53 protein-coding genes (1 of these 53 running past the window's edge) are annotated in these 57,671 nt (G+C 38.1%); 14 read left to right on the plus strand and 39 right to left on the minus strand.

Annotated elements, in window-relative coordinates; genetic code table 11:
- The first annotated feature begins 717 nt into the window (after nt 1-717).
- The 4 genes from thrS (at nt 718) to rplT (ending at nt 3,991) form a co-directional block, all read left to right on the plus strand.
- Nucleotides 718-2,670 (plus strand): threonine--tRNA ligase, encoded by a 1,953-nt coding sequence (gene thrS / locus FLP08_RS04085; protein ID WP_156274330.1) that lies wholly within the window; start codon nt 718-720, stop codon nt 2,668-2,670.
- A 21-nt stretch (nt 2,671-2,691) separates the two neighbouring features.
- Nucleotides 2,692-3,243 (plus strand): translation initiation factor IF-3, encoded by a 552-nt coding sequence (gene infC / locus FLP08_RS04090; protein ID WP_341484991.1) that lies wholly within the window; start codon nt 2,692-2,694, stop codon nt 3,241-3,243.
- Nucleotides 3,244-3,328: 85 nt separating this feature from the next.
- A complete protein-coding gene (rpmI, locus tag FLP08_RS04095) occupies nt 3,329-3,526 on the plus strand; it encodes a 50S ribosomal protein L35 (protein ID WP_083643079.1) in 198 nt (65 codons plus the stop codon).
- A 120-nt stretch (nt 3,527-3,646) separates the two neighbouring features.
- Nucleotides 3,647-3,991: a 50S ribosomal protein L20 gene (rplT, locus tag FLP08_RS04100; RefSeq protein WP_108170017.1), complete on the plus strand. Its 345-nt coding sequence runs from the start codon at nt 3,647-3,649 to the stop codon at nt 3,989-3,991.
- A 54-nt stretch (nt 3,992-4,045) separates the two neighbouring features.
- Here the strand turns inward: rplT and FLP08_RS04105 are convergent, their stop codons facing one another.
- The 7 genes from FLP08_RS04105 to tgt all read right to left on the minus strand — a co-directional run bounded on the left by FLP08_RS04105 (nt 4,046) and on the right by tgt (nt 12,987).
- Nucleotides 4,046-6,205, minus strand: coding sequence for a cation:proton antiporter (locus FLP08_RS04105; RefSeq protein WP_156274334.1), 2,160 nt, complete (start codon nt 6,203-6,205; stop codon nt 4,046-4,048).
- Nucleotides 6,206-6,228: 23 nt separating this feature from the next.
- Entirely contained in the window at nt 6,229-6,660 is a 432-nt protein-coding gene (locus FLP08_RS04110) for a secondary thiamine-phosphate synthase enzyme YjbQ (RefSeq protein WP_156274336.1), read from the minus strand.
- Nucleotides 6,661-6,665: 5 nt separating this feature from the next.
- Nucleotides 6,666-7,895, minus strand: coding sequence for an asparagine synthetase B (locus tag FLP08_RS04115; protein WP_156275649.1), 1,230 nt, complete (start codon nt 7,893-7,895; stop codon nt 6,666-6,668).
- 94 nt (nt 7,896-7,989) lie between these two features.
- Complete coding sequence (gene dnaB, locus FLP08_RS04120) at nt 7,990-9,549, minus strand: replicative DNA helicase (protein ID WP_156274338.1); 1,560 nt, start codon at nt 9,547-9,549, stop codon at nt 7,990-7,992.
- Nucleotides 9,550-9,717: 168 nt separating this feature from the next.
- Entirely contained in the window at nt 9,718-10,671 is a 954-nt protein-coding gene (locus tag FLP08_RS04125; protein WP_156274340.1) for an acetyl-CoA carboxylase carboxyltransferase subunit alpha, read from the minus strand.
- Between the two features lie 99 nt (nt 10,672-10,770).
- Nucleotides 10,771-11,847, minus strand: coding sequence for an LptF/LptG family permease (locus FLP08_RS04130; protein WP_156274342.1), 1,077 nt, complete (start codon nt 11,845-11,847; stop codon nt 10,771-10,773).
- Nucleotides 11,848-11,856: 9 nt separating this feature from the next.
- On the minus strand, nt 11,857-12,987 hold the full coding sequence (tgt, locus tag FLP08_RS04135; RefSeq protein ID WP_156274344.1) for a tRNA guanosine(34) transglycosylase Tgt: 1,131 nt from the start codon (nt 12,985-12,987) through the stop codon (nt 11,857-11,859).
- Between the two features lie 258 nt (nt 12,988-13,245).
- On the opposite strand from tgt, the gene FLP08_RS04140 reads away from it, so the two are divergent.
- From FLP08_RS04140 to FLP08_RS04150, 3 genes are all read left to right on the plus strand, one after another.
- Nucleotides 13,246-14,091, plus strand: coding sequence for a transketolase (locus FLP08_RS04140; RefSeq protein WP_156274346.1), 846 nt, complete (start codon nt 13,246-13,248; stop codon nt 14,089-14,091).
- Nucleotides 14,092-14,125: 34 nt separating this feature from the next.
- Nucleotides 14,126-15,079, plus strand: a complete 954-nt coding sequence (locus FLP08_RS04145; protein WP_156274348.1) for a transketolase family protein — start codon at nt 14,126-14,128, stop codon at nt 15,077-15,079.
- 121 nt (nt 15,080-15,200) lie between these two features.
- Nucleotides 15,201-15,803, plus strand: a complete 603-nt coding sequence (locus FLP08_RS04150) for an outer membrane beta-barrel protein (protein WP_156274350.1) — start codon at nt 15,201-15,203, stop codon at nt 15,801-15,803.
- A 53-nt stretch (nt 15,804-15,856) separates the two neighbouring features.
- Here the strand turns inward: FLP08_RS04150 and recQ are convergent, their stop codons facing one another.
- On the minus strand, nt 15,857-18,052 hold the full coding sequence (gene recQ, locus FLP08_RS04155; protein WP_156274352.1) for a DNA helicase RecQ: 2,196 nt from the start codon (nt 18,050-18,052) through the stop codon (nt 15,857-15,859).
- Between the two features lie 84 nt (nt 18,053-18,136).
- Here recQ and FLP08_RS04160 point away from each other — a divergent pair, with 84 nt between their 5' ends.
- From FLP08_RS04160 to FLP08_RS04170, 3 genes are read left to right on the plus strand one after another with little or no spacing between them, the layout of a single operon-like run.
- Complete coding sequence (locus FLP08_RS04160; RefSeq protein ID WP_156274354.1) at nt 18,137-19,102, plus strand: KpsF/GutQ family sugar-phosphate isomerase; 966 nt, start codon at nt 18,137-18,139, stop codon at nt 19,100-19,102.
- The gene (gene tatC, locus FLP08_RS04165) at nt 19,102-19,935 is read left to right on the plus strand and encodes a twin-arginine translocase subunit TatC (protein ID WP_156274356.1); all 834 of its coding nucleotides are present in this window, start codon (nt 19,102-19,104) and stop codon (nt 19,933-19,935) included. Before FLP08_RS04160 ends, tatC begins: the two co-directional genes overlap by 1 nt.
- A 3-nt stretch (nt 19,936-19,938) precedes the next feature.
- Nucleotides 19,939-20,289: a carboxymuconolactone decarboxylase family protein gene (locus FLP08_RS04170; RefSeq protein ID WP_156274358.1), complete on the plus strand. Its 351-nt coding sequence runs from the start codon at nt 19,939-19,941 to the stop codon at nt 20,287-20,289.
- On the opposite strand, the gene FLP08_RS04175 is transcribed toward FLP08_RS04170, so the two are convergent.
- Entirely contained in the window at nt 20,286-21,089 is an 804-nt protein-coding gene (locus tag FLP08_RS04175; RefSeq protein WP_156274360.1) for a sulfotransferase, read from the minus strand. The two genes, FLP08_RS04170 and FLP08_RS04175, sit on opposite strands and share 4 nt — an antisense overlap.
- A 77-nt stretch (nt 21,090-21,166) precedes the next feature.
- On the opposite strand from FLP08_RS04175, the gene lptB reads away from it, so the two are divergent.
- Nucleotides 21,167-21,907: an LPS export ABC transporter ATP-binding protein gene (gene lptB, locus FLP08_RS04180; protein ID WP_156274362.1), complete on the plus strand. Its 741-nt coding sequence runs from the start codon at nt 21,167-21,169 to the stop codon at nt 21,905-21,907.
- 22 nt (nt 21,908-21,929) lie between these two features.
- Nucleotides 21,930-23,777 (plus strand): asparagine synthetase B family protein, encoded by a 1,848-nt coding sequence (locus FLP08_RS04185; protein WP_156274363.1) that lies wholly within the window; start codon nt 21,930-21,932, stop codon nt 23,775-23,777.
- Here the strand turns inward: FLP08_RS04185 and FLP08_RS04190 are convergent.
- On the minus strand, nt 23,758-24,516 hold the full coding sequence (locus FLP08_RS04190) for a CDP-alcohol phosphatidyltransferase family protein (protein WP_156274365.1): 759 nt from the start codon (nt 24,514-24,516) through the stop codon (nt 23,758-23,760). The genes FLP08_RS04185 and FLP08_RS04190 overlap by 20 nt on opposite strands.
- Nucleotides 24,517-24,665: 149 nt before the next feature.
- On the opposite strand from FLP08_RS04190, the gene lnt reads away from it, so the two are divergent.
- Complete coding sequence (gene lnt / locus FLP08_RS04195; RefSeq protein WP_156274367.1) at nt 24,666-26,261, plus strand: apolipoprotein N-acyltransferase; 1,596 nt, start codon at nt 24,666-24,668, stop codon at nt 26,259-26,261.
- Between the two features lie 35 nt (nt 26,262-26,296).
- On the opposite strand, the gene FLP08_RS04200 is transcribed toward lnt, so the two are convergent.
- From FLP08_RS04200 to FLP08_RS04305, 22 genes are all read right to left on the minus strand, one after another.
- A complete protein-coding gene (locus FLP08_RS04200; protein ID WP_156274373.1) occupies nt 26,297-27,691 on the minus strand; it encodes a sugar transferase in 1,395 nt (464 codons plus the stop codon).
- A 37-nt stretch (nt 27,692-27,728) separates the two neighbouring features.
- On the minus strand, nt 27,729-28,739 hold the full coding sequence (locus FLP08_RS04205) for a glycosyltransferase family 4 protein (RefSeq protein ID WP_156274375.1): 1,011 nt from the start codon (nt 28,737-28,739) through the stop codon (nt 27,729-27,731).
- Nucleotides 28,739-29,752, minus strand: coding sequence for a glycosyltransferase family 4 protein (locus tag FLP08_RS04210; protein ID WP_156274377.1), 1,014 nt, complete (start codon nt 29,750-29,752; stop codon nt 28,739-28,741). The genes FLP08_RS04205 and FLP08_RS04210 overlap by 1 nt, the downstream gene beginning before the upstream one ends.
- The gene (locus FLP08_RS04215; protein ID WP_238388437.1) at nt 29,706-30,953 is read right to left on the minus strand and encodes an O-antigen ligase family protein; all 1,248 of its coding nucleotides are present in this window, start codon (nt 30,951-30,953) and stop codon (nt 29,706-29,708) included. The genes FLP08_RS04210 and FLP08_RS04215 overlap by 47 nt, the downstream gene beginning before the upstream one ends.
- A 113-nt stretch (nt 30,954-31,066) precedes the next feature.
- Nucleotides 31,067-32,131: a glycosyltransferase gene (locus tag FLP08_RS04220; protein ID WP_156274379.1), complete on the minus strand. Its 1,065-nt coding sequence runs from the start codon at nt 32,129-32,131 to the stop codon at nt 31,067-31,069.
- The gene (locus tag FLP08_RS04225; RefSeq protein WP_156274381.1) at nt 32,128-33,237 is read right to left on the minus strand and encodes a glycosyltransferase family 4 protein; all 1,110 of its coding nucleotides are present in this window, start codon (nt 33,235-33,237) and stop codon (nt 32,128-32,130) included. Before FLP08_RS04225 ends, FLP08_RS04220 begins: the two co-directional genes overlap by 4 nt.
- A gap of 1 nt (nt 33,238) precedes the next feature.
- Complete coding sequence (locus FLP08_RS04230) at nt 33,239-34,039, minus strand: class I SAM-dependent methyltransferase (protein ID WP_156274383.1); 801 nt, start codon at nt 34,037-34,039, stop codon at nt 33,239-33,241.
- Nucleotides 34,036-35,061 (minus strand): glycosyltransferase family 2 protein, encoded by a 1,026-nt coding sequence (locus FLP08_RS04235; RefSeq protein ID WP_156274385.1) that lies wholly within the window; start codon nt 35,059-35,061, stop codon nt 34,036-34,038. The genes FLP08_RS04230 and FLP08_RS04235 overlap by 4 nt, the downstream gene beginning before the upstream one ends.
- Nucleotides 35,045-36,613, minus strand: a complete 1,569-nt coding sequence (locus tag FLP08_RS04240) for a glycosyltransferase family 2 protein (RefSeq protein WP_156274387.1) — start codon at nt 36,611-36,613, stop codon at nt 35,045-35,047. The genes FLP08_RS04235 and FLP08_RS04240 overlap by 17 nt, the downstream gene beginning before the upstream one ends.
- Nucleotides 36,610-37,758, minus strand: a complete 1,149-nt coding sequence (locus tag FLP08_RS04245) for a glycosyltransferase family 4 protein (RefSeq protein ID WP_156274389.1) — start codon at nt 37,756-37,758, stop codon at nt 36,610-36,612. The genes FLP08_RS04240 and FLP08_RS04245 overlap by 4 nt, the downstream gene beginning before the upstream one ends.
- Nucleotides 37,759-39,141, minus strand: a complete 1,383-nt coding sequence (locus FLP08_RS04250) for a glycosyltransferase family protein (protein WP_156274391.1) — start codon at nt 39,139-39,141, stop codon at nt 37,759-37,761. It lies immediately after the preceding gene.
- Nucleotides 39,142-39,191: 50 nt separating this feature from the next.
- Complete coding sequence (asnB, locus tag FLP08_RS04255; protein ID WP_156274393.1) at nt 39,192-40,898, minus strand: asparagine synthase (glutamine-hydrolyzing); 1,707 nt, start codon at nt 40,896-40,898, stop codon at nt 39,192-39,194.
- Complete coding sequence (locus FLP08_RS04260) at nt 40,898-41,590, minus strand: acylneuraminate cytidylyltransferase family protein (RefSeq protein WP_156274395.1); 693 nt, start codon at nt 41,588-41,590, stop codon at nt 40,898-40,900. Before FLP08_RS04260 ends, asnB begins: the two co-directional genes overlap by 1 nt.
- Nucleotides 41,587-42,384, minus strand: coding sequence for a formyltransferase family protein (locus tag FLP08_RS04265; RefSeq protein ID WP_162430928.1), 798 nt, complete (start codon nt 42,382-42,384; stop codon nt 41,587-41,589). Before FLP08_RS04265 ends, FLP08_RS04260 begins: the two co-directional genes overlap by 4 nt.
- Nucleotides 42,359-43,339, minus strand: coding sequence for a polysaccharide deacetylase family protein (locus FLP08_RS04270; protein WP_156274399.1), 981 nt, complete (start codon nt 43,337-43,339; stop codon nt 42,359-42,361). Before FLP08_RS04270 ends, FLP08_RS04265 begins: the two co-directional genes overlap by 26 nt.
- A 2-nt stretch (nt 43,340-43,341) precedes the next feature.
- On the minus strand, nt 43,342-44,499 hold the full coding sequence (gene neuC, locus FLP08_RS04275) for a UDP-N-acetylglucosamine 2-epimerase (RefSeq protein WP_156275653.1): 1,158 nt from the start codon (nt 44,497-44,499) through the stop codon (nt 43,342-43,344).
- Nucleotides 44,499-45,140, minus strand: a complete 642-nt coding sequence (locus tag FLP08_RS04280) for a hypothetical protein (RefSeq protein WP_156274401.1) — start codon at nt 45,138-45,140, stop codon at nt 44,499-44,501. The genes neuC and FLP08_RS04280 overlap by 1 nt, the downstream gene beginning before the upstream one ends.
- Nucleotides 45,133-46,134: an N-acetylneuraminate synthase family protein gene (locus FLP08_RS04285; RefSeq protein ID WP_156274403.1), complete on the minus strand. Its 1,002-nt coding sequence runs from the start codon at nt 46,132-46,134 to the stop codon at nt 45,133-45,135. Before FLP08_RS04285 ends, FLP08_RS04280 begins: the two co-directional genes overlap by 8 nt.
- 3 nt (nt 46,135-46,137) lie before the next feature.
- Entirely contained in the window at nt 46,138-46,908 is a 771-nt protein-coding gene (locus FLP08_RS04290) for a hypothetical protein (protein WP_156274405.1), read from the minus strand.
- A 2-nt stretch (nt 46,909-46,910) separates the two neighbouring features.
- Nucleotides 46,911-47,996, minus strand: coding sequence for a glycosyltransferase family 2 protein (locus FLP08_RS04295; protein ID WP_156274407.1), 1,086 nt, complete (start codon nt 47,994-47,996; stop codon nt 46,911-46,913).
- Nucleotides 47,996-49,162 (minus strand): glycosyltransferase family 4 protein, encoded by a 1,167-nt coding sequence (locus FLP08_RS04300; RefSeq protein ID WP_238388438.1) that lies wholly within the window; start codon nt 49,160-49,162, stop codon nt 47,996-47,998. The genes FLP08_RS04295 and FLP08_RS04300 overlap by 1 nt, the downstream gene beginning before the upstream one ends.
- Nucleotides 49,159-50,409, minus strand: a complete 1,251-nt coding sequence (locus FLP08_RS04305; protein WP_156274409.1) for a glycosyltransferase family protein — start codon at nt 50,407-50,409, stop codon at nt 49,159-49,161. Before FLP08_RS04305 ends, FLP08_RS04300 begins: the two co-directional genes overlap by 4 nt.
- A gap of 115 nt (nt 50,410-50,524) precedes the next feature.
- On the opposite strand from FLP08_RS04305, the gene wecB reads away from it, so the two are divergent.
- Nucleotides 50,525-51,601 (plus strand): non-hydrolyzing UDP-N-acetylglucosamine 2-epimerase, encoded by a 1,077-nt coding sequence (gene wecB / locus FLP08_RS04310; RefSeq protein WP_156274411.1) that lies wholly within the window; start codon nt 50,525-50,527, stop codon nt 51,599-51,601.
- On the opposite strand, the gene FLP08_RS04315 is transcribed toward wecB, so the two are convergent.
- The 7 genes in view from FLP08_RS04315 to FLP08_RS04345 are tightly spaced (at most 40 nt apart) and all read right to left on the minus strand, a layout consistent with a single transcriptional unit that may run on beyond the window.
- Nucleotides 51,587-52,513, minus strand: coding sequence for a glycosyltransferase family 2 protein (locus FLP08_RS04315; protein WP_156274413.1), 927 nt, complete (start codon nt 52,511-52,513; stop codon nt 51,587-51,589). The genes wecB and FLP08_RS04315 overlap by 15 nt on opposite strands.
- A 1-nt stretch (nt 52,514) precedes the next feature.
- On the minus strand, nt 52,515-53,489 hold the full coding sequence (locus FLP08_RS04320; RefSeq protein WP_156274415.1) for a glycosyltransferase family 2 protein: 975 nt from the start codon (nt 53,487-53,489) through the stop codon (nt 52,515-52,517).
- A 2-nt stretch (nt 53,490-53,491) separates the two neighbouring features.
- On the minus strand, nt 53,492-54,325 hold the full coding sequence (locus FLP08_RS04325) for a glycosyltransferase family 2 protein (protein WP_156274417.1): 834 nt from the start codon (nt 54,323-54,325) through the stop codon (nt 53,492-53,494).
- The gene (locus tag FLP08_RS04330) at nt 54,322-55,560 is read right to left on the minus strand and encodes a glycosyltransferase (RefSeq protein WP_156274419.1); all 1,239 of its coding nucleotides are present in this window, start codon (nt 55,558-55,560) and stop codon (nt 54,322-54,324) included. The genes FLP08_RS04325 and FLP08_RS04330 overlap by 4 nt, the downstream gene beginning before the upstream one ends.
- A 25-nt stretch (nt 55,561-55,585) precedes the next feature.
- On the minus strand, nt 55,586-56,476 hold the full coding sequence (locus FLP08_RS04335; protein ID WP_156274421.1) for a glycosyltransferase family 2 protein: 891 nt from the start codon (nt 56,474-56,476) through the stop codon (nt 55,586-55,588).
- A gap of 40 nt (nt 56,477-56,516) precedes the next feature.
- Entirely contained in the window at nt 56,517-57,620 is a 1,104-nt protein-coding gene (locus tag FLP08_RS04340) for a glycosyltransferase (protein ID WP_156274423.1), read from the minus strand.
- Nucleotides 57,617-57,671: the 3' end of a class I SAM-dependent methyltransferase gene (locus FLP08_RS04345; RefSeq protein ID WP_156274425.1), read on the minus strand. 728 nt of this gene lie beyond the right edge of the window; the window shows 55 of its 783 coding nt (coding positions 729-783); its start codon lies off the right edge, out of view; the stop codon is at nt 57,617-57,619. Before FLP08_RS04345 ends, FLP08_RS04340 begins: the two co-directional genes overlap by 4 nt.

Raw genomic sequence — 57,671 nt, forward strand, 5'->3', positions numbered from 1 at the left:
TTCTACCTCGCCCCAAACGGCTGTTTTTATTAACTCTCAATCTGTTACTGTGAACGCTTGCTCTGTCTCAAAGCGGGTGCAAATATACAACGCTTTTTCTTTACCAACCAAAACTTTTTAATAAAATTTTTAGTTTCTTTTTAAAAGCCTCAAACCCAGTTTGATCACCCTTAAATCTTCTAAAGAACTTCGCTTCGTTTCCAAAGCGGGTGCAAATATAAAACGACTTTCCTTCTCCAACCAAATAAAATTCGAAAAAATTTTATTTAATTTTTAAAGCCGCATTTGTCTCGCAAGCCTTATCAGCAGTACTTTCAGTGAACTTCTCGCCTCCCCTCGAAAGCGGCTGCAAACATACGACGACTTTTCCCTTCCAACCAAATAAAATTTGAAAAAATTTTTAATCGGTTTTTAAAGCCTTCTTCGCCCCGTATTCCCTATCAGTACTCGTGTCAGTGAACTTTCGCCTTGCTCTCAAAGCGGCTGCAAATATACACCAACTTCTTTCTTCCCGCCAAACAAAATCACAGGTTTTTTTGGATAAATTTAAGAAGCACTTATAAAAGTCTGATTTTCAGAATTCCTAATTAAAATTAATTTTCAGTAGCATGTATCTAAATATAATAAGGATATAATTCTAATACCTATATATGTATATATGTATTGTGCAACCAACTTCAACACCTTATCTTTGTGGCTTCGAAAAAAATGAACACAATGATCAAGATTACTCTGCCAGACGGAAGTATTAAAGAGTTTGAAAAAGGCAGCACCCCAATGGATGTTGCAAAAAGCATTAGCGAAGGTTTAGCCAGGAACGTGATTTCGGCTAAATTCAATGACACCATAGTGGAAACTTCCACTCCTTTAAATACCGATGGCAATCTTGTACTATACACCTGGAATGACGAGGAAGGAAAGAAAGCATTCTGGCATTCTACCTCTCACGTAATGGCTCAGGCAATCCAGGATCTATATCCCGGAGCAAAGCTTACTATAGGACCAGCGATTGAAAGAGGTTTCTATTATGATGTAGACTTTGGCGATCACAAGATCTCAGAAAACGACTTCAAAAAGATCGAAAACCGAATGCTGGAGATCGCTCGCGGAAAGCACGATTTCCAAATGAGAGAGGTTTCCAAGCAGGATGCTTTAGATTTCTATAAAAAAGAGAACAACCAGTTCAAGGTTGAGCTTATCGAAAATCTTGAGGATGGTGATATTACCTTCTGCGACCACGATACCTTTACCGATCTTTGCCGTGGAGGACATATTCCGAATACCGGAGTTATCAAAGCCGTAAAACTAATGAGCGTTGCCGGCGCCTACTGGAGAGGAGACGAAAACAATCCTCAACTTACCAGGGTATACGGAATCTCCTTCCCAAAGCAAAAAGAACTGAAAGAATATCTTGAACTTTTAGAAGAAGCCAAGAAAAGAGATCATAGAAAATTAGGGAAAGAGCTTGAACTGTTCACTTTTTCCCAGAAAGTAGGACAGGGACTTCCTTTATGGCTACCTAAAGGAGCTGCATTAAGGGAAAGACTTGAGAACTTCCTTAAGAAGGCACAGAAAAAGGCCGGCTACGAAATGGTAGTAAGTCCGCATATTGGTAGCAAAGAACTATATGTAACTTCTGGGCATTACGCAAAATACGGGGAAGACAGTTTTCAGCCAATAACTACTCCTAACGAAGGTGAAGAATTTATGCTGAAACCCATGAACTGCCCTCACCATTGTGAAATGTATAATGCATCTTCATGGAGCTACCGGGACCTTCCGAAAAGATTTGCGGAATTTGGTACGGTATACAGATATGAGCAGAGTGGGGAGCTACATGGGTTGACCAGGGTTCGTGGTTTTACCCAAGATGACGCACACATCTTCTGTACCCCCGAACAACTTGATGACGAATTCAAAAAAGTAATAGACCTTACCTTATATGTATTCTCTTCGCTAGGTTTTGAAGATTTTACCGCCCAGGTATCCTTAAGAGACCCTGAAAACAAGGAGAAATATATAGGCTCCGACGATGTTTGGGATAAAGCCGAAAATGCGATCATGAACGCGGCTAAGGAAAAAGGCCTTAACTATGTTGTTGAAACTGGTGAAGCCGCTTTCTACGGACCTAAACTTGACTTTATGGTAAAGGATGCTTTAGGCAGAAGCTGGCAGCTAGGAACCATTCAGGTGGATTACAACCTGCCAGAAAGGTTTGACCTGACATATAAGGGAAGTGACAATGAGTCACACCGCCCGGTAATGATCCACCGAGCCCCATTTGGAAGTATGGAGCGCTTCGTGGCCATCTTACTGGAACATACCGGAGGAAATTTCCCATTATGGTTAATGCCAGAACAGGCTATCATACTCTCACTCAGCGAGAAATATGAAAAATACTCACAAAAAGTTTTAACTTTGCTTGAAAATCACGAAATTCGCGCCCTTGTTGACAACAGGAACGAGACAATAGGTAAGAAAATTAGGGAAGCTGAAGTAAACAAATATCCTTATATGCTTATTGTTGGAGAGCAGGAAGCTAATGATGGTACGGTTTCTGTTCGTAAACATAGCGAAGGTGATTTAGGAAGCATGAAAATTGAAGAGTTCGCAGATTTGATTAATACAGAAATCAATAGTACCTTAAAGCCTTTTAAAACTGAAGTTTAATTAAAATTTTAAGCCATAGCAATACGTAGAAAAAAACCGAATAGATTCGGCCGACAAAAAGAAGAACAACACCGAATCAACGAGAAGATTAAAGCAGACGAAGTACGCCTGGTTGGTGATAATGTAGAAATGGACGTGTACCCTATAAGGAAAGCCCTTTCTATTGCTCAGGAATTAGGACTTGACCTTGTGGAGATTTCTCCTAATGCCAAGCCGCCGGTTGTAAAAGCCATGGACTACAAAAAGTTTCTTTACGAACAGAAGAAACGTGAAAAGGCCATGAAAGCTAAAGCCAGTAAGGTAGTAGTAAAAGAAATTCGTTTTGGTCCTAATACAGACGACCATGATTACGAGTTCAAAAAACGTAATGCTGAAAAATTCTTAAAGGACGGCGCAAAGCTAAAGGCTTTTGTATTTTTCAAGGGACGTTCTATCGTCTTTAAAGATAAGGGAGAGATCCTTCTTTTAAGACTGGCGCAGGATCTTGAAGAATATGGTAAGGTGGAACAGATGCCGAAGCTGGAGGGAAAAAGAATGACCATGTTCTTATCTCCAACCAAGAAAGCAAAATAAGACCCCGGTGCTGAACTGCAGACGTATGTTCTTCCTACCGGAGATTCAAAAAGAATAAGAGAGTTAATTATAAAAAAGGACAGCAATGCCTAAGATGAAAACGAAATCCAGTGCCAAGAAGCGTTTTAAGCTAACCGGAACTGGTAAAATCAAAAGAAAGCACGCGTTTAAGAGTCATATCTTAACAAAGAAATCTAAGAAACGTAAGCTAGCCTTAACTCACAGTACTTTGGTACATGATGCAGATAAGGAAAATGTCAAACTTCAATTACGTTTAAAGTAAATTGAAGCTCTTGAGGTTTAATTAATTATTTAACCATGGAGTTGGGCCAATAAAAGAATTCAAAATTCAGAATTTAAAATTTTGAATTATTGGATCGCCTGCTACAAAAAAAAGTAAAATATGCCAAGATCAGTAAACTCAGTTGCCAAAAGGGCACGAAGAAAAAAAGTTTTAAAGCAAGCAAAAGGATATTTCGGACGTCGTAAAAACGTTTGGACTGTTGCTAAAAACGCGGTTGACAAGGCTATGCTTTATGCATACAGAGACCGTAAAGCCAAGAAACGTAACTTCCGTTCTTTATGGATTATGCGTATTAACGCTGCTGCCAGACAAGAAGGATTATCTTATTCTCAATTCATGGGGAAACTTAAAGCCAGTGAAATTGGATTGAACCGTAAGGTTCTTGCCGATTTGGCGATGAACAACCCAGAGGCTTTTAAAGCAATTGTAGAAAAAGTAAAATAAAACGATTACACTCTCTTATAAAAATCCGGTTCTTTTAGAGCCGGATTTTTTTATTCATCTTTCAGCCTTACCAAAACCTAGGGATACCTGCCGGAATATCTCATCCAGTTTTTGAACCGGTTCTATTACCGAGGCATTCATCAGGTTATTCCTTCCTTCAGATAATGACCTTTCATTAAATAAATACACCAGGATAAAGCTATTTTCCCTGAGCCTGTCATTGAGGATCTGCGTAAGGCGCTGAGTATTTAAACCTGCCCTAAACTGTTTACTACTCTTCTGAACCAGGATCAAATTATCTGCTGGCCTAAGCTCTGCCACCAGGTTTTCAAAATTACCCTGATCATCGATCGAGTCCTTACCTAGCAATTTTCCCTCTATGGGATGATCCCTATACACTTTCCGCAAGATTTGCAGGCTTTTTTCTGAAGCATATATAACCACTTCCTTACCCGAATTCCGGCCCAATTGCCAGATCTTCCTTATTGCTGAAGGAAAACCAGGCTCCTCTTCTACCCCGTCCTGAAGGAAGACCAGATGTCTTTTCAGAGTATTCAACGGCTGAAAAGACTTATAGATATAGGTATTGGCGCGAGACCTGCTTAAAACCCCTTCGGTCAATTTGCCCAAAAAAGAATCAGATAATTTTTCACGAACATGCAGACCCAGGAGAATATCGGTTACCCGGTTCTCACGAATAGCTCCAAGAATACCATTGGTAAAACTGGAATCATATCTCAAAATTCTGTCCAGATCGTGCCCACTTGCAATGGCGATCTCAGAAGCATGATTCAAGAGATCCTGGGAATATTTCTTCTCGGCTTCATCTTCGGTTTCATTGTTCAGAATATTTAAGGCATATAAGGGAGAGCCGGAATTGGATCTCATCAAAATTGCCAGGTTAACCAGTTCTTCTACATTATTTCGGTTCTTCAGCGAGATCATGATGCTTTCCTGAACTCCAGATCTTTCGGTATCGTAACTTTCAAGCTTAGACAAGAGTATCGCCTTACCCCCTTTTGCAGCCGAAAAGGTCGCGATTGTACAGGTAAACAAGATCATTAGAATTGTTCCGTTAAGCACGCTTTCGTCAAGAAGGCGGATGGGATCGCCATTTGGTGCCTCGCCCATAATGATATTATACCCGATCAATACAGCAGCCAGGGTAGCCGCAGCCTGGGCGTTGCTCAGGCCAAAGATGACCTCGGCTTCAGGCCTGGTGAAATTGAAGGTTTTCTGGGTGATTTTCGCCGCAAGATATTTTGAAGAAGTGGCAATAAGGATCATGACCCCACCCACCTTTAAGGTCTCAAAACTTTCGAAGAACAATTGATAATCTATTAGCATCCCGATCCCTATCAGGAAAAAAGGTATAAAAATGGCATTGCCAACAAACTCCACCCGGTTCATCAATGCGGAGTTTCTTGGAATAAGCCGGTTCAGGGAAAGTCCAGCCAGGAAGGCTCCTATAATTCCCTCTACCCCGGCAATTTCAGCAAGGAAAGCAGCCAGGAAAACCATGGCCAGCACAAAAATGTACTGGGCCACACTATCTTCAACATTCCGGAAGAACCAGCGACCCAAAAACGGAAAACCAAAAAGCACTACAAAACCAAATAACAATACTTTTACCGAAAGCAGAAGCCAGAACAAAGAGTCAACCTCGCCTCTCGTCATCCCTACTATAACTGCAAGAACAAGCAAGGCCAGAGTGTCTGTGATTATAGTACCTCCTACAGTAATATTAACGGCAATATTACGGGCAATGCCCAGTTTTCTGATAATTGGATAGGCAATCAAAGTGTGGGAAGCGAACATACTAGCCAGCAACACCGAAGTGATCAGGGAAAATTTCAGGATATAGAGCCCTCCTATAATTCCGAGTAGCATGGGAATGCTAAAGGTATAGAGACCAAAAACAATACTTTTGAAGCGGTGTTTTTTAAAATCACCCATATCAACCTCCAGTCCTGCCAGGAACATGATATATAACAAACCGGCAGTACCGGATAAAATGATGCCACTATCCCTTTCCAATAAGTTTAGAGCATGAGGACCAATGATCGCACCTGCAAGGATCAAACCTAGAATCGAAGGGATCCTTATGCGGTTGAACAGCACGGGAACCACCAGGATGATCAAAAGTATAATGAGGAATTTCAAGACCGGGTTGGCCAGTGGCAGCGAAAAATCTATACTAAGCAACACTAGCATTTGTGAGTTTATTTGTTAGTTCTTCAGCTCGAACCAGAACCCATAGCCGTAAGCACTAATTTCCTTGGACCTCCGTGATCCCTGAATTCGCACAGGTAAATTCCCTGCCAGGTTCCAAGATTTAGTTTACCCTTACTAATAGGGAGCTGCAATGAAAATCCGGTTAAAACACTTTTTATATGAGCCGGCATATCATCTGATCCCTCCAAGGTATGTTTATAATATGGCTGGTCTTCGGGAACCATGACATTAAAATGACTTTCAAAATCCTCACGAACCGTTGGATCAGCATTTTCGTTTATGGCAATTCCCGCAGAAGTATGCTTAATAAAGATATGTAAAATTCCTATCCCGATATCGGCGACCTCCGGAAATTGAGACATCACTTCTTCGGTTATTAAATGAAAGCCGCGCTTCCTGGCTTTTAATTGAATTTCTTTCTGATAGGAAATCATGTGGGTCAGGTCTTTTGCTCTTTCTTTTTTGCCGCTGGGAATAAAACGTTGTTCAGAATAAGTCTGTAACCCGGAGAATTTGGATGCAGTTCCAGTTCTGTTTTCGGATCCCCTACCCTATGCTGGTAATCTTCGGGGTCATGGCCACCGTAAAAGGTAAAAAACCCCTTTCCCTTAATTCCGTGGATATACCTCGCCTCGCCGTTCAGCTTGCTTTCTCCCATGATAAGCACGCCGGGTTTAACTGTTTCGGGGTCGTAACTGGTAGTTTGGCCCATAAAGCCTTTTACCAGCCGGGTATGATTTTGTGTGAGCATGGTAGGAACCACGTCCCATTTGGCTGAATAATCCATCAGGGTGAAATAATCGCTTTCCTTCTGGATCTGTCGTTTTGCCGTCATATCGATACTGGAAAACTCGTAGACCAGTGGACTTCTTTCTAATTCGAAATTGGTAAAGGCAAAGGTCTTATTGAAATCTATCTTAGCCTGGTAACCCGGTTCGCTGGGATCGCCATCGAACATGGCTTCAGCAATATCTACTCCTTCGGCGGCAAGAGCTATATCAAAACTGTCGGTAGCACTGCACATGGCGAACATAAATCCACCACCAATAACATAATCACGAATCTTTAAGGCGACAGCCAGTTTTTCTTCAGAAACCTTGGAATAACCAAGTTCTGAAGCCAGTTCTTCGGCCTCCTTTTTTTCCTGGATATACCATGGAGCGGTTCTGAATGCACGGTAAAACTTTCCGTACTGCCCGGTAAAATCTTCGTGATGCAGATGCAACCAGTCATATAGCAGGAGAGCATCGTTCAGGACTTCCTTATCATAGATGGTCTTATAAGGGATCTCGGCATAAGTGAGCGCCATGGTAACGGCATCATCCCAGGGCTTATTCCCCGTGGGACTATACACCGCGATCTTCGGCGCTTTTTCCAGGGTGACCGATTCCATGTTTTTCGATGGACTACTTATCTCTTCCAGGATACTTACCGCCATATTATCGCTGATCACTTCAAAATCTACTCCCCTTATCTGGCATTCTTTCCGAAGCGCTTCAGAATCTGAAATCAGAAAAGACCCTCCGCGGTAATTAAGGAGCCAGTTAACGCCTAGTTGATTCTCCAGGGAATAATAAACGATCCCGTAAGCTTTAAGATGATTACCCTGGGAATCTGCATCCATGGGAATAAGAATCTTGGACGCCGACATTTGAAGGCTGAGAAGCATAAAAAAAGAAAGCAGCAAGACCTTCTTCAAGAGCTTGCTGCTTTTAATATTTTGAGATATAGAACCTTCCTTAGCTAAGCATAGCTTGATCGCATTAAAACGGAACGTCGTTATCGTCATCATCAAAATTGCTGTTCATTGAACTACCAAAAGCTTCGTCGGCACTAGGATTTGGCAGATTGAAGTTCCCAAAATCATTATCTCCTTCTCCACTGTTCATGCTTGAAGGAATTTCTGATGGAAAACTAAAGTCTTCTAAATTATCAAATTTACCGAGTTCCCCAATGAATTTCAGCCTAATATTTTCCAATCCACCATTACGGTGCTTCGCTACGATGAATTCTCCCTGTCCAGCAGTTGGAGTTCTTTCTTCATCATCCCATTCTTCGATTTTGTAATATTCAGGACGGTAGATGAATGAAACAATATCTGCATCCTGCTCGATCGCTCCAGATTCCCTAAGGTCTGATAGCAGAGGCCTCTTACTTCCTCCACGGGTCTCCACCGCACGTGAAAGCTGTGACAGCGCAATTACCGGAACATTCAATTCCTTGGCCAGGGCCTTAAGGTTACGGGAAATGGTCGAAATCTCCTGCTCCCTGTTACCGCCACCTTTCTGGCTTCCCCCGGCAGTCATCAGCTGAAGGTAATCTATCACGATCATCCTGATCCCGTGCTGGGAGGCCAGTCGACGGGCTTTCGCCCTAAGGTCGAAAATTGAAAGCGAAGGAGTATCATCGATAAACAAAGGTGCTTTTTCAAGGTCCTTAACCTTCACGTTCAGCTGCTCCCATTCGTGCTGTTCCAGTTTTCCTGTTCTAAGTTTTTCAGAAGACAGCCCGGTTTCAGAAGAGATCAAACGAGTGATCAGCTGTACCGAAGACATCTCCAGCGAGAAGAAGGCGACCGGAATCCCCTGGTCTACAGCGATATTTCTGGCCATAGACAGGGTAAGGGCCGTTTTACCCATACCAGGACGAGCGGCCACGATAATAAGATCTGACGGCTGCCATCCCGAAGTAAGTTCATCCAGTTTATCGAATCCTGAAGGCACCCCACTTAATCCTTCCTTATTGGAAATTTCCTGGATCTTCTTCTTTGCCTGGATAACGAGACTCTGCGCAGTTTCAGTCGAACGTTTAATGTTACCCTGAGTAACCTCATAGAGTTTTGCTTCTGCGCTATCCAGCAGGTCAAAAACGTCGGCTCCTTCGTCGAAAGCTTCTTCAATTATCTCGTTCGATATTTTTATCAGACTTCGTTGAATATATTTTTGAAGAATGATACGAGCGTGAAATTCAATATGCGCCGAACTCGAAACCTTTTGTGTAAGTTGGATCAGGTAATAATCACCACCGCACTTATCAAAAACCCCTTCTTTCTTTAACTGGTTAGAAACGGTTAATAAGTCGATTGCCTCAGAACTATCAAATAATTTTTTAATGGCACCATAGATCAGTTTATGGGCATTCTTATAAAAAGCCTCGGGATGTAAAATATCTATAATCTCATCTACACCTTTCTTGTCGATCATCATAGCTCCAAGCACAACCTCTTCTAAATCAACTGCCTGCGGGGGAACTTTTCCTTTCTCTAAACTTACAACATTCGTTTTTTTATACGTAATATTTTGGGGGGAGGTGGTTTTTTCCATACATCTAAAGTATATAATTTGTTAAGACAATCTTAAAAAAATTGCACTTAGTTACTTAACAGGTAATGAACAATTTACCTGTTAATAAGTAATATTTTCTGTTAATAAGACAAAAAAATCCGGAATCAATTTCCCGGATTTAATATTGAGCTTGTATAAACAAAGAGCTTATCCTTTAAACACACCCATGTCTAAATACTTATTCATCCTCTTTTCTACCAGGGTCTCTGGTGATAAGTTTTTAAATTCAGAATAGGCTTTGGAAATCTCAGATTTTACCGTATTAAAAATCTCTTCCTTATTACTATGGGCTCCTCCTAAAGGCTCTTTCACGATCTCGTCTATTAACTTCTGCTTTTTCATGTCGGTAGCAGTAAGTTTAAGAGCTTCGGCAGCGATCTCTTTATATTCCCAGCTTCTCCATAGAATTGAAGAACAGGATTCCGGAGATATCACAGAATACCAGGTATTCTCAAGCATCAGCACTTTGTCACCAACGCCAATCCCAAGGGCTCCACCACTGGCTCCTTCACCAATGATCACTACGATAATTGGCACTTTAAGCCGGGTCATTTCCAGGATATTCCTGGCAATGGCCTCTCCCTGCCCTCTTTCTTCTGCTTCAAGCCCTGGATAAGCTCCGGGGGTATCCACAAAACATACAACAGGAATGCCAAATTTTTCAGCAGACTTCATAAGACGCAATGCCTTTCTATAACCTTCAGGATTTGCCATCCCGAAATTCCTGTATTGCCTGGTCTTCGTATTATATCCTTTCTGCTGACCTATGAACATATAGCTCTGGTCATCGATCTTTCCAAGGCCACCGATCATCGCCTTATCATCCTTTACATTACGGTCTCCGTGCAATTCCAGGAAGGTATCGCCGCAAATAGCATTTATATAATCGAGGGTATAAGGTCTGTTGGGATGCCTGGAAAGCTGAACGCGTTGCCAGGGGGTTAAATTCTTATAGATCTCTTTCTTCTTTTCTATAAGTTTTTTCTCTATCTGCTTACAGGTTGCAGTAACATCAACTTCACTTTCCTGTCCAATATTGCAAGCTTTGGCATATTGATCTTCAAGTTCTTTGATGGGTTGTTCAAAATCTAAATACTCCATAGTGGTTATGGTAATTATTTTTTTATAGCATACAAATATAACAACTTTGATAGGATAGAAATCCCTGATATTGCTTAAAATTTGATGAGAATTTGTCAGCTAGCGCTTGGCGCGGAATAAGAGAATTATGGCAAGAATTCCGAATACCACATTCGGGAACCAAACGGCGATCAAAGGTGAAAATGTAGATTGCTCGGCCATGGTACCGAAGACCTTATCGAAGAAAATAAAAATGAAGGCCAGGGAAATTCCCACGGCCAGATTCACTCCCATCCCTCCTCTTCTTTTGAATGAAGCTACTGCAACTGCAATAATAGTAAGGATAAAAGCTGAAATCGGGATACTCCATCTTTTATAAGCCACCACAAGATACCTGTTGATGTTACCCGAACCCCTGCGGCTCTCTTTTTCAATAAAGTCGTTGAGCTCGGTATAATTGAGGGTTTCCGCGATATAAGATTCGGGGGTTAGCTCATCGAATTCAAAAGGCAAGATGGTATCCAGCTTTCTCATATACATGATACTGTCTTCTTCCTTGCCAATGATCCGTTTGTCTACCCTGGTAAGATTATAGAGGCTGTCTTCCTCATTATATCTAAGGTTGGCAGCGCTTATCTTAAATTTAAGCTCGTTGCCTTCAAAATGTTCCAAAGTAAAATTCCGGGCAGATTTGCTTTTAGGCTGAAAATGACTGGCATAGATAAACTCGTTGTCATTGATCTGCCTGTACACATCGCTGGTCTCCTGCACCTTATCTCCCCGCTTGAGGTACTGGTACTTGAACTCGTTAAAACCCTTACTTGCCTTTGGGGCAAGATACATGGCTAGAATAAGTGCACCAATACATACGATGGTTGCTCCAATTAAATAAGGTCTCAGGAACCGGTAAAAAGAAACCCCGCTACTTAAAATTGCCACGATCTCGGTGTTCATCGCCAGTTTGGAGGTAAACCAGATCACCGACAGGAACAGGAAAATAGGAAATAGAAGATTGGCAAAATAGATTGTGAAATCCAGGTAATAATTGGCTACCTCAATAAAAGGAACCTCGTTCTCGAGGATCTTATCGATCTTTTCAGCCAGGTTCACCGTAATTCCAATAGGAATAAAAAGAACCAGCATCATGGTGAAGGTTCCTAAATACCTTTTAAGTATGTACCAATCTAGAATCTTCAAGTTCCGGGATTAAAGACGTTTATCCATTTGTTTAACCATTTTATCTTTCCATTGTGGGAAATCTCCGGCTAAGATATGCTTTCTTGCTTCTCTTACCAACCAAAGATAAAAGCTCAGGTTATGAATGCTAGCAATTTGCCTGCCAAGCATTTCGTTCACCGAAAACAAATGACGAACATATGCTTTGGAATACATGGAATCCACAAAACTCTCTCCCTCGGGATCCAGTGGTGAAAAATCATCTTCCCATTTCTTGTTCTTGATATTGATGGTTCCATGAGAGGTAAAAAGCATTCCGTTCCTTCCATTTCTCGTTGGCATCACACAGTCGAACATATCTATACCCAGGGCGATATTCTCCAGGATATTGATAGGCGTTCCCACTCCCATGAGGTACCTTGGTTTATCCTCGGGAAGGATCTCGGTAACCACTTCAGTCATGGCATACATTTCTTCAGCCGGCTCTCCTACCGAAAGGCCACCTATGGCATTTCCTTCTGCACCTGCATTCGCGATATATTCAGCAGATTGTTTCCGCAGGTCCTTATAGGTACTACCCTGAACGATCGGAAAAAGGGTTTGCTGATAATCGTAAATTTCAGGAGTTTTGGCCAGGTGGTTGATACACCTGTCCAGCCAGCGATGCGTCATATGCATCGATCTCTTGGCGTAGTTATAGTCACAGGGATACGGGGTACACTCATCAAAAGCCATGATAATATCGGCTCCAATGGCACGCTGAATCTCCATCACATTTTCCGGGGTAAAAGTATGGTAAGAACCATCTATATGAGATTTGAACTTCACTCCTTCCTCCTTGATCTTTCTTCGTGCAGATAAAGAGTAAACCTGGTAACCACCACTATCGGTTAGGATATTCCGGTCCCAATTCATGAATTTATGCAGCCCTCCCGCTTTTTTAAGAATTTCGGTTTGCGGTCTTAGATAAAGGTGATAGGTATTTCCAAGAATGATATCTGGGTTAATGTCCTCCTTAAGTTCTTTCTGGTGTACACCCTTGACCGAAGCCACGGTACCCACCGGCATAAAAATAGGGGTTTCTATTTCCCCGTGATCTGTAGTAATCTTTCCCGCACGTGCTCTACTACCGGGATCGGTAGTTAAAAGTTCAAATTTCATCTGGTATTCAATATATGTTCTTTAACGGTGAGTTGCAATTCACCAAAAACAACTTGTGTTGAATTGGAGTTTTTGAATTGGCTCATTGCATGGTTCCGTTTAATCGCTGCAAAGATACTCAACTAAATATCAAATGGAAGCCCTAATTGGCAAAGGCCTGTTAGTATTTTCGAGAAAAAGTTGATAACTGGCCAATTCTTCCTTTGTCAAAGCTTTTTAAAAAGTTATTTTTGCCGCAATTAAACAACACAATTTAAAATGCCAGACATCAACGAATTACAAGATTTTGCTACCCAGGTTCGCAGGGACATTCTAAGGCAGGTTCATAAGGTGAATTCCGGGCACCCGGGAGGATCTTTAGGCTGTACCGAGTTCTTCACTGCACTGTATCAGGTTGTAATGGATCACAACACCAATTTTAATATGGACGGAAAAGGAGAAGACCTCTTCTTCCTTTCTAACGGACATATTTCGCCTGTATATTATAGTGTGCTTGCCCGCAGCGGATATTTTCCGGTAGACGAATTGAATACTTTCAGATTGATAGATTCCCGCCTACAGGGACACCCTACTACACATGAAGGCCTCCCGGGAGTGAGAATCGCCTCAGGATCTCTTGGCCAGGGAATGAGTGTAGCTCTTGGAGCCGCTCAAACCAAAAAACTGAACAACGACGATCATATCGTTTATTCACTTCATGGTGATGGTGAGCTTCAGGAAGGACAGAACTGGGAAGCGATCATGTATGCCGCAGGAAATAATGTGGATAATATCATCGCAACCATAGATCTTAACGGTCAGCAGATAGACGGGAGTACAGAAACCGTTCTGCCAATGGGCAACCTAAAGGCCAAATTTGAAGCTTTTGGTTGGGATGTAATGGAAATTGAAGATGGGAATGACCTGCAACAGGTGATAGACGGTCTTAAAGAAGCCAAGACCAGGACCGGGAAAGGAAAACCGGTTTGCGTATTAATGAACACCGTAATGGGTAACGGCGTAGACTTTATGATGCACACGCACGCGTGGCACGGAAAAGCGCCTAACGACGAGCAACTGGAAACAGGTCTTGCTCAAAACCCGGAAACTCTTGGAGATTACTAAAAGAGGGATTCATTAATATCAAAATTTAAAGATTATGAAAGAATATAAAAATACAGGAAGTAAAGATACACGTTCAGGTTTTGGTGCCGGTCTAACCGAACTTGGTAAGACTAATGAAAATGTGGTGGCCCTATGTGCCGACCTTACCGGTTCGTTAAAAATGGACGAATTCAAGGCTAACCACCCGGAGCGTTTTTTCCAGGTTGGTATTGCTGAAGCCAATATGATAGGCCTTGCTGCCGGAATGACCATTGGTGGAAAAATTCCTTTTACCGGAACTTTTGCAAACTTTTCTACAGGAAGGGTTTATGACCAGATACGCCAGAGTGTTGCTTACTCCGGTAAGAACGTAAAAATATGTGCATCTCACGCCGGGGTTACCCTGGGAGAAGATGGTGCCACCCACCAGATCCTGGAAGATCTTGGACTAATGAAGATGTTACCTGGAATGACGGTGATCAATACCTGTGACTATAACCAGACAAAAGCCGCTACTCTCGCTATCGCTGAGCATGACGGACCGGTTTACCTTAGGTTCGGAAGACCAAAAGTTGCCAATTTTACCCCGGAAGACCAGAAATTCGAGATAGGGAAAGCCGTAAAATTATATGAAGGTACAGATGTTACCATCATCGCGACCGGTCACCTTGTATGGGAGGCAGTTCAGGCGGCGGTTGAACTTAACGAAAAAGGCATCAGCGCAGAGGTTATTAATATTCATACGATAAAACCTCTTGATGAGCAGGCGATCATCGAATCGGCAAAAAAGACCGGATGTGTGGTTACTGCTGAAGAGCACAATTTCCTTGGAGGACTTGGCGAAAGTGTTGCCAGGACCCTGGCTCAGCATAATCCAACTCCACAGGAATTCGTAGCTACTCAGGACACCTTTGGAGAAAGTGGAACTCCGGCTCAGCTTATGGATAAATATGGTTTGAACTCTGCTGCGATCATTAAGGCTACTGAAAAAGTTTTAAAACGCAAGTAGGTTGTTGAAAGTCAGAATTATAAGGGCCTTTCAGATGAATTTCTGAAAGGCTTTTCTTTTTTTACAGAAATAAACTTAGAACAAAGGGCGTTATATTAGCCGAACAATAAATATGAAAAACATGAAAAAGTTAATGTTGATAGCCTTTGTTTTTGCCGGAATGAGCCTTTCAGCTCAGAATGCCAGCTTCGGGCTTAAGGGTGGTTTGAATTTTGGTGCCACGGGAGAATACGAATCTGTTGGGGACGCTACAGGTGATTTCACCTCATCTTTTGAGGATGGAGAAAACAAGACCGGATTCCATGCAGGCCTTTTCGCCCAGTTCGAGCTATTAGGTATTTTTATCCAGCCCGAGCTAATGTATACGCAACTAAACACTGAATACTCCACTTTCGATTATACCCTGAATAAGATTGATGCTCCGGTTCTTTTAGGTGTAAATATCCTGGGACCGCTTAATATTAAGGCAGGACCATCATTTCAATACATTCTGGACAATAAAGCCGACGGTGCCGGAATAGAAATTGAAGAAGTGGAAAATGACATTACAGTTGGCTATCAGCTGGGAGCCGGGATCAACCTTGGCAGGCTGGCGTTCGATCTCAGGTATGAAGGAGCTTTTTCTGAAAATACCGCCTTCGGCCTCAATGAAACCGCAGCTGAAGAATTCACCCTGGATTCAAGACCTTCCCAATGGATCCTGAGTGTAGCTTATGCTTTATAAAGGAATAGATCATTGAATAAAGAAGCCCCCGCAATGCGAGGGCTTTTTTTATGTTAGTTTGCCACCTGGCTAATAAATTTGATCCGGTATAGTCTCAGCTCTTCATCGTCGTAATCTCCATCGAATTCTTCCATGGCCTCATCGATCTTATCGGTTTCGGCTTCGAGAAAATATTCATGAATTTCTTCCTGCTGGTCCTCGTCAAGGATATCATCCAGGTAATAATCAATATTCAATTTGGTTCCGCTATATACAATAGCTTCCATCTCTTTGATAAATTCAGACATTTCCATGCCCTTGGCCGAAGCAATATCCGGCAACGGCAATTTCCTGTCCACGCTTTGGATAATATAAAGTTTGAGTCCGCTATTGGCACCGGTAGATTTCACCACGAAATCATCTGGCCTCACGATATCGTTATCTTCCACATACTTTGAGATAAGCTCTACAAATTCCTTTCCGTATTTTTTGGCCTTTCCCTCTCCTACCCCGTGAATATTGCTCAGCTCTTCGATGGTCACCGGATATTTAAGGGCCATATCTTCTAAAGAAGGGTCCTGGAAGATCACAAAAGGAGGAAGGTCTTTTTTTTTGGCTACCTTCTTTCGCAATTCTTTAAGCATCTTGATTAGCTGTTCATCTGCGGCAGCGCCTTTCTTATTAGATTTAATAGTATCCTCGGTAGTATCATTATAGATATGATCCTCGGTCATCATAAAGGACTCGGGATTATTAATAAAATCCCGGCCTTTATCGGTTAATTTCACCACACCATAGGTTTCAATATCCTTGCGCAGGTAACCTGCAACCAGCGCCTGCCGGGCAAGGGCCATCCAGTAATTTGAATCCTGATGGCTGCCATTTCCAAAAAGCGGGTGCGCGTCTGTCTTGTGCGAAAGGATCACCGCGTTGGCTTTCCCTATAAGCGTTTTTACAATCTCCTTAGATTTATAGAGTTCATTGGTCTCTTTAACCGTTTTCAGCAGGAGTTCAAGGTCTTCCTTAGCTTCATGCTGCTTCTTCGGATTGCGTACATTATCATCCATGCTTGCACCCTCCCCGGTTTCAGAATCGAATTCCTCACCGAAATAGTGCAAAATGAATTTTCTCCTGGAGACCGAAGTCTCAGCATATGCTACGACTTCCTGCAAAAGAGCGTGCCCGATTTCCTGCTCGGCCACAGGCTTACCGCTCATGAACTTCTCCAGTTTCTCAATATCTTTATAAGAGTAGAATGCCAGGCAATGACCTTCTCCTCCATCCCTTCCGGCACGGCCGGTCTCTTGGTAATAACTTTCAATGCTTTTAGGAATATCGTGATGTATCACAAAACGCACATCGGGTTTATCTATTCCCATCCCGAAGGCGATGGTCGCCACTACCACATCAATATCTTCCATCAGGAACATATCCTGGTGCTTGGACCTTGTCTTGGCATCCAGCCCGGCATGATAAGGCACGGCCTTGATCCCGTTCACCTGCAGCGTTTGAGCAAGTTCCTCCACCTTCTTGCGGCTGAGACAATAGATGATCCCCGACTTACCATCATTTTGCTTCACAAAACGGGTAATATCAGCCTCGATATTCTTTGTCTTAGGCCTTACTTCGTAATACAAGTTAGGTCTGTTAAAACTGGCCTTAAAGGTCTTGGCCCCTGTTATCCCCAGGTTTTTCAAAATATCTTCCTGGACCTTGGGTGTCGCGGTAGCGGTAAGACCAATCACGGGAATATCGTCACCTATTCTTTTGAGAATATGCCGCAGATTCCTGTATTCGGGCCTGAAATCGTGTCCCCACTCACTAATACAGTGAGCTTCATCTACTGCCAGAAAAGATATGGTCTGATCTTTCAGGAAGTCTACGTAGTCTTCTTTGGTAAGAGATTCCGGAGCCACGTAAAGCAGTTTACAGATCCCGTTCCTGATGTCGCTTTTTACCTGGGCGACTTCGGTTTTATTAAGAGAGGAATTGAGAACATGGGCAACGCCATGCTCCGAGGAAATGCTGCGTATAGCATCTACCTGGTTTTTCATTAATGCGATAAGGGGCGATACTACAATTGCAGTACCGTCTGATATAAGTGCTGGGAGTTGGTAACATAGTGATTTACCTCCGCCAGTTGGCATTACCACGAATGTGTCGTTTCCTTTTACAATACTGGTAATTACTTCTTCCTGAAGCCCCTTAAACTGACTAAATCCAAAGTACCTCTTCAGTTCTTTGTGTAAATCAATTTCGGTCAAAGCCATTCAATTGTGTTACAATTTTACATACATTTGCATTACTAAATATACATATTTCTTTAGTACCTGCAATTCTTAATTTAATCTAATTTGAAACTTAGCGATCAAATCATTTCCTCTGCAAAAGAAACCATTTCCAACGAAGCAGAAGCCATTGCCAACCTCCAAAATTTCATAGACGAAGAATTCACCAAGGCGGTAGAAATCATTTACCGGTCTGAAGGTCGTGTGGTGGTTACGGGCATAGGAAAAAGCGCCATAATCGCTAACAAGATCGTAGCTACTTTGAACTCGACAGGCACTCCTTCTATATTTATGCATGCGGCCGACGCTATACACGGAGACCTTGGCATCGTTCAGGATAATGATGTGGTGATATGTATTTCAAAGAGCGGGAACAGCCCAGAGATCAAGGTTTTGGTACCCCTCATTAAAAATTTCAATAATACCCTGATTGGCCTCACCGCCAATAAAGAGTCTTTTCTTGGCCAGGAAGCAGATTATGTTTTGAACTGTTATGTAGAAAAAGAGGCCTGCCCTAACAATCTGGCCCCTACAACCAGTACCACGGCGCAAATGGTGATTGGAGATGCGCTGGCGGTTTGCCTTTTGAACCTGAAAGGCTTCAGCAGCAAGGATTTCGCCAAATATCATCCAGGAGGAGCTCTGGGTAAAAAACTTTATTTACGGGTAAGCGATATCACTTCACAGAATATGATTCCGCAGGTGAATCCAGAAACTGATGTTGCCAATGCGATCATCGAAATTTCTGAAAAGATGCTGGGAGTTACCGCAGTTTTGGAAAACGATAAAATCGTTGGTATTATTACCGATGGAGATATTCGAAGAATGCTTAAGGACCACTCAGAAATAAAAGGCCTGAAAGCGAAAGACATTATGAGCAAAAACCCCAAGACCATAGAACAGGATACCCTGGCCGTAGAGGCACTCGAAGTTCTGGAAAAGAACCAGATCTCGCAGCTACTGGCGGTAGAAAACGGGAAATATGCCGGTGTGGTTCATCTTCATAACCTAATTAGAGAAGGAATTATATAATGGAAAGAATTGCGCCCCAACAGGAACCCGGAGAAGAAATGTCCTTTCTGGACCATCTCGAAGAATTAAGATGGCATTTAATAAGATCGGTTCTGGCAGTAGTGATCGCCGGCACGATCGCTTTTTTATTCAAAAGTTTTATTTTCGACGTGCTGTTGTTTGGCCCCGCCAACGGAGATTTCTTTTCATACAGGGTCCTGTGTAAATTATCCGGATTCTTCGGCATAGATGGTGGATTCTGTAATACCGAAATGCCCTTCAGGATACAAAGTAGAACCATGGGCGGACAATTCTCGGCCCACGTCTGGACCTCCATAACCGCCGGTTTCATTATTGCTTTTCCTTATGTTATCTATGAATTCTGGAAGTTCGTAGCCCCGGCCATGCACAGCCATGAACGCAGGCACGCGAAAGGATTCATCTTTGTTACCTCGATATTGTTCTTTTTGGGGGTTTTGTTTGGTTACTACGTGGTTACACCGCTATCCATAAACTTCCTGGGGAAATATCAGGTAAGTGAAACGGTCTTTAATGACTTCGATCTGAGCAGTTATATAAGCCTGGTAAGAGCCTCAACGCTCGCCAGCGGACTTATCTTTGAGCTGCCCATCGTAATATATTTCCTTACAAAAGTTGGAGTCGTAACTCCTCAATTCTTAAAGACTTACAGAAAATATGCCCTGGTAATTGTTTTGATCCTGTCAGCAATTATAACCCCACCCGACATAGTAAGTCAGATTATTGTTGCTATACCCGTGCTGATCCTTTATGAGGTGAGTATCATCATTTCAAAGATCATGTACAGAAAAGAAGAAGAAAAATTAAAAAGTTAAGCTATGATCGATAAGGTAGACGAATTCAATTCGTACCGCGCAAAAATGAACGACAAGATATTGTCTGAAAATAACAAGGTTCTAAAACGTATCTTCAACCTTGATACAAATGCCTTTACTGAAGGTGCCCTGGATAAGAGAACCAAGGAACTTCTTGGACTGGTCGCATCTTTGGTGCTTAGGTGTGATGACTGTGTGAAATACCATTTAGAATCCAGCCATAGATCTGGAGTAAAGAGAGAAGAAGTTATGGAAACCCTGAGCATAGGAACGCTCATTGGAGGCACCATTGTGATCCCACATTTAAGAAGAGCTTTTGAATACTGGGAGGCGTTAGAGGGTTCTGAAAACTAATTGATGTAACCTAGTTTTTTCCTAAATTTCTTTGATCCAAGTTCAATCCCTTTTCTATGAAGATAAGGGATTTTTTTTCTTGAAATTGGATTGAATTTTTCAGTTCTTTTTTTAGTATCCCAAATGCCTTTACCCCCTGTTTCTTCTTTGTGGAAGGATGTATTTATAACAGAAATTTCATCAATTTGATTTTTAAAATCCTGTACGGTTATCGACGAATTAAAGATTTCTAATATTTTTCCAAGTTCTTCATTATTTCGCCTTACAACATCTTCATATTTAATTACATAATAATCTTCAATATTCTTAGGAATTGTTTTCATAAACTGATTGGAATAATTTTTACTATAATAGTACGAGTATAAACCCGTCTTATATCCAATTTTTTTAATATAGTTTTTGAAACCAGATTTATGATAAAATCGCATTCCTTTAAATATCGAAACTAGAGTATCTCTTGGGTCTCTAAACATTAATATATGGTACTCATTAGGAAAAACCAGCTTTAAATATTCGACCCCGACCTGGTTTGTATCTTTGATTAAAAGGTAATCAGCTGAAAAGCTATCTGCAATTGTTTCTCGCATATTATCAATAAAAAGTGAATCCATAAATTTCAATGCTGACTTATTAAGATTCAATTTTTTTCTCAGGTCATAATAAGAATTTAAAAAAAGGGAAAGCCTGGTTTCGGCATGGGAATGAGGAATCACCTCGCAATTTGACGCTATTTTTAAAACCTGGGCAATAAAGTTATGCCCTGTTCTTGGAGAATATGAATTTAAAAAGATTATTTTCATTAATTCTATAATTCTATCTTTGGAAACTATTTAAGTCGTGAAAATACGATTTTAAGATTTTATGCTAAATATTTCATATGAAGTTACGTGCTGAAAAACTTGTAAAAACCTATAAAGGAAGGGATGTTGTTAAAGGAATTTCGGTAGAAGTGAACCAGGGAGAGATCGTTGGTCTGCTTGGGCCTAACGGAGCCGGAAAAACCACTTCCTTCTATATGATCGTAGGTTTGATCAAGCCTAATAGCGGAAATATCATCCTGGACAAGGTAAATATCACCAAATATCCAATGTATAAAAGAGCACAGCACGGTATTGGATATCTGGCCCAGGAAGCTTCGGTTTTCAGAAAACTGAGTATCGAAGACAACATTATGAGTGTCCTTGAACTTACCAAGCTTTCCAAAAAGGAAAGACAAATGAAAATGGAGTCACTTATCGAGGAGTTCGGTTTGAACCATATTCGTAAAAACCGGGGTGACCTATTAAGCGGTGGGGAAAGAAGAAGGACCGAGATCGCGCGGGCGCTGGCTACCGACCCTAAATTCATTCTCCTAGATGAACCATTCGCCGGGGTAGACCCTGTGGCCGTTGAAGATATTCAGCGAATCGTAGCCCAATTGAAGAATAAAAATATCGGTATCCTTATTACCGACCATAACGTTCAGGAGACCCTGGCTATTACAGACAGGACCTACCTGATGTTCGAAGGAAGTATCCTTAAACATGGAATTCCGGAAGAACTCGCCGAGGATGAAATGGTAAGAAAAGTATACCTTGGACAGAACTTCGAGTTGAGAAAGAAGAAGTTATTCAATTAACAATTTAACTATAGGGCTATAAATGAAATTCCTTTTCACCAATAAAGAAATTGACCATAGCCTATCGAAGGATTTTCAGAACCTCATTAAAGTAAAGCTCGGAAACTTCTCCGCTTTAATTAACGATACTGCTACTGTTAGCGAAAAAGATAATCTCATAGGTATAACAAATGGATACCTAAGAAATTATCATCACGAAGGTCTTGAGGACCAAAAAACCTCAGCCGAAAAACATGTATTTGAAAATTGGCCAGTAAAAAAAAATATTACGGGCAGTTTTTCTACTTTAATCTACGATACTTTATCCTCAGAAATTGTAGTTACATCAGACCTTTGTAATATTTACCCAATATATTATCTGAAAACAGAAGAGTACTTTTTTATTTCCAATAGCATAATTTTAATGGGCAGATACTCAAAAGCCCAACTGGATAAAACCGGAATTTTTCAAAGAGCTGTCGGCCCAAATTTCAGTAATATTGGTTCAAGAACCATTTTAGAAAATTGCAAAAGGTTATTGCCAGGTGAATGGCTTAAATTTTCTAGCCAGGGAGAAATCATCGAAAAGAAATATGACAATTCCTTATATTCAAATTTAGGATCTGTAAGCACGAAACCGAGTGATTTAAAAAAATACTGGGAACAATATAAAAAAGAGGTAAACTTGTGCCTTCAGGAATTCAAGCAAGTTAATATTGCCTTAAGCGGAGGAATAGATAGTCGTATTGCATTAGGGGCTATACCTATGGATCGCAAAATTTCAGCCAGAACTTTTGGAAACTCGAAAAATTATGAAAGTAAAATAGCTGAAAAACTAGCTAAAAGGAAAGGTGCTAAACATCAAACCTATTTTGATCCCAAACAGTATTTCCCAAAAAAATCTGTTTTGAAGGATTATATCCGGGAAACAGAATCTTTAAAATTGAATTCATGGTTGGAAATTTTAGAAAATATAGAAATAGAGAATAAAGAGCCTATATTACTCGGTGAATTATGTGAAGCTTTACCGGCAAGAAATATCAAGAAATTCAATTCCAGTAAATTCCGGAATAAGAACTTTTTTAAATATTATATCAAGAATGCCTCTTTTGATTTCACTCCATCGAATCCTGAAGATTTCAATAATTGGCAAAGTCAAAAGATAAAACGAATTATTTCCTGGCATGACGATAATTGGTTTAAAAAGTTAGGATTCGAAAAACATAAGAGTGAAATCATTGATGAGACCATCCAGGATACACACCAAATTTTGAAAAGGATTGAATCTCATAACTTACCATATATCGAACTATATGATGAATTATTTTCCTGGTTCACATTCACAAGAATGGAGCTCTCACGGCAGGTAAATATTTGCAATGAGAAATTCTATGCTTTCAGTCCTGGCATGTCCATTCAAATGTTGAGATTGACCTCAAACATTCATCCAAACGATAGGCTTTATTATAGATTCGCAAACAGGTTAATGAAGGAAATTCCTGATTTAAAGATGTTCTCAAAAGTTCCTACTAGCCAGATCCCCCTAATCCCTCAAGGTTCTCCGAATATTATTAAAATTCCCATTTGGGGACTAAGATCAAAAATCGATGATTATTTCGTTAAGCGCCTTATGAAAACTCAGGATCAGAATAAACGTTATAGGTTATTCAAATCTATCAACTGGGTCAAAGTTTATCAACAAAAAAATATGCTGAATAATATACAGGCATATTATTCCAGGAATCATCTTTCAAAATCCTATTTTGAAATCTACTATGACGTAGCCAAAAGACGAAAAGAACTTATTAATTGGCCATTTGCAAATATGGACATTATTAGCGGTGCCTCTCTAAACGTAGAATTAGATTTAATTAAGAACCCACCTGACTGAATCCTCTATTTGAAAGCATAGATAGAATTACATAAAACAATATTATAACCGGAATTGCAATAAACTTCAGGAATATCACCAGGATTATACAACTCAGTATAAAAAAGTACCTCATCTTATTTTCCTGGAAACCCCAGTCAGAAAACTTAAGGGCAAACAAGGGCAGTTCAGCATTCAGCAGATAACAGCTAACCAGGGTTAGACCTACCAGGAACCATTCATTCAATAAAAGTCCTGAGATAAAGGGACTGGGCTGGTAAGTAAGGATTAGAGGTAAACTCAGGATCAGCAAGGCGTTTGCCGGAGTAGGCAGCCCTATAAACGAATCTGTTTGTCTTTCATCTACGTTAAATTTGGCCAGTCTGTAGGCTGAAGCCAGGATGATGAGCAACCCTATCAAAGCAAATGGTTTTAACTGGACATCGAAAACCCCGGAATTCCAGTCGGTTCCCATGCCTCCCTCTGCAGGCAAGGCTTTGGTAAGCAATTGATACATCACGATCCCAGGAACCACACCGCTGGTTACTACATCTGCCAGGGAATCTAACTGAAGCCCTACTTCACTTTTCACGTCCAGCAATCTGGCGGCCAGGCCATCGAAGAAATCAAAAAAAATTCCCGCTGCTACAAAAATGGCGGCAAGGATGAGATTCCCTTTTACAGCAAAAATTACGGCCAGACTGCCGCTGAAAAGGTTCAACAGGGTAATGATATTTGGGATGTGTCGTTTTATGCCCATGGATGCTATCTTTTAAAAGTACTAATCTAGCATTTTGAAATGAATATCCTCCAAAAATTATGTTATTCCGGGTTCATCAACTGCTTTGCTAAAGTATTCCTAATGCCGGTTTACAGAAGTTTCCTATTTTTGGGCAGAGCCCAATTTTAATGAAAAATTTCTTACTTGCCTTAGTCTGCGGAATATTACTGGCTATTTCCTGGCCAACCTATGGATTCCCGCTTTTTATATCCTTTGGATTTGTCCCGCTACTTATCGCTGAATTTCGGATAAGAAATTATGCTCGTAGCCGTGTAAAGCTCAAGGTATTTGGCCTGGCCTACCTCAGCTTCTTTATCTGGAATCTTATCACTACCTACTGGGTTTCCTATTCCACCCTTTTCGGAGGTGTATTTGCAGTGGTAGTGAATTCGCTGTTAATGGCCCTGGTGTTCCTGCTCTACCATATTGTTGCTAAACGAACAGGATTTAGTGCGGCATCGGCATTCCTGGTAAGTATCTGGCTGGCATTCGAAAAACTTCATCTTAACTGGGAGTTCTCCTGGCCCTGGCTCAACTTGGGAAATGTCTTTTCGGAATATATCAGCTGGGTACAATGGTATGAATTTACCGGGACCTTTGGTGGAAGTCTTTGGATCTGGCTGGTCAATATAGCCATTTTTAAAGCGATACTGCAGTTCAGGGAATTCAGGGAAAAAGCCATTCTTTACCGTGCTGGTATTAAGATCTTACTTTTAATTGGTGTTCCCCTGGCCACTTCCCTTATAATGTATTACACCTATGAGGAAACCACCGAGAAGATAGATGTGGTCATCCTTCAGCCGAATATTAACCCCTATACCGAAAAATATAATACAACCGACAGCAGGATTGGTGCACTCCTACTGGAGCTGAGCCAGAATTCGGTAACCGACTCTACCGATCTGGTTATCGCCCCGGAAACTGTCTTCGCCGGTGGAACCCAGCTACGAAATTTTTATAATTCAGAGGCCGTATTCTTCGGAAACCAAATTACAAGATTAAATAAAGACCTGGGTTTTCTTGGAGGCATAAGCATGTATGATCGGTTCAGTGATGCTGAAAAGGTAAGAGAGCAAACGAACAGGATAGGACCCAATGACTGGTATGATGATTATAATTCAGCATTCCTGGTGAAAAAGTCAGTTGACAGCATTCAGCTATATCATAAATCGAAACTGGTAGTTGGTGTGGAGAATTTTCCTTATCAGAATGTGCTTAAACCTATACTCGGGGATGTGATGATCGACCTTGGAGGTACTGTCGCCATGAAAACGACCCAGGCAGACCGCGAAGTGTTATGGTTAAACGACAGTATAGGGACTGCTCCCATCATTTGTTATGAATCTGTTTATGGGGAGTATGTCACCGGTTACGTTAGGAATAAGGCAAGTTTCCTAAGTATCATCACCAACGATGCCTGGTGGGGAGATACTCAGGGCCACCAGCAGCATTTAAGCTACGCCAGGCTGAGAGCTGTTGAAACCAGGAGATATGTGGCCAGAAGTGCTAATACGGGTATTTCGGCCATTATAAACTCAAGGGGAGATATTGTAAAGAAACTTGGTTATGAAAAAAAAGGCACGATCAGCGGGAAAGTTGGCCTGAACGAGGGAAAAACCTTTTACGTAAAATATGGAGATTACCTGGCCCGGATAGCACAATTCCTGGCTTTGTTCATTTTCCTTTTTTCGGTGGTAAAGTTCAAACGAAAAAGACCATCCTAGATTTCATCATCCTGTCCTTAGAGTCGAAAATTAGTTTACTGCCCACGGAAAAAGATCACTGTGCTCAACGTTTTCAATAAAATGCTCAGGTCCAGGAAGATCCCACGATGTTTGATATAGTAAAGGTCATACTGAAGTTTTTCGAGGCTGTCGTCGTAGCAGTCTCCGTAATTTGCCATCACCTGCGCCCATCCCGTAAGTCCAGGTTTAATAATATGCCTGGTATCATAAAAGGGAATTAGCCGGGACAGATCCTTAACAAATACAGGCCTTTCTGGTCTGGGACCAATAAGACTCATTTCTCCCTTTAGAACATTATAGAACTGCGGAATTTCATCTATCCTGGCTCTACGAAGGAATCTGCCAAATTTAGTGACCCTATAATCATCCTTTTGGGCGTATTGTGGACCGGAAGCCTCAGCATCCCTAGTCATGGTTCGTAGTTTTACGATATTAAAGATCTTTCCGTTCTTCCCTACCCGCTCCTGAAAGTAAAATAAAGGACCCTTATTTGCAATCAAATTACCGACAATTACCAGCGGTAAAAATAATAAACCAAGCAGCATTCCTATTATCGAAACTATGATATCGAAGAACCTCAAAACAAAAAGATAGAATTTGTTCTGGTTGCTTCTGCTAAAGGGGAAGTATTTATAAAAATCCTTGTCTACATGCTGCACAGGTATCCTGCGAGTGATTTCCTCGTAGACCTGGGTATAATCCCGGATTGGGAAACCTCTTTTCAGCAATTCGTTCAGCTGATTATAAAGAGACAACATAAGTCCCTTCTGATAGGCACTTGCCACCACGACCTCGCTAATATGATTCCTTTTTATGGCGTCCTGCAGGTCCTCTACTTCAAACCTCAAAAGATCTTCCCGTTCAAATTCGGTTTTGAATTTCTGATCTGTATTGATATACCCCACGATCACGTAATTAGGATCAGTCTTTTGCAGGGATTCAGCAATAAGCTTAATATCAAAGGAATCTCCTACCACAAGCACCCTTTTATAAAATCTTGGGGATGAAATAAGGCTTATGTAAAGGGACCTCCAGACCAGTAAAGCTCCGGCAACAGAAAGAAAAAAGAACAGGATCTGAAGCCTGTTTTCCGGCAGACTCGGAGTAAAAACCGGGGTTAACATATAAAAAAGTACGGTAAGGCTTGTGGTAAGCAGGACATTCTTCAAAACACTGTCGAACCTGTCTGCTTTTTGCAGATCGTACAATTCAAAGATATTCGCAAAGAGATTCAGATAGATAATAAAAACGATAGTCCAGATCCAGTTACTGGTGTCAATTCTGAAGTAATCGAATTCAAAGATGATCCCAACCAGGCTTAAAGTTAGAAGTACAGAAATAATGTCAAAAATGCGCAGAAGGACTTTTCGTTCTGAGATCTCGAAATGAAACAGCGGCTTTTGAGACATTATAGGTTAGGTTTTCTCGCTGCTAAATATATAATTTTTAGCCTAGCAATTCTAACCATAGCGGCTTTACCTGCTCCCAGTCATAAGATTCAACCTTCTGCCTGGCATTCATACTTATGTTTTTTGCAAGTTCAGGGTTCTCAATCAGGGACTCTACAGCTTTTGCCATAGCAGCAGTGTCATGGGAATCAACCAGAAGTCCTGTTTTGCCGTCTTCAATAAGATAGGGTACTCCTCCTACATTTGTAGACACCACCGGAAGCCCCAGGGCCATTGCTTCTATAAGACTCACGGGTGTATTATCAACAGTGGTTGTATTGATAAAGATATCAAAGTTTTCAGATAGGTTTATCCAGTCCTGCTTACTCAATTTTCCGGTAAAACTTACCGGGAGTTTTTTTTCGGAAACCATTTTTTTCAATTCAGACAGGCTGCCATCCTTATCGGGCCCTACCATGCAAAGCTCAATTTGGGGAAATTTCTGTTTCAATATTTGGACCAGTTCGATGGCCATATGTGGATTATACACTTTATCAAAGGCACGTACCCACAGAATTTTAGGTTTTAACCCATCCCTTTGTGTGAATTTGTAATCTGAAATTTCGATTGAATTGGGGATTATCTGCATGTTGGAAAAACCGAACTTTTCAAGCTTGATCCTTAAAAATTCAGAAGGAACCACATTGGCCCGGGCATTACGAAAAATATCCAGAATGGCCTTTGAGGACCTATTAAGCCTATCTTCCAGATTGCCCCCATGAAGAATAAAAACATAAGGAATGAATAATGCTTTACAGAGATATCCACAGGAAACCGCATACCAGAAATTGGTGGTACTATAGGTATCTATTAAGACCAGGTCTTTGGACTTTGCATTTTTAATTACGGCAAAAAGCATATGTAATAATCTGATGAGCTTAGGTTTAAACGAAGAGACCGTCTTAAAATAGATTGGAGAAGAATTCAAGGCTTTGGGTAAAGTATCGATGCTGGTTGGAGCAGCACCGTGCTTTTCCAGTTTATTTCCTATATATAAAATTCGCCTCATCAATTAAGTACGCTGTTCCATTCATCCTTCACCAACTCCCAATCGAATTTTTCAACTTTCTCACGGGCATTTTTACAGATCATCTGCGCTGTACCGGGGTTTTGGATCATTCTTATAATTTCATTCGCCATCTTCTCGTCTGCCTTCTCAGGAACAAGTAATCCATCTTTCCCATTATTGATCAGCATCGGCATGCCTCCAACATTGGTACTTACGATCAGCAAGCCCAGGCTCATGGCTTCGATAACGCTTATGGGTGTATTATCGACAGAGGTGGTATTGATAAAAAAATCATAATTCCTGGAAAGCTCTGCCCAGTGCTTTTTTCTAAGTTTTCCCGTAAAACGAACCTCCAGATCCATTTTTTTCGCCAGTCTTTTACAGACTGCCAATGTTCCATCTTTTTCGGGCCCCACCATACATAAACTGGCTTCAGGGTATGATTGCTTCAATGTTTGAAGAACCCTTAAGGCCATTACCGGATTATATCTTTTTTGGAAACGCCTTACCCAAAGCAATTTTGGCCTAAAATTATGCCTCTGTTCAAAAGGGTAATTTTTTGATTTTATCGCATTGGGAATAATTTTGGTATTCTCAAAACCATAAGATTGGAACACATCATAAAGAAATCTGGAAGGTGCTATATTTACTTTAGAATTGCCGAATAAGCTTTGACTTAGCTTTTTTGAGTTTTCCAGCCGCTCAGGTAAATTTCCCCCATGTAAAATAGGTATATAAGGCAAATCGAACAGGCTGCAGGCCTTTCCCACCAGGTAGGCATAATAGAAATTCATGGCTCCATAAGTATCGATAAGAACTAGATCAGTTGTATCCCTATACCTGGCTATCAATCCCAGCATTTCGGCCAGACGTAACGCCTTATTGCTTCTAGTAGATGCCGTTTTAACCGGATAACCTTCCTTTCTTAGCATTTTACTAAAAAAGGAGATATAGGTTACGGTAAAACTATCTACCTGCAAGTCGTTTCCTATGTACAGGATTCTTTTTTTCATCTACTATATATAATAAGGCTAATCCATAAATAAAGGCAGGTAGTGCAATACGCATTGCGGAATGATTAATGGTCATAAACCAAAATGCAACAAAGGCGAGAAAATAAAAGTTATTTTGAAATTTAAACCAAAAGACCACCGGTACAAATATAAGTATCGCAAGTGCAAAAACGCCTAATATTCCATGTTCAGATAATAAACGACTAATCTCATTATGAGTATTTATTTCTATACCCATGTTTTCTTCCCTATATTCTCTTCCTTTTCCAACACCAATTCCTGTAATAGGATTTTTATAGAAGGCTGTCAACTCAGTTTCAATTAGCTCAACTCTTCCAGTAGAAATATCTTCTTTTAGTTTACCAGCGGCATCCCGATTCGTATACCTATTTCCTATCAACCCCCCAGTTTCTAAGGAAGAAATGAACCATACTAAAGCGAAAATAACTGCCATTCCTATGATTCTTAGATTAGTCCCTTCAATTCTTTTTGCATCTTGTTTATAATAGAAGAAAATCAAAAAGCTAATGACACAGATAATTGCAGTTAGAACCCCTCCTCGTGAGAAGGTAATTACTGCTCTGTATCCCATTAAAATTAATAATATTATATCAACTAGATTAATCAACTTATGCCGAATGGTAAAAAGCCTGGTGCAGATAAGAAAACAGCCTAATCCAAATACTGTAGATATCTGATTTGGGCCAAATCCAGCAGTAGCAGCATAATTCCCAGAAAGGCTTATTCTAACAGAGTCCATACTGGGAGTGTAAAAATATAAATACGTCATTTGGGCAACTAAAGGCATAAGTAACATGAGTAAAACCCTTTGAAAATCCTCTTTCTTTATCTTTTTATAATAACAATACAATGCTGAAATTCCCAGGCAAACAGGACCGGTAATATTAAAGGCTACTAATTTTCTAAAATCTGCATCATAACTTAGGGTCATAGAGGCCACTACAACTCCGGGAAATAAGATCAAAAGATAGATCCAATAGGGAACTGTCTTGGAACTGGCCCCTTTGAAAAATAAACCAATTAATAGAAAAAGTATGACAGCATACTTTCCTGTCTCATAAAATATCACTGCGCTGGTTTGCCTGAAAAAAACCTCTCCCCCTGCTATATATGCGGCTGCCATTAAGGCTTCATTCCCCTTATTTTTTCTGTCAAGAATAACGAAAAGGAAAGATGCCATTATGCCTAATAGGATTAGCTTGGATAGTGAAGGCAGCAAATAAATAAGAAAGCCATAACCAAAATGAATTAGTAACATTTTGATATAAAATTGGTTATTTATTTTATCGCCTCTTAACATATCTCCCTGCAAAAAGATAAATACTTTGGAATCACAAACTCTTCCGAATATAATTGTTTTATTCTTGCTTGAAGGTTTTCAGAATCATCCTTTAATTTTATTGGATTTTGAATATAATCATTAATTGCTTTAGCTATTTCAACAGGGTTACTGGGATTAGTCAATATTCCGTAATCTCCAATAACATTTCTACATTCTCCTACATCTGTGCTAACTACTGCCAATCTAGCCATCCCATATTCAAGTAAAGCTAAAGGTAAACCTTCTGAAAATGAAGACAATATCCCTATATCGGCATGACATAGATAGGAAAAGATTTCTTTCTGCTCACCATACCAATAGACTGATGACATAGTCTTAATTGAACTTTTAATATCCTCTGAATATTGATCATTGTATTCTTTACCAAATAAATGCAGAGATATGCTATTACCTTCATTGGTTAAGATCTGAAAAGCCTCTAAAAGTGTTCGATGGTCTTTTTGTGCTCTCAAATTCGCAACGGATATGAGTTTAATTTCTGAATTCCCTTTGAGTTTGACAGGCATCTCATTGGATTCCTCCCTGATCTTTATAAAATTATTCAGGAAAATCACATTTTTAAATCTTAGCTTGTTTATCGCCCAGTCTCTTAATTTTTTATTTACCGAAATAATTCCGTCAAACTTAGTGGAGAAAAATTTCAGGAACCTGGTTTCCCTATTCTCCAAAAACTCGCTGTTTCCGTAATGATCATGCCAGATCAATTTGAATTTCGATCCAGAAATTTTACATAATACAGCAAAAAACCAAGAGGTCCCGTGGGCATGAAGAACATCTATTTTATTTTCCCTAATTATAATTCGTAATTTATTCAGTGCCAATAGGTCTAAGGTATTTTTCTTTCCTAGAAAATGAAACACCACTCCTTCCTGGATCTCATCTACCAGAATACCTTTATCCCTAGTTGCACAAATATGGGATTGCACTCCATATTGCAATAAGGAATTTGCATAATTCAAGGCAACTCGTTCAGCTCCTCCGGGATGCAAGGTATCTATAAGTTGAAGTATATTCATAAAAGCTTTTCAATTTCCCGATCAAATCCTTCCAGGGTATAACTTTGAGACCAGCTTTTCGATTTTTCAGACATAGATTGAAGTAATTCTGGCTTTTTTAACATACCTATAATTCTTCCTACAGCAGATTCGATATCCGGCTCAATTAATATTCCTCGTTCACCATAATCAAGCATCCAAGGTGTACAGGAAACTCCAGTGGTGATAGGGACACATCCAAAATACATGGCTTCTGCTATAGCTTTAGGCCAGCCTTCACTTTTAGAGGGCAAAATTGAGAAATGGGCAGACAAATAAGCCTTTTTAATTGTTTCCTGAGGTTGGTTGCCCTGCATTGTAACTATATCTTCCAGTTTATTTACATCAATATACTCCTCAAGAGAAACTTTCAAAATACCGTTACCATACATTTCCAATTCCACATCAAATCCTTTATTCTTTAAAGCCTTTATTAAATCCAAGGTGAAAAAAGGACGTTTCCCATCAACCAGTGAACCAACAAATACGAATTTAAAAGGTGGTCGAAATTCCTTTTGGATTTCTATTTTTTCATCTTCCGAGTAAGAAGCCGTAAAAAATGGTATAACATTACTACTTTGATTTTCCCATTCTCCATATGCAAGGACACGTGCATTGCGTGTTAAAAATGTGTTTGAAACAAGCCATTTCTGAAACTGGTAACTTCTCGGCTGTTCACTTTCCGGTGCCCAGTTCCCGGCATATTTGATAGTTTTCGGTTTAGATGGAAAAAAAATCTGGATCAAACATGCCATAAGTCCAATATTTCCGGGACACCTTATATGAATATGATCAGCTTTCTTCATTTCCAAGAATATTTCGCGGATAACCTTGAACGAATTGAGAACGCTCTTAGAAAATAATTTTTTATTCTTAAAATGTAGCCCAGGGATAGGTTTAAACCTTAAATTATCATGGGTGTAGGCTGAATCGATCGAGGCTGGATCTTTCTTAGAAACCGGACCTAAAACACATATTTCATCAAAATGAGAAATCCAGAGATTCATTTCTTTTACATAAGGAGCATAAGAATACAGTCTCCCCCGAAAACATTTATGCTCAGCATGGGTAAATATTGAAAATCTCATGCTATTGAATTTTTTTCTGCATTAACATGGTTAGGTGCATGCAACTATATAGATGAGCTTCAGAATGTCTGGACCTTTCCCAGTCGTGATTATGCCATTTTCTCCCGATTTCATTTTTCCTTTCCTCTGAAATTGGTAAAAAATTCAATAAAAAAATCCATTTAGATTTTCCGAAAACCGCTCTGCGATCTAAAATCTCGAATTCTTTATCATACTTATTGAATACCCGTTTGGTAAATGGCCATTCCCATTCCCTATCAGATTGAAATGGTCTGTATAAGGTACGGGCTAACTTTATTGGCAAACTTGTTTCAAGGGGATCATAACTTACGATTTTACCACCTGGCTTTAATTTCTCCTTTAATTTTAAAATTAATTCATCAGTATCCTTGAAATGGTGCAGGACACCATAAGCATATATTAGATCAAATTCCTTTTCTTTAAAGTCTTCAGAAAGAAAGTCTATAGCTTTTGCTTCGGCATTAGGTAATTTTGAAATTCGATTTTTTAGATTTTCAATGGCCGGTGCGCTAAGATCTATTCCTAGGTAGGAGCTAGAATGTTCTGCCAGGTAATAAGACAATGAGTTTCCTGCATAACACCCAAGATCTAAAACTTTTGAATTTGAAAGGTCTCCAAACCACTTTTTATGCAATTCATAAATCTGAGCTTCTGCCCCAATATTTTTTCTGATATTTCTGAAAAGACCATTTCTAACTGAGTACCAAATTTTGGTAGCCCTGTTCTTTTTGAAGTTCCTATAAAACTCCGCCTGCCTTTCGTTAACTGATTTCTTTGTCAAGATTTGGGTTTATCAGGTTCTGTAGGATTCCAAGCCAGCAATATCCAGTATTTCAATCTACCTATAGCATCCTTTCTGGCTTCTTTCTCGCCATCTAAAATATCATTTTTAAATCGAATTACCAGAAGTAAGAAAGTGATTAAATTCCACTTTATTATGTTATCTAATCCTGGATTTGGATTCTTTAATTTCCAAACATAATGACCATTTCTCACTACCATTTTTCCATATTTCATTTGGTCAGGCCTACCAGCTTCTTCATGAAAATGATAGCAACAGGCGGCAGTATTCAAATATAACTGACCTATTTTTGAGGCACGCAGACAAAAATCCATATCTTCATATAAACCATAACCTTCAAAATAAGTAGAGAACGCTATTTTTGAAAATAATTCCTTTCGGTATGAAGAAACTCCTCCCATAAAGAATTCTACCGAATAAATTTTGTCTGATGGAGGAAGAAATCCAGTTGAGAATCCATGAGAGAATTCAGGCATAAACCCTGGTGGTTGGTTAGGTAATAATCCAAGCCTTTTCCTTAATACATTTCGGCTTCCCAGATTTCGCACGAATCCATCTAATTTGAATTCATCAAATTTAATTTTATAATCAGGGGCAACTCTTCTCCATTCAGCCTCATCCAAGATCTTGCCGCCTACTGCTAGGGCATTGGGATAAATCTTATAAGTTCTAATTAATTGTTCGAAATATTCCTTTTTTAAGACAATATCGTCATCAAGAAAACAAACTACCTCAATATCCTCAGCAACTTTCGATATACCAAAATTCCTTTGCCTGGTTAATCCGCGGTCTTTATCTTCAACCCTTAAATATTCCGTATTTGCAAAACTGTTTTTTCGAAGTAGGTTATGTGTTCGATAGTCTTTTGAACCATCGATAATCAGAATTTGATCTGGATACAAACTTTGATCTACAACAGATTCTAATAATCTCTTGAGAGAATCTGCTCTATGGTAGGTGCAAATTATCAAAGCAAATTTTATCTCAATATTGCTTTCCATGAGATATTTTTGAATTTTTCCTATTTGATTTTAAAACTTCGGAAGCCATTTTTTCACTAATATTCCATCTTTCCCGCATACTCCGAAAATATTTAATTGGATTTGTAATTCTCTGGTTGCGGTAATACTTTAAGAAAAGTGCGGCTTTGTATCCCCTCAGCATTTCTTTGGAATAGTATTTCTTTACCAGAAGCATCATGGTTGGGGATGGCTTAGGGCCAATATTATCAGTTTTGGACTGAAAGTTTTGAACTTGCCTGAATCCACCAATATCTGCTTTTAGGTGCTTGATCTTTATATCCGGATGATATATTATATCGCAACCTTTAGACCTCAACTTTAAACCATAATCAATATCTTCACCAAAACCATGTTCCAGATTTTCTGAGAACCGGCACTGCAGCGCAAATTTACTTTTAACTATTGATGTTCCAGATCCAAAGGCTCCCCATTGTTTTATCTTATGAAAAATTGTTTCTCCTGCTGGCTGTAAGCAGTTCAGATTTAAAGCATTCACTTTAAGCCTTTGAATTTCATTCAGAGATTTTTCCAGTAGGTCTGATGAAAAGCGTATATCGTCATCTGCAAAAAAAATAAAATCCCCTTTAACCGATTTTAAAGCAAGATTCCGGGCATGACAGGCTCCCGTTCTATGAATAAACCGATGGATAATTTCGAAAGGCCATTCTTGATTTTTCAAATATGATAATTGGCTCTGTGTGGTTTCATCTGGATCCTGTTCCACCACTATAACCCTTAAGGGCTTAATTTGCTGGGCCTTGAGATCGACAAGCACATTCTTTAAATGTTCTGGCCTTCCCATGGTGGGAATTATTACATCTACTGAATAATCATTGCGCACACCTATTTTTTCTGGCAAAATTCCAGAAAGATCCACGTTTTCCTTAAAAAATGATTTATTCTTGAGATTGCTCAAAAATGACTTTATCGGTAATTTATTTTCATAGCGTTTATAACAAAAGAAAAGTACAAATAACCATTCTTTCTTGTAATGCTGTGCTACAAACCTGAAAGTGTCTGAGGTATTGGCTAAATATTTCAATTGACTTGACTTTCGGTTTTCAACCAGAGTTGGTTCACAATAACAGAAAAGAGAATTCTGTTGACCTGTTTTAGCTATTGAATTTAACAAATACCCTAAATTCTTAATTCCATCGAATAAGCTTTTAAACCTCAACGCAATTCTTCCATTTATACCACCTATATCTGTACTCATTCTCCAGGTTGGATACCTAACCGAATAATCGGGATTTATAAAAGGTAATTGATCTATATATCCAATTGTATCGGGTAAATATTGCGTTTCTAAAGGATAAGAAGCCATGATCAGATCATGACTGAAAATGGTTTTTAAACGATCAGAAATTTTCATGGAAATACTCCTATCTATCCAAATGATAAGCTCATCGGGATAAACAGCACATAATTCCCAAAATGCCTCTACAAGCTTCACAGAAGTAAGCTCGATCACTTTGTCCCCTTTTTCAGCTGAAATAAGCTCTTTCCCTTTTATATGATTCAGGTAGATCAAGAATTTACAGTCTTAATTATTTCTTTGTAAAAAGCAATATTCTGTCTGCTGACGATTTCAGAAGAAAACTTTTTTTCGACCCGTTTTCTCGCGTTCGATCCCATTTCTATTCTTAATTGAGGTTCTGATAATAATTTCAGAAGTTTATCTGCATATTCCTGATGCTTTTTTGGATAAACGGTATAACCAGTAACACCATTGACCATTACTTCTCCTGCCCAACCAATATCTGAGGTAACCAGTGCCTTTTGCAATGCCATGGCCTCGATCCAGGTCATTGGTAAAGCCTCCGCATAACTGGGAAGAGCTACCACTGTAGATTTTTCAATTTCCAGTTTAACCTCGTCGTAATCTATTGCGCCTTTGTAAATAAAATTCTTTTTGGCCAAATCAGATAGGCTATCTTTAAAAAGCTGCAGGGTTGAGCGATTTTCGAACACATCGATTACATCCCTCCCAATCATAAGCAGCTTTACCTCTGGTTTCCTTTCTACCACCTTATTGAAAATATGAGCAAGGTCTAAAACACCCTTTTTTCGGATTATAGTACCAAAATAAAGTATGCAATGAGAATCAGTTTCAATATCTGAAGGAGAAAACTTAGCGAGTTCTATGCTATTTGGGATAATTTGAAATTCTTTATCTATACCAAATATTTCATTTGTTCTATTAGCAGTGAATTTACTTACAGAGGCAAGTGCGTGGGCATTTACTAAAGCATTCTTTTCGAAGAACCTGTTCTTAAATTTTTGAGGTCTTCCCTCTATGTTGCAAAAATAGGCATCAGTTCCGTTTAAACGAATAACCAAAGGACAGCTTAAATTCATAAAAGCGGTTATTCCAGTCCAGTCTGTGGCTTCGATTAAATGAATTCCCTTTCTTTTTATAAGACTATTTAGTTGATTCTGAATATATTTTCTATAGAAGTACCATCCTCCAATTTTGTATTTTCGAAATTTCAGAAAGTAAAAGTCAATTCCGTTATCCTTAAACTCATCATCAACTTCCTGATTATAAACTACCACACTTACCTTAACTTCCTTTTTTACCAGGCCTTCCGCTAGATTTCGAATACTTGTACCTAGACCTCCGGAAGCATTCGTCTTTTCATGGGGATATTCGGGTGTAAGAAAAGCAATATGCATCTAAATTATCTCGTCTAATTGATGAACTATATTCTTTGAGGCATCTTTTGCATAACAGTTAATCTGTTGAAACCAACTCATCGCCATACCCAACCTCTCTTTATTAGTGTCTTCCAGGGCCTGTTGAATTATATCTCCAATCTCTTCTTTATTATTAATCCAGAAAACAGCATCTTCAGGGATGGTTTTAAAATGAATATAAGAATATATTTCCCTAATATCCTTTTTCTGATCTTTCAGTTCTAACAAATAATTGAGGTATGCACAAGGTTTTCCTTTTGTCGCAAAATCAAAAATCATTGAGGAGGCCACATTAATAACCATAAAACAGTGTTCAGCAATATTTGTTTGCAATGCCATGTCTTCCTTTTTTGGCATAGCCTGATTCCACGAATCACCATTGCCTGTCCAGTCTGGATCTATGGGAACTATAATTTCACTAAACTCTTGTAAAACCTTATCGTATCTGCCAGAAAAGTCTACAGGACAGCGCCTAAAAATGATCCCGATATTTTCTCCTTTTTTATTTAATTGATTTACTGCTTCGGCTACATCTCTTAAAAAACACTCATCATGAGGCGAGGTGGTGATATCATCCCCGGAAAAACAAAGATATTCCCAAGAAGAATCCAAGTTATATTTTGAGAAAAACGATTCTCTTGGTAAAACAACTGATTTTTTATAATGAATTTCAAATTGAGGAGTTCCGGTGATCTTAATTTGTTCTTGATTTATATAGGGATAATATCGCAGTAGTTCATCCCTCATATGCTCACTCCACACCAGGTAATAATCTGTATCTATCACCTTGGTAGCTTTAGGGAGGTTATCCCAAGAAAAAATAAAGCAGGATGTAGGAATTCCTAAGTCCTGGGCAGCTAAAACTGGTGAAATCGCATTCACTGGCCTTTGATTTGTACAGAAAATAGCATCAGGTTTTTCCTGACTCAATACCTCTTTACAGTGCTTGTAATATTTAGATTTCCTTTCAGAATTTTGTATTAGTGTTCTTAATTTACTCAGACCTTTTTCTCCCTTATATTTTTTAGTTAGAGAACTAACTACTAGACCTTTCAATATATTTTTCAAACTATTTTCAGAAGAAGAAAACTTATATTTCTTATATACAGGCTCATTGAACTTTTTCTCAAAATATTCCAACTCTACATTGATCTTAGCGCGTTTCAAAAGATCTGTCCAGGCCCTGGGTTTGGGTTTTAAACTGATCTCTTTAAAACCCAATTCATCTAACTTAAACCCGGTAGCGTTCCAATAGACCAACTCCCAACCTGCAGTTTTTACTTCTTCAGGAAAATTAGTGTAGACGAAATTTCGAAGACCGACTCCGTCAGGAATAATTACAAGAAGTTTTTTTGGTGTCAAATCAGGATAGGTTTACAGGACTTTCAAATATAGAAAACTGAAGGATTATATCAGCTATTTTCAAATATAAGACTCGCATTAATCCATTGCCATAGGTAAAAACTATTCTGTTTTTCACCTTTTTGATAATCCTCCCATTCCTTATAAATGGATTTAAAATCGAACCAGTTACTTACTTTACTTTCTTGAAGAATGGATAACCTGCTATCGACATATTCTCTCAGTTCTCCTCCAAGCCACTCCCTTTGAGGAGTTTGTAAAGCCCTTTTTGGAGCCTCTGTGATCTTAAACGGGACAAAATCGCCGGTCAATTCTCTCAGCATGTATTTATGCACTCCGTTTTTTATTTTCATTTCATCGGGCAAAGCAAATGCATATTCCACCAGAAGGTGATCCAGAAATGGTTCTCTAAGCTCTGTGCTAAAAGCCATGGATATACGATCGTTGAACCGTAAAGCCCTTGGAAGCTTAGTATAAAAAAGATCTCGGTATTGTAAATTTTGCATCCTGGACTCGAAGGGGCTGGGATAATCAGGTTTCACAGCAAGATCCCTAAACTCTTTTGCGAGAACGTTGGGTTTGAAACTACCTGACTTTCCGGTTCCCTGTACTATGGAATTATCCTTTGTTTTATAATAATCATATCCCGCCCATTGTTCATCCATTCCCTGCCCATCCAGCAGAACCTTAATTCCTGAATCTTTAGCTTTTTCAAAAATCCTGGCATAAGCGAGGGTGGGAATTCCTCCAAATGGTTCATCCTGAACTTCACTTATTAAACTGGCATATTCAGGAACCTTGTAAGAGGAAAGTTTTACTTTTTCCAGAGGGTTTCCTGTTTGGGAAATCATTTCTTTTACCCAGGGCAACTCATCATATCTTTCATCGCCTGTAAAAAAGGTAAATGCTTTTATTTTTTCTGAACTATGATTGTTATTTACTAAGGCCAGTAATAGAGAACTATCCACACCACCACTAATATTAAATCCCAAAGGTACATCGGCCCTGAACCTTAGTTTTATTGAATCTTTTAGAAGTTCAAGATACTTCTGCTTTATCTCGTCCTCAGAATAAGTCCGTTTTAATAAAGAGATTCGTACAGGAAAATCATACCATTTTTCTATCTGTAACTTTTCATCCTTAAATTCGAGAAAATGGCCGGCAGGTAATTGATGAATATCCTGAAAAAAGGTTTCTGACGGAATTCCATAGGAACCATAGCAGAAATAATTTGCCCATTGCCTTACATTTGGAGTTGATCCTTTTATTCCTTTTATCGCCTTGATCTCACTAGCGAAAATAAAATCATTAGTATTACTGTAAAAAAATGGTTTCACCCCAAAACGATCACGTGCAGCAAATAAAGATTTTTCTTTGTTATCCCAGATCGCGAAAGAAAACATTCCTCTAAACTTTTCCAGACAATTCTTGCCGTAAACTAAATAAGCGGCTAATAAAACTTCTGTATCTGAAGAAGTTTTAAAAGGATAGCTTAAGCCGATTTCATTTCTTAGTTCGGTATAGTTATATATTTCACCATTAAAACTCAAATGGTACCGACCTGTGGGATCACTAAAAGGCTGATCTGCTTCATGGGATAGATCGATTATAGAGAGTCTGTTATGTCCAATTATGGCAAAACCCTTGTCATGATATACTCCTCTCGCATCTGGTCCGCGATGGGCCATTGAAGTTAACATTAGATCCAAATCACCTTTTTTAATCTCAGGCCCAACTATTCCAGCTATACCGCACATTAATTACGAGTTTTTAATATTTCTACGGCCCTCTCCCAATCACTAATGGTATCTATATTTACATAATCATCTGACATGGTATTAATAAAGCCAATGTTTTCTCCAAGTAAGGAATTCTCTTCCATTATTTGCCTGGTGGCAGTAATATAAATAGCTCCATCCCTATGGTAAGCCTTAGGAAGTTCCTGCCTTCTCGGAATCGGAGTTTTTTCCCCGGTAGCTATTCTTAATATCCCATCATGATCTTCAAAGGCCCAGTGTGGATTAAAATCAGCCGGAATTTCCCTTACACTGATTAGCGAATCATAATTGCCCGAAATAAATTTCCTGATAGCCTCATCAATAAGCCCATTTCTTCTAAAAGGAGTCGTGGGCTGTAACAGGCAGATGGCATCAAAATTTTCATTTTTTGCTTTATAAAAATTCAATGCGTGCTGGATAACCTTCAGACTCGGAGTATTATCCTCGGCCAGTTCTCCCGGTCTTTTAAAGGGCACTTCAACTCCCTGTTGCCCGGAAATTTTCATGATCTCCTCATCATCTGAGCTTAGAGCTATTTTCGATAGAAGCTTTGATTCTTTAGCTGAGGTTATAGTATAATTAATCAAAGGAATACTTCCTAGTATTTTTATATTCTTCCCAGGTATCCCTTTACTACCACCTCTTGCCGTTATTAAACCTAAGATTCTCATCGTTTCAAATTTGAAATTATAGGATATTTGTTATCGATCTGGTCTTTATCCATTAAATATGTTGAAAATAACCCCTTTTCAATATTATCATAAATATTGCGCAGTTTATCGGTAGTAAGATCACTATTCCTGTAAATTTTAACGTTAGCCTTCTGCATTATCGGAATAATCTCTCCCCGAAAATATAATTTTAAAATTTCAGGTAACAGTGTTCCTGCTCTTTTTATAACCTTATTTCCGGCATCATGAAGGTTATCATCCTTGGAAAGATCGGGCCTAAGCTGATGCAATATTTTACCCGAATCAACCTTCTTTTCTGCTAAGTGAATGGTGGCACCTAAACATTGTGGCTGTTCATACAAAAGCGGGAATAGGTTAGTTGCCGAGCCTTTATAATAAGGAGATAGACCTAGATGAAGATTAATGATCTTATTGGGAAAAGCCTTTAAAATGAAATCTTTAATTATCGAGGTGCCAAATAAAACTATGATATCCGGGTCGGTTTCCTTTAACAATTCTAATGTGAGCTCAGTGTTGACTTCTTTATACTGAAGTTTTATCTGGAGTATATCCTCTGGAAATCCCATATTTCCAAAGAATTTTTCTTCAGATGCAGATCGGGATTCAAAATGATCTTTTATAAACCTGGCATCGGTTTCATTTAGTCCTTCAGTGTTTTCTATGGTAGCCGACTTTTCTTCGGTAATAATTAACTGAAGATCGGTGCCGCTTGCCAGGCATTGGGAAATATACTTGTGTCTGAAACTATTACTGGTTAAAAGTACTGTTCTCATAGGTGTGCCATTTTGCAAATACGCAGTTTTCGAAAAGACTTTTTCCTTTAAATAAATCTGCTTTTCCACCAGGAAGGTCATTGCAGTCATACCTCGCCACCAAAAATGGATTCTCCGATATATGATAATTTACCGCTCTTTCCATGGTAAATGCTAGTTTAAAACCGGCTTGCTCCATAGATTGTGAAAGTCCTGCGCAGGCTTCATAAGATCCATAGGGATAACTAAACAACTTGGCTTGCTCCCCAAAGTTGGAAATAAAGAAATTCTGTGTATTTTTTAGATCCTTCTCTACATCTTCTGTTTCTACCAAACCTAAGGGATCATGAGTATGGCCATGGGACCCGAGACTCCCTCCGTTCCATAGGTCTTTTAGCTGGTCTATTTCCATATATAGATCATTAGCCATCCTATGTTCATTGAAATTTTCATTGAATAACGGCTCGATAATTTGTTTAAGATCGCTAATTTCAATTTTGAAATTGAGCAAATACTTCAACCTGGCAACTGCAGGCGGATCATAATTATAATGAATATGGGCTTTATTCCTTTCTTCCTCATTTAATTGAAAAGAATAATTTCTCGAAATTCCTTTTTCCAGCTCCATAGGATCTATTCTGGAACGAAGAAGATGAATTTTATGCACCAGAGAAACTTTTTTCTCCGTAAAATTAGAAGTATTTATAAAGCATATAAAAGGTATTCCCATTCTATCCAGAATAGGTTTTGCCAGCTCAAATTGTTCTTTCAGACCGTCATCAAAGGTGACAAGCAATAAATTATCTTCTATAGAATGTTTTTCCAGGTCTAAAAGCTCAGCCTGTGAGATAAATTTTCCCTGTTTCGATAATACTTTGAGCTGATTCTCGAACTGCCTCGGGGTCAACCCGAAAATACTTGGATATTCAGAATCAAAATCCTCCCTGATATAGTGGAAATTAGCTACAGCCAGCATTATTAGTAACTAATTGTTTTTGAAGATCTCAACTCAACTTTGGCAAGAATTTCTGCAATTCGTTTCCCGGATTCACCGTCACCATAAAGGTTAGATTTACTAAATCTAGCATTTCCTTCCAGTTCTTTGATTGCATTTAATATTTCAAACCTTTTGTAACCAACATCAGTAACATTCTCGCCTCGAAGCCTTTTTTGCTGGCGGTTTCCTATATTTAAAACTGGAACACCCAGATAGCTTCCTTCTCTTATTCCTGCACTGGAATTCCCAATAAGCATTTTAGAATTCTTGATTAATCGTAGAAAATCCAGGCCATCCATATTTTTAAAAAAATGAATGTTTTCAGGATTTTCCTTTTCTCTAAAAGTTCTAATCCCATTTGAGGTGCCATCTGAACCTGCATCAACATTAGGCCAGAACCAAAATGTAGAAATTCCACTTTCCTTTACTGCATATAAGGTTTCCATTATATTATCCCGGGATTTTGAATATTCTGTGGTTACCGGATGCTGCATGACCACCAAATACCCATTTTTCCAATTGATCTGACTTCCTACACCTCCATATTTCTCTAATGGGTCAAAATTCAACCCGTTCTCATTCTCGATTTGTTTTGCCAGATCTATAGATGGACAGCCGGTATTTATTACCATATCGGGATCTTCACCCAATTTTATGACTCTTTCCCTGGCATCTTCATTTGATACTAAATGTAGATCTGCCAGTTTAGTGTTGGCATGCCTAACTTTCTCGTCTATACTACCAGTTACCTCTCCTCCTTGTATATGAACAAGAGGTATATTTTGGTAGGACGAAGCAATAGAAGTGGCGATAGTTTCAAACCTGTCTGCGATACTTATCACTGCATCTGGCTGAAGATTATAAAATACATTTGTAAGTTCCATAAGGCCTAAACCTGTGGTCTTTGCCATGGTGGTTGGATTCTCACCTTCCAGAACCATATAGACTTTTGCCGCCACGTCAAAACCGTCATTTTTGATGAATTCTGCTGCATTGCCATAACGATCTAATAATGCCGAACCGGCAATAACCAATTGAAGTTCCAGATCAGGATGATCCTTAATTGCTTCCAAAGCTGTTTTAATCCTGCTATAGGAAGGACGCGCCGTTATGACTACACAAATTTTTCTTTTATTCATCATCTAGAAACTCTTCTAAGTTGAAAATTAATTTTAGAGGAAAATTTAAGTTTTAACCATTTAAAATTCTGCTTTAGATCAGGATCGCGAAAAAGAAGCTTGATTCCTCCCTGAAAATGATCTTTAGGCCTATTAGAATATACACTATTACGCTTACTGGTAATAGAATGTACAAATTTTGAGGATGGGAAAAGACTTTTAAAAATATCAGTCTGATCTTTTCGGTCTCCTTCTACTACAATTATCGCTTTATCCCTTATTTTATCTTTTAGCAATTCCAGATCATTATCCTTTCCATCTATAATTAAAAAGTCAAATTTTATATTTTCCGGAAGACCCTGAATAGAATTGAAAAGTTTTAACTTTCTATAATCTTCACCTAAATTTTCAGGAATTTTAGAAAGACAAAATGAATTATTTTCTATACCATATACGTTTGGCTGATACTTTGAATTATACCTCTTAAGAATAGAGTCGGAAATTGTACCAATACCAACACCTAATTCAAGTATATTGACTGGTTTAAACTTCTGGACAAGTTTTAATATCTGATTTAATGCATATTCACTTACTATGTACTGACTCCCTTCTGCCTGAGAAAATTTCTGATATTGTTGTTTGGTGAATTCTGTATTACTCATCTTGCAGATCGTTCCAATTTAGAAAATCCCATTTTTCCAGGGATTTCAAAACTTTTCTACCTAAAACTTTTTGATAATCTGCTGCATTTATACCGTAGGATTTTGGTTTTTTTGTTTCAAGATCATCAAATTGTATAATATGGCCTTTTTCCAGTTTTTTATTTACTGCCAAGGATTTCTCAAAAATATCCTTTAAAGAATTAAAATCGGAATTATCAGTTTTATTTACCGGATTATGAAATGCTATTCCTAGCTTTTTAATTGAAGACACCAAATCTTTTATCTCCTCTATTTCTAAAGATGAAGTTGCATCAGGTCCAAAACTTTTACGGCTAAAAACCGCGTGAAATTCTAGGATTTCTGCCCCCAGGGCAAAAGCTGCAATGCAAGTTTCGATTCTTGCTGAATGATCTGAAAACCCAACTTGAACTTGATATCTTTCCTTTAATTCTTTAATCACATTTAAACCGTAACTTTCAGGCCTAGTCGGATAAGAAGTAGTACATTGTAATATTGAAAGTTCAACTTTTTTCTTTTTAAGAAAACCAACGGTTCTATCCAACTCCGAAAATGAACTTAAGCCTGAGGATATAATTACTGGTTTACCCGTTCTGGAAATTTTTTCCAATAAAAGAAGGTTATTTACTTCTCCCGAACCAATTTTATATCTTCTAACCCCAATTTCTTCTAACAGGTCAACCGCTGCATTACTAAAAGGTGAAGCTAAAAATTCAACACCTCTTTTCTCACATCTGTCTTTGATCATTATCCATTGACTCAAGGAAAATTCCATTCGCTTCCAGTAATCGAAACGCGACTTATCCTGATCTGAAAACTTTATCCGGAAGGGTTCGTGAACACTGCTTTCTGCCTCGGCAACATGTACCTGAAACTTTACAGTGTCTACTCCGGCTTCGGCAAGAGCATCTATATAGCTCATCGCCATTCCCAGACTACCCTCATGTGCTTGACCAATTTCAGCTATTATCATCATGTATTATTCAAAATATTTACTCCATTTAGAATTCTTGAAGTGATCATTTAACTGGTCATAATTTTCAATTAATTGATCGAGTGATTCAGGATTTTGTTTTTTTAATTGAGAATCTTTGCTAAACTCTTGAATTTGAAATCTTTTTTCAAATTGTTGTAAAGTTCTTTTTCTATTATCTGCAAGGTCCTCATAAAATATTTCGATTATTTCATGATCTTTAAATTTTTCATTTATCCCCTTCTGATATTCCGAAATAGAATTAAAATATTCCTCGCATTCACCAATTTCCAATTCTATTTTTCTTTCTTCCAGAGGTAATCTCTTTCCGGAATAAATATTTTCAGTCCACATTTTTGTTTTGAGACCAATTTTTTTTGAAACCAGAGACCTTAAAACATTTCTTCTTTTTAAATGAATTATAAGGATATCCTTATCTCTAATTAAATATTCCCACACTTCATTGTCCCCTATAACCGGATGCTGATAGAAAAGTTTAAATCCAACATATTTTATTCCATCCAATTTGGGTCCGAAAATTTTTCCCCAAATTTTCTCACTTGTCGATTTTACAATCTTAAATTCCTCACCTTCAACTATTAATTCAGGATGAAAATTTAACAGATTTCTTAAAAGAGTAGAACCGGTCCTGGAATCGCTTATAATCACGAATTTTTTATAATTACGATTTCCAAAAACCTGGTGCCCAAACCTCTTGGTGTGTTCCTTGAAGGAACGTAATCTAAAGGATAAACTACGTTTTATTGATGCGCTCATGCTTATAATTCAATTCTAAAATCTATCCTTTGAAGATTATCTGATATCTTGTAGGAGTAATTTAAATCGCGAAAATCAAAAATTATCTTCTTTAATATCATATCATTTACTTCTTTTAATGAAATATAAGGCTGAGTTTGTCTACCGGCCACCTTTTTTATGCGATGTTTAGTGCTATGATAATAACTATCTATTTCAAAATGTGCCTGAACTACTCCTGAAACAGTTTTTAATTCTTCATTTAAAAAATGTTCCACATGAGCCATAATATTCTGAATTTTATACCTATGCTCAGGATGTTTCAATTTCTCTGCTTTTATAGGGTCTATCACCTCCCCCATATTACCCTGACGTGAGGGTCGTATTCTTTTAAACCGTTTATTGGAAAGATAATGTTCCTGGTTTATTCGCATAATATTCTTTACTCTTGGTTTGCTGGTTATCAATTTATCTTCAGAACCTGAAAAGCTTTGGTGCCAGTTATGATAAAAGAAACTATGATCACATCTCCGTTCTTTAAAACCTGCGTTTCCCATTCTGGCGAAAAGATCAACATCCTCGCCACCGTAGAAATGAAAAAATTCATCAAATCCATTTACCTGCATGAAAGCGTTTTTTGGAGCCAGTATCATTCCATTAACATCTCCAGTATTAGAAGGTTTAAGATCTTCAAATTCAAACTCCCTTTTAAGTATCTCCGACTCATTTTCTGATAGATAAGCTAAATTAAATAGATAAAAGGAATCGGTGGATGCTATCTTATTTAAGTTTTTAATGGTATTGTAATGAAATACCAGGTCTACATCTGCTATAAATATAATAGATGTTTTACAATGAAGAATTCCGAAATTTAGGGCTTTGCTTTTATTCCATAATAACTGGCTTACATTTAAAGGATAAAATTCAATAAATGGATATTGACTGCAAAGGTCTTTTAACTCACTCTGCAAAACCGAATTACTACCATAATCTACGAATACAACCTTAAAATTCTTTTCGGTTTGGCGCTCTAAACTGTCCAGGGAAATTTTTATACGATCGTAAGACCTGTCCCGGTTAGCATAAATTAAGGTTATCTTATGATCCATCAATTAGACTTATTAACTTCTTCAAGTTGGTTTTCTATTAAAGAATATCGCTCCAAAACTTCATTCTGAACTTTTTTCCTTTCAAGGCAGGGCTTAACATTTAAAGAGTTGTATTCCACGGCTTTTTTAAGATCCAATTCCTTATTCAACAATAATTCGATTTTCCGCTGAATCAGATTTACATTTTCAGGTTCCTCGAGAAGTATCCCGTTTACTCCGTCTAATATAATCTCGGAAGTAGCATTCCCCGGGTTCGACTGAACCGGAAAAGCCTCCATAATGATTGCCTCTAACAGAGTATTTGGAATACCGTCAGAAAGGCTATTCCCAATAGCTATTTTGGCCTGTCCCATAAGTTCCAAAACATCAGTATGACTAATTTTACCAAAAATTTTAAAATTAGACCACTTGATCATTTTAGAAACTTCCGCAAATTCTATAACTTCTTTTCCGGCTCCATAGACGATAACTCTATACCCTACCAGTCTTTCTTTTAATAACTGTAAAGCATTTAGAACTTCAATACATCTTCCATGAAGACCCTGATATCCTTTTATAAGGATCAAATCCCTCTCTTCAAATTTTTTAATCGACTTAGATATTGCTGTAAAATCGTAACCACCTCCCCCTGGAAAAACTCCAAGAAACTCACCCTTAAACCCATTTTGTATTGCAATATTCAGGTCTCTCTTACAGTCTGTAAATAAATAATCTACTCTGCTTAAAACATTCCGTATATCTCTTAAATAGGAGGGTTTATTCCTATAATAGAAAATATCACTCCCCCATGTTGATACTATCCATTTTAATCCTGGAAAGCTTTCCATGATCGATAAAGATGGAGCTGCAGAAAGGTAGATAACGAAACTGTGTACAATATCAGGTTCTATCTTTTCGATTTGAGTTTTAAGGGTTTTCTGAAAATCCCGTTCATTAAAAATATTAATAAGCTTTGTAAGATTAGGCGTTTTCCTTTTTAACAAATATCGTCCCGGGTAATCCCATTTGTAACGCCATCCAGTCACCTGATTTACAAAATCTATCTTCTCGACCTTAGTATTCGAGTCAAAAACATCCAGCCAGTAGATCTCATGACCAGAATCTTTCAACTGTTCAGTCCAGTTGAAAAAATGAGGGGCAAAGATGGAAACCATTAATATTTTCATTCTTTATTCAGATCGGCAAAAATTTCAGTTAGTTTTTCTGGTGATAGATATCTCTCGACCTTATCATATTTCATATCTAAAGTGCCGTTTTCAAAATCCAGGTACAATTTTTCGATTATACCTGAAATTCTGTTTTCATCATCAATTTCAGACCAAAAAGGATAATCTTCCCCCAGGATACGTCTGGCTTCACTCTTTGGTGGCCCCAGTAACAGAATTGGTTTTCCCGAAGAAATTACATGAGGGAATTTTCCAGGCAAGAAGGGACTAAATTCTGCCTTAGCTTCAATAATTACATTCACCGAGGTATTTTCCTGAAGCCAGCTAACTTCGCTAAAGGCTATGTTTTCACATTTCACTTGAATCGATGCATTATCCTCGGATTCCTTCTCTAAATATTCTCTATAATGATCTGCAGGACCAATATGAATCAATTTGGCTTTGGCTCGTGGGTATTTACCAGCGAACTTTTTAAATCCTTCTATAAGTCCGAAAGGCTGCCTGGCCTGCAAAAAATTACCTGCATGAAGGATAGTAAACTCAGATGCTTTTAAATTGATATATGAAGATTTAGTTTTCTGAATTCCCTTATCTATTTGGTGAGGAATAACTACGCCTTTTTTAGAGAACGCCTTATAGTGACTTCCCATCCACTCTTTTAATAATAATGATGGAAATGCTGCATAAGTACACTTATCTGCAACGCCTTCCATAAAATTTTGTTTGATCCTGTATCCCGATTCCTTCCAGGTGTAAGGTTTGGGATACCAGTGCATGGGGTAGGGATCATGTATATAAGCTATCCATTTTGAATGCCACCTTGGAATTTGGAGTAAGGCATGATGTGGCCTAAAACTTCCTCCCTGACTGAGAGTTAACACCCAGTCGGGCTCAAATGTTTTCTCTTCTTTCAAGCCTGCTATAATACTATCTCGATCATTCAAAAGTGTAAATGAAAATCCTATTCTCTTTTCAATTTCAGGGTTCAGTTTTATTTTGAAAAGATATCTAATATATCGCTCTATACGACTCAGGTAAAACAAAAATCCTCTTCTTTTCTCTTTTATGGAAATACATTTTATTCCTTCTATAAAAATATCTTTTCTGGAATAATGATATACTAAAAGTTCAAAGCCTGCTTGATTCAAATTTTTAATTAGTGCAACCCTCCCTTTTGCTCCGCTACTATTTTCTAGATCGATTGATTCTACGACGATTAAAATTTTCTTGAATGGAGAGTTCTGCAATATGATATAGTTTATAACGAAAGTAAAAAAATTATGGCTATTCTCCTGTTCAATTGCTATGCTCGGCTTAATTATAAAATCATAACTTTAAAGCGTATTAATCGCTTATCTAAAAATGAAAATAGACCTTATTGCGGGTGCCCGACCTAACTTTGTTAAAATCGCATCTCTCATTCATGCAAACAATCACCTGAATTCTAATCTAGATTTTAGGATAATTCATACCGGTCAGCATTATGACAAAAACCTAAGTGATAATTTTTTTAAACTTTTAGAAATACCAGAACCAGATTTCAACCTCTCTGTAGGAAGTGGAAGCCAAGCTACCCAAACAGCCCTGATAATGCAGCGGTACGAAGACCTTTTGATCTCGAACAAACCAGATCTGTGCATTGTTGTTGGAGATGTCACTTCCAGTATGGCCTGCGCGATCACTGCTAAGAAACTGAATATTAAGATTGCTCATATTGAAGCTGGATTAAGATCTTATGATTGGAGCATGCCGGAAGAAGTGAACAGGGTTCTGATTGATAGTATTGGTGATTACTTTTTCACTACAACTCAAAAGGCCAAACAGTATCTCTTAACTACAGGAAAAGAAAGTTCTGATGTCCATTTCGTGGGAAATACTATGATTGACACACTTATCCGGAACAGAAGAAAATTTGCTCCTCCACAACTATGGAAAGAGCTGGAATTAGAGAAGAATGAGTATTTCGTCATGACCCTTCACAGACCTTCAAATGTGAGCGAACTTAACAAATTACAGCATATTTTGAAGGAGATTGAAATGCATTCCAAAGGTTTGCCAGTCATATTTCCGGTTCATCCCAGAACCGCAGTTGTTTTAAAAGAAAAGCTTCCAAAAATTAAAAATTTACACTTTACCGCCCCCTTAAATTACCTGGAATTTAATTATCTGGTAGAAAGGTCGAAAGCTGTGATCACAGATTCCGGTGGGATAACTGAAGAGACAACGTTTCTTAATGTACCCTGCATCACTATCAGGGAAAATACAGAAAGACCCGAAACTGTGTATGAAGGAACAAATGAAGTAATTGGTACAATTCCAGAAAATATAGGTCCTGCTTTAAAAAGGCTGTTTAACAATGATTGGAAAAAAGGCTCAATCCCTGAGTTATGGGATGGGAAAACTGGGGAAAGAATAATCTCTATATTAAGTGATCTTTGATTTGAATCGTAAGATAGGTTTTATCAAGTCATAATTCCGTACACAAAACAAATAAAACCTTCGTTGAAAAGAACCTATCTGTTTTAAATCCATCAAATATTTGATAATCTCTTCAGATCTTAAAAAGTAACCAAGTTGAAAAAAATGATCGTATAGTATCTTTGAGAATTTTTGCTTACTTTTTAATTCATTCATTAAAATCAATGAGGCTACTATTTTTGACTTCCTTCTTCCTTGGTGATCATGATAGAACTCATAGGTAGTTGAATCTACATGTTTTCTACCAAAGAAAAGCTCGTTGGAAATGCTTATACCTTTAAGCCCATGTAGTATTAGACGAGTGTAATATTCCCATTCATCCGCATATATAATATCTTCATTAAATCTTAAGTCCTTCAGGGAACTCTTTTTCCAGATTACATTACATGTATTAAATGATAACTTATTTAAAATGATATCCTCTATATTGGCGACATCAACCTTTACAGGATCTATAGCACTGCTGTATTTCTTATACTGTTTATCAAATTCACCACGAAATACAGACCTTTTATAATGACAAAAATCTATTTTTCCTTTACTTAATAGTGCAAAAGCTATAGAGAGGCAATCTGGATGTGCCAGGTCGTCACTATCAAACCAGTGAACAAAGCTTCCATTACTTTTTTCAAGCCCAAAATTCCTGCATGTATTTGCACCCTTATTCCTATGATCTGGTCTTCTATAAAATTTAAATCTATAATCCTTTAAATAGGGGGCTATCTCATTAGCTGTATTATCTGTTGAATGATCATCTACAATTATACATTCCCAATTTTTAAAACTCTGGGCTAGGATAGAATCAAGAGTTTCGGAAATTAATTTCTCTCTATTATAAACTGGAATAATTATTGAAATTTCAGGATACTGCATATTATTCTACCTTTTCCACACTAATTCGACCTCTTTTAAGATTTTTGAGAAACCTTAATATATTCCTGGACAACCAGTATTTAACTATCACCCTATAAAATGCCAGTCTAAAATCAGATGGCTCTTCATCAGGGATATTTCCAAAAAAATCTCTCTGTGAATTAATCAATTTCGGACTTTCACGATATTTAATGAATATCCTTCTCTTTGCGTTATCTACATATCTTTTACCCAAATCTGGATATTTTTCAATTAAATGGGATTGAATTAGTTTCCAACTAGCTACCAAATGCTTTAAACTCTTTTTTGATAGCAGACTAGTTGAAGAGGAAGAATCCTTTCTGTATAAAACAAAAGTATCTTTCGTAAATAGCATTGAATTCATTTCCAGGAATATCCTGATCATAAACTCTCCGTCCTGATTAACCTTTAAGGTTTCGTTCCAATAGCCTGCACGAGCAACTATATCTTTGGACATTAAATAAGAATGTATAGGAAAATATCCTTCTGATTTATCAAGCGCATCAAGAAATTCTGACAAGGAATTAAAATCTTGGTAAGATTCAAGATCTTCAAAAAACTGAACATCGCCATCTCGTAATTTCCCCCATTTACTACTAATTATTTCTTCGTTGAGACTTGTTAATTTTCTGAGCTGGTTTTCAATTTTGTTTGTAGCGAGCAGATCATCGGAGTCCAACCATTGAATAAATTCTCCCTGACTTTTCTCAAAACCGAAATTCCGACAGGAATTAGCGCCTCTAGGCAAATTATTAGGTCTTTCCAGATATTTAATTCGATTATCTCTTTCACTGTAAAATTCTAATAAATGGGAAGTATTATCACTGGAACCATCATCTACCACCAGGCATTCCCAATTAAAATAACTTTGAGAAATTACAGTGTCTAAGGTTTCACCAATATATTCACACCTGTTATAAGTGGGTATTATTATGGAGACCAAGGGGAGCTTCATTATTAACTAAATTTTGATCTTATTTTCTTCAAAGGTCTCAAAATAAGATCTCCTAACCTTTTACCTGCAGAGTTTTTAATTTTTTTATTCTCCTTCTTTAATTTTTCTATTTCCCCTAGTAAAAGTTCAATAGTAGGATCAAAATTTTCAATTATTAGATCTTTATGTTTTTTAAAAGTATATAACCGAATTTCGTCATAAAAATCTCTAGCAAATTTATTTCTTGACAACGCAACATTCCTGTAGTTAAATAGAATTTCAGGAATAATATAAACTTGCCAACCAAATTTTCCAACTGCAACATTAAATTCCCAATCTTCATACCCCTTATTTAAATTCTCATCATATCCGCCAACATCTTCCCAACATGATTTTCTAAATAGCAGGCTTGCTGGAGCATTATTTCGAAATAAAGCGTTGAATGCTGATCCACCTGTAGGTTTTGATATCCTGGTAATTTTATCTTCAGAATTTCTAACAGCAGTCCAGCAACTTACCATTCCAACCTTGGGATTATTTTTTAAGATCTGAACGGCCTTTTCTAAGAATTCTTCTTCAAACCAATCATCAGAATCTAGGGTAAGAATATATTGACCTTTTGCCCGTTTAATTCCATTATTTCTCGCACTAACTACACCGGAATTCTTTTGAGTAATTAAATGATCTATTGAATCCTTGAGATTATTCAATACATTTTTTGTACCAGCATCTGAGCCATCGTCTACAACAATAATTTCTTTGTTGTTATAGGTTTGACTGTAAGCTGACCTAACTGCAGAGGAGATAAAATCTTTTTCGTTATAACACGGTATTATGACTGAAACTAATGGATTCATGACTTAAGAGTAGCTTTATAAAGTGACTCCCATTTTTGAAGTAATCTATCATTAGAAAACTTCTCCTTTACAAACTTTCTGGCCTGCTTCCCCATAATTAAACGTAAAGATTCATCATTGATCAACTTTTCAAGAAATGACACCATCATCTGTACATCGCCCTCAGGTATTAAAAATCCGGAGTGGTCAGGATCTACTGTGTATTTAACACCACCTGAATCGAAGGCCACTACCGGTAATCCACAAGCCTGGGCCTCTGCTGTCACCAAACCCTGACTCTCGGAACCATATTTAGGATCTGTTATTGATGTCATTAAAAAAATGTCGCTTTTTTGCAAAAGATTCTTGATATCATCTGCTGATTTATTACCCCAAAAGGTAACATATTCATTCAAATTATAAATATTCACCAAATCTTTTAGATCCTCAAACTTACTACCGGAACCTATGATATCATAAGAAACTTCATAACCTTTTTCTTTTAATACTTTAACACATTCAATTCCCAAATGCTGCCCTTTAAGATATTCCAGTCTTCCCACTGTAATAAGACTGATTTGATTAGCTTTTTTGGAGGAAGAATTATTTGGCCGAAAGAAATTCGTATCTATTCCTGCTGGTATTATCTCTATATTATCAGAGGAAGCACCTAATTTAAGAAGAATGTCTTCCAGATAGGGTGTGTTTACTACTAATCTATCCCCATATTTGAACAGATCGTCATAATATCCCTTTTCAGGGATTCGTCCGTTGATTGGAAATACCAGGTCATGGCCATGGAAGGAAACCAGCAAAGGCGTTTTTAAGAACCCTATTCGCTTTAATTGGTCCAAAGGTTTTACATTAGTTCCATACTGGACATGAATTAGATCATAATTATTCAAATATTTTAAACTTGAAAATTTGAATAACGCGGAAAGTTTATCCTTTTGTAAAGCGGAAAATTTTTTAATAAATCTAAGGTTTTTCCAATTTCTAATTAGTAATAACGACCCCTTAAGAATTCTTAGAATTTTTATCCTGGGAATTTTATAGTTTTCAGTAATTATCCTGCTTTCCAGATCATTGGATCTTATAATTTCCCTGTGGATACTATTATCAATATCCTGGAGATCTTCAACAAGAATTTTCACCTCATACCCACAGCTTTTCGCTATTAAAATTTGATTAATTACAAAGGTTTCAGAGGTAGCCGGGAATTTCCAAATTCTAAATATTATAGTTTTTCCTCTCATATTACCTCATATTACAAATTTGGAACTACTTTATAAATATTCTATTATACCATTTACTATAGTCTTTAGCTCCATAAAAAAATTGAGATTTTTCCTTTAATAACTTCGGGAATATTACTTTAAATTTTAGCTGTAAAAGGAATTTGGCGTTAGCCACATAGGCCGTTTTGTTATACCCTTCAGACTTAATGTTTTCTTCGATAATCTCCCAACTTTTAATTAACTCACGTGCTTTTTCTATGTTACTTATATCACTTAAGTTTTGTCCACTCCCATATCTATAATACGCAATTGAATCATTACTAAAAAGAACTTTGCTTGCTTTCAATATTATTCTAGATAAAAATTCTCCATCTTGATTAATAACTATATTTTCATTCCACTTGCCGGCTTTTTCGATGAGTTTTTTTGGAATCAAATAAACATGCATAGGAAAAAATTCGTTATAAAAGCCCATAGATTGCAACATATTAATTGGACTGTTGAAGTCACGATAAAGGCCATAAGTATATTTAAATCTCGATCTTAAATTTGAAGAATTTAAAAATCCACCCCATTTACCAGTTATTAATAAATCATTACCTACACTGGTTTCCACCTGAGCTTTCAGCTTATTCTTTTCCAGTAGATCATCTGAATCTAAAAATTGTAAATATTCACCTTTACTTAATTCTATTCCATAATTCCTACATGAATTTGAACCTTTAGGTAAATGACCAGGTCTTGAAAAAAATTTTATTCTTCGATCTTTTAAACAGTAATAATCCAACAATTCCTTGGTATTGTCTGTGGAAGAATCATCTATTACCAAACATTCCCATTTAGAGTAGGATTGATTGATAACAGAATCTAAAGTTTCTCCAATAAAATTACATCTATTGTAAGCCGGGATTATTATTGAAATTACTGGATTCAAATAATTCGAATTATTCGATTAAATAATAAAATTTATTTTGTTATGCTTTTATAGACTTAGCAATAAGCTCATTCAAGACATCAATATGTTTTTCCATACTGAAATTATCCCTTAATCTTTTTTTTCCAGCCATTCCAAGCTGCCTGGCTAAGGAATTATTCTCCAATAACTGTATCATCTTCACAGCCATACCGTTTACGTCATGTTCATCTACCAGAAAACCAGTTTGCCCATTCTCAATAACATCCGGAATACCTGCATGAAAAGTAGAAATAACCGGCAATCCAGCTGCCGAGGCTTCCATTATCGCCACCGGAGTTCCCTCAGAATCTCCATCATCTGCAGTAATTGAATGCTGAACAAAGGCCAGAGATTCTTCTAAATATACCCTGAATTGCTCAGGACTTATTACACCAGGAAATATCACCTTTTCCTGCAGCCCATAATATTTGGACAAATTCTTGCAGGTATTTTTAAGCTCTCCGTTACCAGCCATAATCAAGGTAGTGTTTGGAAATTTTCTAACCACTTTAGAAAATGCAAGAATTGTATAATATGGAGCTTTCTTATCCACAAATCTGCCAGCCGCTAAAAATTGGTTAATGGAAAATTTCGGATTAATTTGAGAAAATTGAGGATCAGCAGAACAAGGATTATAAATCAGTTTATGATTAGGACAGCCTAATTTCAATAACTCATCTACCATTTTTTTTGAAACAGCAATTATATAAGTAGCATATTCAAAAACCCTGCTATATCTTTCATTTTGATTTATGACACTCTTTCTAGAGGCGTCATACCCATGAAAATGAACTATAAGTGGTAATTCATTTTCTATAATTACTCTTAGAAACTTATTTGCCGTGGGACCATATTCGGCAAGCACCACCTGTATCTTGTTTTTTTTAAATGATCTGGAAAGTAACTTATCATAATAATAAGAATAAGGCTTCTTATTTACCTTTCGATCTAACTTATAATAATTCTTAAAGACAGAATTAGATATGGGTCCTTGTCCTTCTAGTATTAAATCAGAGGTTGCTCCGTAGTAATAGAAAACTTTCCCTTTTAAATTTTCTTTATGAGCCCTGATAAAAGTTTCTGAATAGGCATCTCTCGATGGGGATATAAGTGCAATATTCATTTAGGCTTTACTTTTTTCTTAAGTTTACTCAGGATTTTTTCTAAACCATTT

This window comes from Christiangramia aestuarii, assembly GCF_009735585.1.
Classification (GTDB): Bacteria; Bacteroidota; Bacteroidia; order Flavobacteriales; family Flavobacteriaceae; genus Christiangramia; species Christiangramia aestuarii.

Excerpts from the sequence above, each read along its gene's own strand:
- FLP08_RS04265 (WP_162430928.1), bottom strand. The coding sequence starts at position 42,384 with ATGAGAACAGTACTTTTAACCAGTAATAGTTTCAGACACAAGTATATT.
- FLP08_RS04215 (WP_238388437.1), bottom strand. The coding sequence starts at position 30,953 with ATGGCATCTTTCCTTTTCGTTATTCTTGACAGAAAAAATAAGGGGAAT.
- FLP08_RS04320 (WP_156274415.1), bottom strand. The coding sequence starts at position 53,489 with ATGAAGCTCCCCTTGGTCTCCATAATAATACCCACTTATAACAGGTGT.
- FLP08_RS04200 (WP_156274373.1), bottom strand. The coding sequence starts at position 27,691 with ATGTCTCAAAAGCCGCTGTTTCATTTCGAGATCTCAGAACGAAAAGTC.
- recQ (WP_156274352.1), bottom strand. The coding sequence starts at position 18,052 with ATGGCTTTGACCGAAATTGATTTACACAAAGAACTGAAGAGGTACTTT.
- FLP08_RS04220 (WP_156274379.1), bottom strand. The coding sequence starts at position 32,131 with ATGAATATACTTCAACTTATAGATACCTTGCATCCCGGAGGAGCTGAA.
- wecB (WP_156274411.1), top strand. The coding sequence starts at position 50,525 with ATGAAAATAGACCTTATTGCGGGTGCCCGACCTAACTTTGTTAAAATC.
- tgt (WP_156274344.1), bottom strand. The coding sequence starts at position 12,987 with ATGAAATTTGAACTTTTAACTACCGATCCCGGTAGTAGAGCACGTGCG.
- FLP08_RS04290 (WP_156274405.1), bottom strand. The coding sequence starts at position 46,908 with ATGAGCGCATCAATAAAACGTAGTTTATCCTTTAGATTACGTTCCTTC.
- FLP08_RS04140 (WP_156274346.1), top strand. The coding sequence starts at position 13,246 with ATGCCAGACATCAACGAATTACAAGATTTTGCTACCCAGGTTCGCAGG.
- FLP08_RS04330 (WP_156274419.1), bottom strand. The coding sequence starts at position 55,560 with ATGAGAGGAAAAACTATAATATTTAGAATTTGGAAATTCCCGGCTACC.
- FLP08_RS04325 (WP_156274417.1), bottom strand. The coding sequence starts at position 54,325 with ATGAATCCATTAGTTTCAGTCATAATACCGTGTTATAACGAAAAAGAT.
- FLP08_RS04270 (WP_156274399.1), bottom strand. The coding sequence starts at position 43,339 with ATGCTGGCTGTAGCTAATTTCCACTATATCAGGGAGGATTTTGATTCT.
- thrS (WP_156274330.1), top strand. The coding sequence starts at position 718 with ATGATCAAGATTACTCTGCCAGACGGAAGTATTAAAGAGTTTGAAAAA.
- FLP08_RS04145 (WP_156274348.1), top strand. The coding sequence starts at position 14,126 with ATGAAAGAATATAAAAATACAGGAAGTAAAGATACACGTTCAGGTTTT.
- FLP08_RS04150 (WP_156274350.1), top strand. The coding sequence starts at position 15,201 with ATGAAAAAGTTAATGTTGATAGCCTTTGTTTTTGCCGGAATGAGCCTT.
- FLP08_RS04315 (WP_156274413.1), bottom strand. The coding sequence starts at position 52,513 with ATGCAGTATCCTGAAATTTCAATAATTATTCCAGTTTATAATAGAGAG.
- FLP08_RS04285 (WP_156274403.1), bottom strand. The coding sequence starts at position 46,134 with ATGATGATAATAGCTGAAATTGGTCAAGCACATGAGGGTAGTCTGGGA.
- FLP08_RS04295 (WP_156274407.1), bottom strand. The coding sequence starts at position 47,996 with ATGGATCATAAGATAACCTTAATTTATGCTAACCGGGACAGGTCTTAC.
- FLP08_RS04115 (WP_156275649.1), bottom strand. The coding sequence starts at position 7,895 with ATGCTTCTCAGCCTTCAAATGTCGGCGTCCAAGATTCTTATTCCCATG.
- neuC (WP_156275653.1), bottom strand. The coding sequence starts at position 44,499 with ATGAATAAAAGAAAAATTTGTGTAGTCATAACGGCGCGTCCTTCCTAT.
- FLP08_RS04340 (WP_156274423.1), bottom strand. The coding sequence starts at position 57,620 with ATGAATATTGCACTTATATCCCCATCGAGAGATGCCTATTCAGAAACT.
- FLP08_RS04300 (WP_238388438.1), bottom strand. The coding sequence starts at position 49,162 with ATGAAAATATTAATGGTTTCCATCTTTGCCCCTCATTTTTTCAACTGG.
- FLP08_RS04190 (WP_156274365.1), bottom strand. The coding sequence starts at position 24,516 with ATGGGCATAAAACGACACATCCCAAATATCATTACCCTGTTGAACCTT.
- FLP08_RS04110 (WP_156274336.1), bottom strand. The coding sequence starts at position 6,660 with ATGATTTCCTATCAGAAAGAAATTCAATTAAAAGCCAGGAAGCGCGGC.
- FLP08_RS04245 (WP_156274389.1), bottom strand. The coding sequence starts at position 37,758 with ATGCATATTGCTTTTCTTACACCCGAATATCCCCATGAAAAGACGAAT.
- FLP08_RS04205 (WP_156274375.1), bottom strand. The coding sequence starts at position 28,739 with ATGAGGCGAATTTTATATATAGGAAATAAACTGGAAAAGCACGGTGCT.
- FLP08_RS04260 (WP_156274395.1), bottom strand. The coding sequence starts at position 41,590 with ATGAGAATCTTAGGTTTAATAACGGCAAGAGGTGGTAGTAAAGGGATA.
- FLP08_RS04105 (WP_156274334.1), bottom strand. The coding sequence starts at position 6,205 with ATGCTAGTGTTGCTTAGTATAGATTTTTCGCTGCCACTGGCCAACCCG.
- rplT (WP_108170017.1), top strand. The coding sequence starts at position 3,647 with ATGCCAAGATCAGTAAACTCAGTTGCCAAAAGGGCACGAAGAAAAAAA.
- asnB (WP_156274393.1), bottom strand. The coding sequence starts at position 40,898 with ATGTGCGGTATAGCTGGAATAGTTGGGCCTGAGATTAAAAAAGGTGAT.
- FLP08_RS04185 (WP_156274363.1), top strand. The coding sequence starts at position 21,930 with ATGAAATTCCTTTTCACCAATAAAGAAATTGACCATAGCCTATCGAAG.
- rpmI (WP_083643079.1), top strand. The coding sequence starts at position 3,329 with ATGCCTAAGATGAAAACGAAATCCAGTGCCAAGAAGCGTTTTAAGCTA.
- FLP08_RS04225 (WP_156274381.1), bottom strand. The coding sequence starts at position 33,237 with ATGAGATTTTCAATATTTACCCATGCTGAGCATAAATGTTTTCGGGGG.
- FLP08_RS04125 (WP_156274340.1), bottom strand. The coding sequence starts at position 10,671 with ATGGAGTATTTAGATTTTGAACAACCCATCAAAGAACTTGAAGATCAA.
- lnt (WP_156274367.1), top strand. The coding sequence starts at position 24,666 with ATGAAAAATTTCTTACTTGCCTTAGTCTGCGGAATATTACTGGCTATT.
- lptB (WP_156274362.1), top strand. The coding sequence starts at position 21,167 with ATGAAGTTACGTGCTGAAAAACTTGTAAAAACCTATAAAGGAAGGGAT.
- FLP08_RS04175 (WP_156274360.1), bottom strand. The coding sequence starts at position 21,089 with ATGAAAATAATCTTTTTAAATTCATATTCTCCAAGAACAGGGCATAAC.
- FLP08_RS04280 (WP_156274401.1), bottom strand. The coding sequence starts at position 45,140 with ATGAGTAATACAGAATTCACCAAACAACAATATCAGAAATTTTCTCAG.
- FLP08_RS04210 (WP_156274377.1), bottom strand. The coding sequence starts at position 29,752 with ATGAAAAAAAGAATCCTGTACATAGGAAACGACTTGCAGGTAGATAGT.
- dnaB (WP_156274338.1), bottom strand. The coding sequence starts at position 9,549 with ATGGAAAAAACCACCTCCCCCCAAAATATTACGTATAAAAAAACGAAT.
- tatC (WP_156274356.1), top strand. The coding sequence starts at position 19,102 with ATGGAAAGAATTGCGCCCCAACAGGAACCCGGAGAAGAAATGTCCTTT.
- FLP08_RS04235 (WP_156274385.1), bottom strand. The coding sequence starts at position 35,061 with ATGGAAAGCAATATTGAGATAAAATTTGCTTTGATAATTTGCACCTAC.
- FLP08_RS04170 (WP_156274358.1), top strand. The coding sequence starts at position 19,939 with ATGATCGATAAGGTAGACGAATTCAATTCGTACCGCGCAAAAATGAAC.